The sequence below is a fragment of the Pedobacter nutrimenti genome (assembly GCF_032678445.1).
Lineage (GTDB): Bacteria > Bacteroidota > Bacteroidia > Sphingobacteriales > Sphingobacteriaceae > Pedobacter > Pedobacter nutrimenti_A.
Genome location: NZ_JAVTSQ010000010.1, coordinates 230,686 through 288,356, shown reverse-complemented (window position 1 = coordinate 288,356; position 57,671 = coordinate 230,686). Strand labels below are relative to the sequence as shown.

General features: G+C 40.5%; 49 protein-coding genes and 1 riboswitch (2 of these 50 only partly in view). Of the genes, 17 read left to right on the top strand and 32 right to left on the bottom strand.

What is annotated here, in order from left to right; genetic code table 11:
• Nucleotides 1–2,324: the 3' portion of a two-component regulator propeller domain-containing protein gene (locus R2S08_RS19620; protein WP_316836718.1), read on the top strand. 1,651 nt of this gene lie to the left of the window's left edge; the window shows 2,324 of its 3,975 coding nt (coding positions 1,652–3,975); its start codon lies beyond the left edge, outside the window; the stop codon is at nucleotides 2,322–2,324.
• Nucleotides 2,325–2,393: 69 nt separating this feature from the next.
• On the opposite strand, the gene R2S08_RS19615 is transcribed toward R2S08_RS19620, so the two are convergent.
• From R2S08_RS19615 to metE, 9 genes are all read right to left on the bottom strand, one after another.
• On the bottom strand, nucleotides 2,394–3,320 hold the full coding sequence (locus tag R2S08_RS19615; RefSeq protein ID WP_316836717.1) for a transporter: 927 nt from the start codon (nucleotides 3,318–3,320) through the stop codon (nucleotides 2,394–2,396).
• A gap of 2 nt (nucleotides 3,321–3,322) precedes the next feature.
• Nucleotides 3,323–4,375, bottom strand: a complete 1,053-nt coding sequence (locus R2S08_RS19610; protein WP_410479530.1) for a cytochrome-c peroxidase — start codon at nucleotides 4,373–4,375, stop codon at nucleotides 3,323–3,325.
• Entirely contained in the window at nucleotides 4,375–5,229 is an 855-nt protein-coding gene (locus tag R2S08_RS19605; RefSeq protein WP_316836715.1) for an MbnP family protein, read from the bottom strand. The genes R2S08_RS19610 and R2S08_RS19605 overlap by 1 nt, the downstream gene beginning before the upstream one ends.
• Nucleotides 5,230–5,425: 196 nt before the next feature.
• Nucleotides 5,426–5,812, bottom strand: a complete 387-nt coding sequence (locus tag R2S08_RS19600; RefSeq protein WP_316836714.1) for a hypothetical protein — start codon at nucleotides 5,810–5,812, stop codon at nucleotides 5,426–5,428.
• Between the two features lie 87 nt (nucleotides 5,813–5,899).
• Complete coding sequence (locus R2S08_RS19595; protein WP_133782789.1) at nucleotides 5,900–6,451, bottom strand: ferritin; 552 nt, start codon at nucleotides 6,449–6,451, stop codon at nucleotides 5,900–5,902.
• A 49-nt stretch (nucleotides 6,452–6,500) separates the two neighbouring features.
• Complete coding sequence (locus R2S08_RS19590; RefSeq protein ID WP_316836713.1) at nucleotides 6,501–7,400, bottom strand: PAS domain-containing protein; 900 nt, start codon at nucleotides 7,398–7,400, stop codon at nucleotides 6,501–6,503.
• A 115-nt stretch (nucleotides 7,401–7,515) separates the two neighbouring features.
• Nucleotides 7,516–7,953 (bottom strand): low molecular weight protein-tyrosine-phosphatase, encoded by a 438-nt coding sequence (locus R2S08_RS19585; RefSeq protein WP_316836712.1) that lies wholly within the window; start codon nucleotides 7,951–7,953, stop codon nucleotides 7,516–7,518.
• A gap of 14 nt (nucleotides 7,954–7,967) precedes the next feature.
• Nucleotides 7,968–8,960 carry a hypothetical protein gene (locus R2S08_RS19580; protein ID WP_316836711.1) on the bottom strand — a complete coding sequence of 331 codons (993 nt, stop codon included), beginning with the start codon at nucleotides 8,958–8,960 and terminating at the stop codon, nucleotides 7,968–7,970.
• 67 nt (nucleotides 8,961–9,027) lie between these two features.
• Nucleotides 9,028–11,334, bottom strand: a complete 2,307-nt coding sequence (metE, locus tag R2S08_RS19575; RefSeq protein ID WP_316836710.1) for a 5-methyltetrahydropteroyltriglutamate--homocysteine S-methyltransferase — start codon at nucleotides 11,332–11,334, stop codon at nucleotides 9,028–9,030.
• A gap of 41 nt (nucleotides 11,335–11,375) precedes the next feature.
• Nucleotides 11,376–11,566: riboswitch (cobalamin riboswitch) on the bottom strand.
• A 186-nt stretch (nucleotides 11,567–11,752) separates the two neighbouring features.
• Here metE and R2S08_RS19570 point away from each other — a divergent pair.
• On the top strand, nucleotides 11,753–12,214 hold the full coding sequence (locus R2S08_RS19570; RefSeq protein WP_133782781.1) for an Lrp/AsnC family transcriptional regulator: 462 nt from the start codon (nucleotides 11,753–11,755) through the stop codon (nucleotides 12,212–12,214).
• A 145-nt stretch (nucleotides 12,215–12,359) separates the two neighbouring features.
• Here the strand turns inward: R2S08_RS19570 and argS are convergent, their stop codons facing one another.
• Nucleotides 12,360–14,141, bottom strand: a complete 1,782-nt coding sequence (argS, locus tag R2S08_RS19565) for an arginine--tRNA ligase (RefSeq protein WP_316836709.1) — start codon at nucleotides 14,139–14,141, stop codon at nucleotides 12,360–12,362.
• Between the two features lie 3 nt (nucleotides 14,142–14,144).
• On the bottom strand, nucleotides 14,145–15,095 hold the full coding sequence (locus R2S08_RS19560; RefSeq protein ID WP_316836708.1) for an arginase: 951 nt from the start codon (nucleotides 15,093–15,095) through the stop codon (nucleotides 14,145–14,147).
• A 100-nt stretch (nucleotides 15,096–15,195) separates the two neighbouring features.
• Here R2S08_RS19560 and R2S08_RS19555 point away from each other — a divergent pair, with 100 nt between their 5' ends.
• Nucleotides 15,196–16,587 carry an arginine decarboxylase gene (locus R2S08_RS19555; RefSeq protein WP_108555477.1) on the top strand — a complete coding sequence of 464 codons (1,392 nt, stop codon included), beginning with the start codon at nucleotides 15,196–15,198 and terminating at the stop codon, nucleotides 16,585–16,587.
• A 55-nt stretch (nucleotides 16,588–16,642) separates the two neighbouring features.
• On the opposite strand, the gene R2S08_RS19550 is transcribed toward R2S08_RS19555, so the two are convergent.
• Nucleotides 16,643–16,972 carry an Hsp20/alpha crystallin family protein gene (locus R2S08_RS19550; RefSeq protein ID WP_316836707.1) on the bottom strand — a complete coding sequence of 110 codons (330 nt, stop codon included), beginning with the start codon at nucleotides 16,970–16,972 and terminating at the stop codon, nucleotides 16,643–16,645.
• Nucleotides 16,973–17,161: 189 nt separating this feature from the next.
• Here R2S08_RS19550 and R2S08_RS19545 point away from each other — a divergent pair, with 189 nt between their 5' ends.
• Nucleotides 17,162–17,653, top strand: a complete 492-nt coding sequence (locus R2S08_RS19545) for an acyl-CoA thioesterase (protein ID WP_316836706.1) — start codon at nucleotides 17,162–17,164, stop codon at nucleotides 17,651–17,653.
• Between the two features lie 46 nt (nucleotides 17,654–17,699).
• Here the strand turns inward: R2S08_RS19545 and R2S08_RS19540 are convergent, their stop codons facing one another.
• Together R2S08_RS19540 and folB are read right to left on the bottom strand one after the other, a co-directional pair.
• Nucleotides 17,700–19,097 carry an FAD-binding oxidoreductase gene (locus R2S08_RS19540; RefSeq protein WP_316836705.1) on the bottom strand — a complete coding sequence of 466 codons (1,398 nt, stop codon included), beginning with the start codon at nucleotides 19,095–19,097 and terminating at the stop codon, nucleotides 17,700–17,702.
• Between the two features lie 56 nt (nucleotides 19,098–19,153).
• A complete protein-coding gene (gene folB, locus R2S08_RS19535; protein ID WP_316836704.1) occupies nucleotides 19,154–19,513 on the bottom strand; it encodes a dihydroneopterin aldolase in 360 nt (119 codons plus the stop codon).
• A gap of 145 nt (nucleotides 19,514–19,658) precedes the next feature.
• On the opposite strand from folB, the gene R2S08_RS19530 reads away from it, so the two are divergent.
• From R2S08_RS19530 to R2S08_RS19520, 3 genes are read left to right on the top strand one after another with little or no spacing between them, the layout of a single operon-like run.
• The gene (locus R2S08_RS19530; protein WP_316836703.1) at nucleotides 19,659–20,849 is read left to right on the top strand and encodes an acyl-CoA dehydrogenase family protein; all 1,191 of its coding nucleotides are present in this window, start codon (nucleotides 19,659–19,661) and stop codon (nucleotides 20,847–20,849) included.
• A 46-nt stretch (nucleotides 20,850–20,895) separates the two neighbouring features.
• A complete protein-coding gene (locus tag R2S08_RS19525) occupies nucleotides 20,896–23,583 on the top strand; it encodes a DUF3857 domain-containing protein (RefSeq protein ID WP_316836702.1) in 2,688 nt (895 codons plus the stop codon).
• The gene (locus R2S08_RS19520) at nucleotides 23,570–23,953 is read left to right on the top strand and encodes an SRPBCC domain-containing protein (protein ID WP_108552968.1); all 384 of its coding nucleotides are present in this window, start codon (nucleotides 23,570–23,572) and stop codon (nucleotides 23,951–23,953) included. The genes R2S08_RS19525 and R2S08_RS19520 overlap by 14 nt, the downstream gene beginning before the upstream one ends.
• Nucleotides 23,954–24,269: 316 nt before the next feature.
• On the opposite strand, the gene lysA is transcribed toward R2S08_RS19520, so the two are convergent.
• Both lysA and R2S08_RS19510 read right to left on the bottom strand, forming a co-directional pair.
• A complete protein-coding gene (gene lysA, locus R2S08_RS19515; protein WP_133782763.1) occupies nucleotides 24,270–25,424 on the bottom strand; it encodes a diaminopimelate decarboxylase in 1,155 nt (384 codons plus the stop codon).
• 192 nt (nucleotides 25,425–25,616) lie between these two features.
• The gene (locus R2S08_RS19510) at nucleotides 25,617–26,930 is read right to left on the bottom strand and encodes an aspartate kinase (protein WP_316836701.1); all 1,314 of its coding nucleotides are present in this window, start codon (nucleotides 26,928–26,930) and stop codon (nucleotides 25,617–25,619) included.
• Between the two features lie 290 nt (nucleotides 26,931–27,220).
• Here R2S08_RS19510 and R2S08_RS19505 point away from each other — a divergent pair, with 290 nt between their 5' ends.
• The 4 genes from R2S08_RS19505 (at nucleotide 27,221) to R2S08_RS19490 (ending at nucleotide 31,512) form a co-directional block, all read left to right on the top strand.
• The gene (locus R2S08_RS19505; RefSeq protein WP_316836700.1) at nucleotides 27,221–28,954 is read left to right on the top strand and encodes a phospho-sugar mutase; all 1,734 of its coding nucleotides are present in this window, start codon (nucleotides 27,221–27,223) and stop codon (nucleotides 28,952–28,954) included.
• 201 nt (nucleotides 28,955–29,155) lie between these two features.
• A complete protein-coding gene (locus tag R2S08_RS19500; protein ID WP_316836699.1) occupies nucleotides 29,156–30,250 on the top strand; it encodes a sensor histidine kinase in 1,095 nt (364 codons plus the stop codon).
• Nucleotides 30,240–30,998, top strand: coding sequence for a LytR/AlgR family response regulator transcription factor (locus tag R2S08_RS19495; protein ID WP_316836698.1), 759 nt, complete (start codon nucleotides 30,240–30,242; stop codon nucleotides 30,996–30,998). Before R2S08_RS19500 ends, R2S08_RS19495 begins: the two co-directional genes overlap by 11 nt.
• A 16-nt stretch (nucleotides 30,999–31,014) precedes the next feature.
• The gene (locus R2S08_RS19490; protein WP_316836697.1) at nucleotides 31,015–31,512 is read left to right on the top strand and encodes a hypothetical protein; all 498 of its coding nucleotides are present in this window, start codon (nucleotides 31,015–31,017) and stop codon (nucleotides 31,510–31,512) included.
• 307 nt (nucleotides 31,513–31,819) lie between these two features.
• Here R2S08_RS19490 and R2S08_RS19485 read toward each other — a convergent pair whose 3' ends face one another.
• A complete protein-coding gene (locus tag R2S08_RS19485; protein WP_316836696.1) occupies nucleotides 31,820–34,342 on the bottom strand; it encodes a M1 family aminopeptidase in 2,523 nt (840 codons plus the stop codon).
• A gap of 236 nt (nucleotides 34,343–34,578) precedes the next feature.
• On the opposite strand from R2S08_RS19485, the gene R2S08_RS19480 reads away from it, so the two are divergent.
• A complete protein-coding gene (locus R2S08_RS19480) occupies nucleotides 34,579–35,484 on the top strand; it encodes a J domain-containing protein (RefSeq protein WP_316836695.1) in 906 nt (301 codons plus the stop codon).
• Nucleotides 35,485–35,489: 5 nt separating this feature from the next.
• Entirely contained in the window at nucleotides 35,490–35,792 is a 303-nt protein-coding gene (locus R2S08_RS19475; protein ID WP_316836694.1) for a chaperone modulator CbpM, read from the top strand.
• On the opposite strand, the gene R2S08_RS19470 is transcribed toward R2S08_RS19475, so the two are convergent.
• From R2S08_RS19470 to R2S08_RS19445, 6 genes are all read right to left on the bottom strand, one after another.
• Nucleotides 35,789–36,763 (bottom strand): D-glycerate dehydrogenase, encoded by a 975-nt coding sequence (locus tag R2S08_RS19470; RefSeq protein ID WP_316836693.1) that lies wholly within the window; start codon nucleotides 36,761–36,763, stop codon nucleotides 35,789–35,791. The genes R2S08_RS19475 and R2S08_RS19470 overlap by 4 nt on opposite strands.
• A gap of 56 nt (nucleotides 36,764–36,819) precedes the next feature.
• Nucleotides 36,820–37,290, bottom strand: coding sequence for a low affinity iron permease family protein (locus R2S08_RS19465; protein ID WP_316836692.1), 471 nt, complete (start codon nucleotides 37,288–37,290; stop codon nucleotides 36,820–36,822).
• Between the two features lie 114 nt (nucleotides 37,291–37,404).
• The gene (locus R2S08_RS19460; RefSeq protein WP_316836691.1) at nucleotides 37,405–38,043 is read right to left on the bottom strand and encodes an SCO family protein; all 639 of its coding nucleotides are present in this window, start codon (nucleotides 38,041–38,043) and stop codon (nucleotides 37,405–37,407) included.
• Nucleotides 38,040–38,477, bottom strand: a complete 438-nt coding sequence (locus R2S08_RS19455) for a hypothetical protein (protein ID WP_316836690.1) — start codon at nucleotides 38,475–38,477, stop codon at nucleotides 38,040–38,042. The genes R2S08_RS19460 and R2S08_RS19455 overlap by 4 nt, the downstream gene beginning before the upstream one ends.
• A gap of 81 nt (nucleotides 38,478–38,558) precedes the next feature.
• Nucleotides 38,559–38,765 carry a hypothetical protein gene (locus tag R2S08_RS19450; RefSeq protein WP_316836689.1) on the bottom strand — a complete coding sequence of 69 codons (207 nt, stop codon included), beginning with the start codon at nucleotides 38,763–38,765 and terminating at the stop codon, nucleotides 38,559–38,561.
• Between the two features lie 459 nt (nucleotides 38,766–39,224).
• Nucleotides 39,225–40,004, bottom strand: a complete 780-nt coding sequence (locus R2S08_RS19445; protein WP_316836688.1) for an AraC family transcriptional regulator — start codon at nucleotides 40,002–40,004, stop codon at nucleotides 39,225–39,227.
• 176 nt (nucleotides 40,005–40,180) lie between these two features.
• Here R2S08_RS19445 and R2S08_RS19440 point away from each other — a divergent pair, with 176 nt between their 5' ends.
• Nucleotides 40,181–41,278: an Atu1372/SO_1960 family protein gene (locus tag R2S08_RS19440; protein ID WP_316836687.1), complete on the top strand. Its 1,098-nt coding sequence runs from the start codon at nucleotides 40,181–40,183 to the stop codon at nucleotides 41,276–41,278.
• 226 nt (nucleotides 41,279–41,504) lie between these two features.
• Here R2S08_RS19440 and R2S08_RS19435 read toward each other — a convergent pair whose 3' ends face one another.
• The 7 genes from R2S08_RS19435 to R2S08_RS19405 form a co-directional block, all read right to left on the bottom strand.
• The gene (locus R2S08_RS19435) at nucleotides 41,505–42,041 is read right to left on the bottom strand and encodes a ferritin (protein WP_316836686.1); all 537 of its coding nucleotides are present in this window, start codon (nucleotides 42,039–42,041) and stop codon (nucleotides 41,505–41,507) included.
• Between the two features lie 113 nt (nucleotides 42,042–42,154).
• On the bottom strand, nucleotides 42,155–42,520 hold the full coding sequence (locus R2S08_RS19430; protein WP_316836685.1) for a hypothetical protein: 366 nt from the start codon (nucleotides 42,518–42,520) through the stop codon (nucleotides 42,155–42,157).
• A 134-nt stretch (nucleotides 42,521–42,654) separates the two neighbouring features.
• Nucleotides 42,655–43,776, bottom strand: coding sequence for a TlpA disulfide reductase family protein (locus tag R2S08_RS19425; protein ID WP_316836684.1), 1,122 nt, complete (start codon nucleotides 43,774–43,776; stop codon nucleotides 42,655–42,657).
• 29 nt (nucleotides 43,777–43,805) lie between these two features.
• The gene (locus tag R2S08_RS19420; protein WP_316836683.1) at nucleotides 43,806–45,392 is read right to left on the bottom strand and encodes a RagB/SusD family nutrient uptake outer membrane protein; all 1,587 of its coding nucleotides are present in this window, start codon (nucleotides 45,390–45,392) and stop codon (nucleotides 43,806–43,808) included.
• Nucleotides 45,393–45,403: 11 nt separating this feature from the next.
• The gene (locus tag R2S08_RS19415; protein WP_316836682.1) at nucleotides 45,404–48,910 is read right to left on the bottom strand and encodes a TonB-dependent receptor; all 3,507 of its coding nucleotides are present in this window, start codon (nucleotides 48,908–48,910) and stop codon (nucleotides 45,404–45,406) included.
• 170 nt (nucleotides 48,911–49,080) lie between these two features.
• Complete coding sequence (locus tag R2S08_RS19410) at nucleotides 49,081–50,097, bottom strand: FecR family protein (protein WP_316836681.1); 1,017 nt, start codon at nucleotides 50,095–50,097, stop codon at nucleotides 49,081–49,083.
• An 82-nt stretch (nucleotides 50,098–50,179) separates the two neighbouring features.
• Nucleotides 50,180–50,779 carry an RNA polymerase sigma-70 factor gene (locus R2S08_RS19405; RefSeq protein ID WP_316836680.1) on the bottom strand — a complete coding sequence of 200 codons (600 nt, stop codon included), beginning with the start codon at nucleotides 50,777–50,779 and terminating at the stop codon, nucleotides 50,180–50,182.
• A gap of 109 nt (nucleotides 50,780–50,888) precedes the next feature.
• On the opposite strand from R2S08_RS19405, the gene R2S08_RS19400 reads away from it, so the two are divergent.
• The 3 genes from R2S08_RS19400 (at nucleotide 50,889) to R2S08_RS19390 (ending at nucleotide 56,131) form a co-directional block, all read left to right on the top strand.
• Nucleotides 50,889–52,802, top strand: a complete 1,914-nt coding sequence (locus tag R2S08_RS19400; RefSeq protein WP_316836679.1) for an ATP-dependent RecD-like DNA helicase — start codon at nucleotides 50,889–50,891, stop codon at nucleotides 52,800–52,802.
• A gap of 353 nt (nucleotides 52,803–53,155) precedes the next feature.
• Nucleotides 53,156–55,618 carry a TonB-dependent receptor gene (locus R2S08_RS19395; RefSeq protein WP_316836678.1) on the top strand — a complete coding sequence of 821 codons (2,463 nt, stop codon included), beginning with the start codon at nucleotides 53,156–53,158 and terminating at the stop codon, nucleotides 55,616–55,618.
• A gap of 51 nt (nucleotides 55,619–55,669) precedes the next feature.
• Entirely contained in the window at nucleotides 55,670–56,131 is a 462-nt protein-coding gene (locus tag R2S08_RS19390; RefSeq protein ID WP_316836677.1) for a DUF4268 domain-containing protein, read from the top strand.
• 66 nt (nucleotides 56,132–56,197) lie between these two features.
• On the opposite strand, the gene R2S08_RS19385 is transcribed toward R2S08_RS19390, so the two are convergent.
• Together R2S08_RS19385 and R2S08_RS19380 are read right to left on the bottom strand one after the other, a co-directional pair.
• Nucleotides 56,198–56,626 carry an SRPBCC domain-containing protein gene (locus R2S08_RS19385; protein WP_316836676.1) on the bottom strand — a complete coding sequence of 143 codons (429 nt, stop codon included), beginning with the start codon at nucleotides 56,624–56,626 and terminating at the stop codon, nucleotides 56,198–56,200.
• A 122-nt stretch (nucleotides 56,627–56,748) separates the two neighbouring features.
• A protein-coding gene (locus R2S08_RS19380) for a beta-ketoacyl-ACP synthase III (RefSeq protein WP_316836675.1) crosses the window boundary here: on the bottom strand, nucleotides 56,749–57,671 show its 3' portion. 79 nt of this gene lie beyond the right edge of the window; the window shows 923 of its 1,002 coding nt (coding positions 80–1,002); its start codon lies off the right edge, out of view; the stop codon is at nucleotides 56,749–56,751.

Genomic DNA, 57,671 nt, shown 5'->3' with positions numbered 1-57,671 from the left:
ACCCAAAGAGCAAAAAATTCAAAAATTATACCATTGCCAATGGTCTTCCAAACAATCAGACGTTTAGAATTCTGGAAGATAAAAATGGCAATTTATGGATATCGACAGCCAATGGTCTTGCGGTATTCCATCCGCTAAAAAACAGCTTCAAAGCTTACCATGCATCTGATGGACTTCCAACAGAACAGTTTAACTTTAATTCCTCCTTTAAAGACGCGAATGGCAGACTCTATTTTGGAACTGTAAAGGGAATGATCAGCTTCAATCCGGACCAGCTAACGAAAAATACGTTTATTCCTCCGGTATACATCACCGGGTTACAGATCAATAATAAGGACCTTGATCTGCGCCATACCTCTATTCTTCCTCAATCCATTCTGTACACACAGGAAATTACACTTCCTTATGAACTTTCCAGCATCAATCTGGATGTTGCCGCACTAAGCTATTTCAATCCGGAAGGCAACCAGTACAAGTTCAAAATGAGCGGATTGGATAAAAACTGGACAACATTACAGCAAAACAGGCGTATCTATTATACGAACATGGCACCTGGCAGCCATATCTTTAGAGTAAAAGCAGCGAATAGTGAAGGTTTATGGAATACTAAAGAAACCATTCTAAAAATCACCATAACACCACCCTGGTGGAAAACCTACTGGGCCTATTTTTTTTACGTTATGCTTCTTTTACTGATCATTCTCACTATAGTACGCTACTACCACCTGGCAGTTTCAGAGAAAAACAAAAGAAAGCTGGAGATTGTAAAAATTGGTACTGAAAGAGAGATTTATAACGCAAAGATTAATTTCTTTACCAATATTGCGCATGAAATCAGAACACCGCTCACATTAATTAAAATGCCACTGGATAAACTCCTGGCAAAGGACAGGAACCGCGAGGACTCAGATAATCTGAACATGATCAACAAAAACACCAACAGACTCATAGACTTAACAAATCAGCTTCTGGACTTCAGGAAGACGGAATCGGAAAGCTTCAGCCTGAATTTTATAAAAACAGACATTAATGAACTTCTGAGTGATGTGTTTAATGATTTTAAGCTTTCCGCCCAGCAAAAAAACCTGAGTTATGTGCTGGAACTACCCCGGCTTATCGTACTGCATGCTTTTGTAGATCCTGAAGCCATGCGTAAGATACTTGCCAATTTGATCAGTAATGCCATTAAGTATTCGGAATCCAGGGTTGTAGTGAAGCTGCTTCCTCTGACCAGTGAGGACGAAGTTTTTTATATTCAGGTTTCGAATGACGGTTTACTTATTCCTTCTTCCTCTAATGACAAAATATTTGAACCCTTCTTCAGGTTAAAGGAAACAGAAAAAGAACCTGGAACCGGTATTGGATTGCCTATAGCCCGTTCTCTTGCACAGTTGCATGGTGGCAATGTAGAACTTAAGGCATCTACCGAGGCCCTTAATATATTTTTACTGTCTATCCCTATGTTTCAACAAGAGCCATCTGAAACCCATCCTTCGGATAAGGATGAAGACCACCTTAAAATGGCAACCCCGGAAAAAGAAAGCCTTGAAGCAGAACAGAGGGATAAACCGGTGATCCTGCTGGCTGAGGACAACAAAGAAATCATAAGCTATATCCGTAAAGAGCTTGACCCATTTTACCAGGTTTTAGAGGCTGGCAATGGCTATGAAGCTTTTCAGTTATTGCAGAATGAGCACATTCAGCTGGTGGTCACAGACATCATGATGCCAGTGATGGATGGAATAGAACTGTGCAGAAAAATTAGAGAGGACTTTGACTATAGTCATTTGCCTATTATTTTATTAACGGCAAAGAACTCACAAAGTTCCAAAATGGAAGGACTGGAAGTCGGAGCCGATGCCTATATTGAAAAGCCTTTTTCGATGGAGCATCTTCTCGCCCAGATCAGCAATCTACTGACCAACAGGAATTATATAAAGGATCATTTTGCCAGGTCACCTTTAACTCATATGAAGGGAATTGCCCACTCTAAAGGCGACGCGAAATTTCTGGAACAGCTCAGCAAAATGATCTTTGACAACATTACAGATATGAACCTTGATGTAGACAAGTTATCCAGTTTGATGAATATGAGCAGGACCACCTTATACCGCAAAATTAAAGGCTTATCGGACATGACGCCCAATGAACTGATCAACCTGACCAGGCTTAAAAAGGCAGCTGAACTCTTAGCTCAGGGAGACCTGAAGATCAATGAGGTAGCTACTTTAATTGGTTATACCCTACATGCAAATTTCTCCAGGGATTTTCAGCGGCAGTTCGGTTTGTCGCCAACGGCCTATTTAAATACCCTACCGAAATAGCCCCCATATAAGGTCCATTTTTATATTTATCCTGGCCGGTGAAGCCAGGATAAATACTGCAATTACTAATTAAAATGGTAAAGACATATGAACCATCAAGCGGTTACCTGCATGTACACGACCACCAGCCAGATCCTGGGAACGCACATTTTGATAATTGGCACCTAAGGACAGCCTTTTCAACGACACCTCCACTCCGCCAACAGCAGACAAAGAATAGCCGCCCGATACAGCGACGTCATATTTTTTATTCTCTATGTCCTTTTGTGCTGTTTCATACAATACACCGGCATTTGGAGCGAGTGTTACGCTATTGGCTACCCTGATTTTATAATACATCAAAATATTTCCGGTGAATTTATTGCCATAGCGGTACGCATACTTGTTTTCAGTATTGATCTTATAGTTCACATTGGCATTTAATCCAAGGTCATTGTAGCGGATATCATAAGCGGCATTTAGTGTAAAATCTGTACTGGCTGTTCCCAACTGAAAATTGTTTGGAGATTCGCTTACGGCCAGACGCTCTGAAGGTTCATATTTACCTGTGGGCACTTTGATGCCCCCACCTACCCATAATGACTGGACGAGCAAACGGTCGCCAAGGGTTCCCTTATCATCGAAGAGTTTGTAATACCCCATTAAAGCAATATCACCAAGACCATTTTTTGTTCCGTTACCCGTCTGGCTTTCCCGTTCGTTAAAATTATAAGGTACAAAAGCCAGTACCCTAAACCTGCTGCCGATATTCCAGCCACCCCATAACTCCATGCTTTGGTAAGTTTCCTCAGAAGTGAGCGGTGTACGCTCTCCAAAAGGGCCAAGATGGGTTATTAGTGTTTTGTGCTGGTAACGCAAACCAATAAAACGCTTATTGTATTCAGGTAAAATACCCAGATAGTAGCTCCCAACACCGCAACCGCAAATATCACATGCCCTGGTAGCTGTTATACTCATCATCACCAGCACCAGTGCCATCATTATTTTCTTCTTCATATTTATTGTTCTGATAACATTTTATTATTGATAAAGTCCGTATCATTCAGGGTATTCAGGAATGCGGTCAATCTGGCTTTCTGATCTTCGCTCAAGGATATCCCCAATTTTCCGTTTTGATGCAGCACCGGATCTAAATTTGGACTAGCCTGAACCTCCGAATTATAATGTTCCAGTACCCCTGCCAATGATAAAAATCGTCCATCATGCATATAAGGAGCTGTGTATTGCAGATTCCTTAAGGAGGGTACTTTAAATTTATATTTATCCGTTTCCATCAGTGTAGCAGCATATAAGCCTTTGTCATTTATAGAACTGATCCCCAAACCATTGTTGCGGAAGGAACCATCCGTAAATAAGGGTTCTGCATGGCAGGAAGCACATTTGTCTTTAAACAGTACATAACCTTCTTGTTCATCGGCAGTAAATGCTGTACCAGCTTCCTTACGCATCACTTTATCGTATTTGGAATTGCTGCTCACACACATAAGCATAAACTGGGATAATGCTTTCATAAAACGAGCAGTGGTAACTTCTTCTGTACCAAAAGCACTTTTAAACATAGCCGTGTATTTGGGTAAAGCCCTGATCTTGTTCAATACGTTTTCCAGGTTTTCATCCATCTCTTCATGGGTGGTAATGGGGGTAATGGGCTGGAGATCCAAATCATAAACACCCCCGCCCCACATAAAGGCTTTATTCCAGGCCAGGTTCATGATCGGCGGCGAATTGCGTGTTCCCAGACGGTCGTCAATCCCGTGGCTCACATCATGCCCGTGCTGCGTAAATGCAGAAGACTGGATATGACAGGAACCGCAGGTGACGGTATTGTTACGCGACAGCCTGGGCTCATAAAACAAGGCCCTGCCCAGTTCAAAGCCTTCTTTGGTGACCGGATTATTTGCAAAGTTATATGCGGGATCAGGAAAGTTAGCTGGTTTCTGAAAACCCAGGAATTTCTCTATTTTTTCTTTAACCGGATTGTCTTTCTTACAGGCCAGTATAAACAGGCCGAGGAAACACAAGACGATCCAATGTCTCTCGTTCATAGCCATTAATTTTCAGTGTGATCGTGCCTGAACATTTCGGGAAAATTGGCTGCAATTTTAGCGGTAAAATCATCGAACATCACATTCGGTTTTTCTGCTATTTTAAATGTATTTTTCCCGTTAAATACCTTCATTATATCAACAAAGAGATGGATATTGCTTTGACGGTCTTTCCTTACTTTGGCTATTCCGGCTGTTCTTAAATCCACGTTAATCACTTTAATATTATTCAGCGTTGGCGCATTATAACCGCCAAAAAAACCGATATGATATTTAAATTGCTTCTTGCCGGTTGGATCACCCTTAACGTCATCGGAAATAACAGCAGAATTTCCCTCAAATTTAAAGAAGATGTAACCGCTGTTCCAGCCCCAATACATCCCGCTGCCATCGTGGCTTCCACCAGCGGCGGGATCAAGAACTCCTGTCCTTTTGTCTATCGGCATAGTACTGCGTAAACTGTCTACACCTAAAGTGAAGGTTAAACTGGTATAATCGCCTTCCGGTACTTTTACTTTCGCAAAACGGGTAGCCTTATCATCGCCTCTGATCAAGAAATAACTGCTGTCCTGGTTTACAGTGTAGGTATTACCTGCACTGGTTGTTACTTTGATGTTACTGATAAAATACTGAAGTCTTGATACGGTGAAAGCTTCGCCTGCGGCATTTTTATATGGACTACCGGTATTGTCAAAAGTTAATGTACGTTCTCCAGCTATATTGTCAAATTCAACCGAGAGTGGTGCAAGATTGCCTTCCTGAAATTCAGGTGTTACATTGTCTTTTTTAGAACAGGCTGAAAATACCAGCATCAAGCTGCATAGAAGGATTGATTTTAAACTTTTTATGTTTGTGTTCATTATGGATACGATTTTATAGAAAAAGATCAGCCATGAGTTGTTCTTTCCGGCAGAGCATAACCTACCGAAACAGCACATTTTTGTGCGTTCATGACTATTTTAATAATTAATTGATTTTATGGAATAGCGTTGTGAAAGGCCATAAGAAGACATACCTTTCCTATGGAGTAAAAATTCAAAAAACTAAACCGGTAAATTAGGATAAAGGGAAGGATGCTGGAGGCGGATGCAGAATTTCAAAGCTGCGATTGGGAAGATCAAAGCAGATATCCCGGTGCTTTTTCTTTTCCAGGAGACTGGAAATGGGATCAAAGGAAAATGTTTCATGGACAGACACGATTTCGTGAAGACCTTTTTTAAAATTATTTTCCTCCTGCCTTTTCTCCTTTTCTTCTGCTTGCTTTAGCTTTTTCATCAGGTAACATTTACCATTACAATGCATTTCAGGTCTGTTCCTGTTTTCGCATAATGCAGAGGCAATGTACTTCTGGTTCATTTCAAAACCGGCATACACAAAAAAGCGTGAAAGGCTGGAGCCCGTCATCGCAATTAATAAGCATATGGCAATAATCCGGTTGATCATTTGGTGGCAAAGATAAATATATTGCTGCCAAATGATCACCGAAAACTGTATTTTTTAATAAGAAGTTGATTTTATATTAGCCCTTGATTATGGGTTTTCTGCTGTCTTAGTTTGCGCCAGCTCTGCATCGTCCGGGGCACTCTTTAAATCCCGGTCCAGTTCGTAAAGTGCATCTCCACTTGCAGCTGCACCACCGGCAATTTTTATTTTGTCCAGCAATTCCATAGCCAGTGTTTCTTCTTCAGTTTGTTCTTTCACAAACCATTGCATGAAATTCCATGTAGCCCAGTCTCCTTCGTCAAAACTCATTTTGACCAATTTGTATATTGCTTTTGTATTATCGATTTCAGATTCAAAGACTTTTTCAAAACAATCTTGTATGGTCAGGGGATCAGCAGGTGGTGCAGGAATAGCTTCTATTCTAACTCTTCCACCCCGCTGTAAAATATATTCAATGATTTTAGTCATGTGATTACGTTCTTCGTTCGCATGTCGGAACAAAAAATTGGCAATACCACCATAGCCCTCACTGTCTGCCCATACTGCAAAAGAGATATAAGTCTGTGCAGCAGCGGCTTCTTTGGTTACCTGAGCATTTAATCCATCACTTAATGTATTGGAAAGACGATTTGTATTCATGTTCTTAGCTTTTATGTATTACAACAAGCCTGGAACCCTCAAAGTTTTATCAATCGTGTATTTCCTGCGTTGCTAAACCTTCAAATCTATATTTTATGATAATTACCCCATCAACACAACCGGAAAAATCAAAGAGTGGCTGATAGATGATTTCATTCTCTAACTTCGTTTTTCCTGTGGTATATACTTCCAATAGCTGCTCACTAATCTGTTCCCAATCCGTACCTGGTCTCACGAACTGATAAGGCCTGTTCAGGACTTCCAGTCTACTCAATCCCCACATCTTCAGCATAGAATCATTGGCCACTTCGATGAGCATTTCCCTGCCTTTTACAACACATAACCCGACAGGCACCTGCTGGGTAATGGTTCTTAATCTATTCTCATTTTCAAACAGTCGAAAATTAGCTCGTTGAAGCTCATTTTTTGCCGTCAGCAACTTTTCATTGGCGTCAGATAGTTCCTCGTTAACAGCAAGTAACTCTATATTCATCTGGTTTAACTGTTCATTTAAAACTTCATTCTTCCGTCTTTTAAATTCAATAAGCTTACTGTTCCGGATGCGCTCAGTAACTTCTGAGGCGGTATGAAGTATACAATAGGCTTCACCATTTTCATTTAAAATGGCACGATAAACGAAATCAAAATAGAAGGTTTGCATTTCACCCCCAGACATGAGTTCTGCAGGCATACCCGTAGCTTCAAAGGTTTCTCCGGTACGCCAAACCTCTTTCAAAAGCTCAATGAACGGTTGTGCTGTTAGTTCTGGAACTGCATCTTCCAGACGCATCCCCATAACAGAATTATCCTTGTTCCAAAAAGCAAGCATGGCTTTGTTCACAAAACTGATGTGCAACTCTTCACTGCAGTAAATAGCTGTCGCATCCTGTGAGAGCTTCATAATATCCAGCAATGCTTGATCACTTAAAAATCTGTCCTTAGGAATCATATAGCCTTTAAGGCATCAAAAGTAACAATTTACTGGTATACACCAATCTTATTGTTCTAATTCAGGTAAAGCCTGGACGCCTTATCAAGTTTTTGTCATATCAAGGTACGCTCCCTTATTCCCGGATGATAGCTTTGCAGCGCTCTTCAATTAGCAAAAACACAGGTTCGAACTCATTATCGTCCCAATAAGGATCAGGAACCTCTCCATCTGCCAAAAACAACCGGACTTTTTCCCGGTCTGTTTCATTACGGGCCAATCTGAGTACATCCCGATGGTTATTGCGATCCATAACATAGATCAAATCATACTCATCAAACAGCGCTGCATTAAAATGCTGTGCCCTCTGTCCGGAGATATCAATACCATGAGATTTGGCTACACGAATAGAACGTTTATCTGGTTGCTGTCCAACATGCCAGTTACCCGTACCAGCAGAATCAATCTCCCAATCCAGCCCACACTCATCCGCCAAGTGCTGCAGAATCCCGTGCGCAAGTGGTGAACGACATATATTGCCCAGACAAACCATTAAAATCTTCTTCTTCTCCATACCAATTATAAACGCTAATTTATAGCTTCTGCGTGTAAACTCATAATGGTTTCATCTGATAACATAGTCACTGTATTCTTCCGGATGCCTTTTTCATTCAGCATTTCTGCAATTTTATTCACCATGTAAATCGATGCTTCAATTTCATCCTTTCTGATCGCCACACTTTCAATGTTAAACCCGAAAGGAATGGAACGTTCCGCACAAAAGGCAGCAAGTTCTGTGGCAATATCCAAACAAACGTTAACAGACCTTTCCAGCATATTTTCAGCCCGGGTAAAATCTTCCTTTAGACCCGGCGGAATATGAATACCTAGCCATTCCATGAAATTCAACGTTTTTACTGATCCACAAGCTGTAAGTGTAAATATCACCGTCGGAAACTTCTTATTATCGTTTTTGCAGGTACGATCCAGATCTTCTACAACCTTCTTCGCATAGTCTAGATTAAATACACATTGAGAAATGAAATAAGACACCCCGCAACTAACTTTGTCAAGAATCCGTTGATCTTCATCATGCAATACAGCATGTCTTTCGGGAATAGTCACGGCTCCCAAAACAGAGTTTTTTTCCTGCCTGCTCCACAACAGATAAGCTTCGGGCAAACTGGTTTTAACCGGAAAATCCGGGGCAGGTACTCCCACAAAAACAGGGTAGAACTGATGACGGTGAAGATCATCAAGCCAATCTGAGAGTTCTTCTTTTGAGAATTTTCCAGCAGGACGGTAGATGATCTTCGGTAGATCTAAATCCCGGAGATACCTACTCGCAAAACTAAAAGGATCATGAGCCTTTAAAAAAGGAAATGGCCGCTCCTCGCAAGTACGGGCAGACTCATCCTGCACGTCATATACGATCAATGCATCAAGGTCCAGATCGATGAGCCTTGCAATAGTGCGATCGGCAATCTCAGCAATCCGTTCCGGACTTGTCTCAGATTTTGGTGGTGTGATACCGTAAGTTAGAATTCCGGATGCTCCGGACTTGATCTTATTTAAGAACATAAGCTGTACACTGTTATGAGTCGCGAAAAACAAGAGGATGTATTATAACACCCTCTTCTTCTATCAATTAAATTATACTTTCTACACTGATCTGCGCTCTTGCCTGTTTAGCAGCAGCAACCATGTTTTCCAGTGCAGCTTTGGTTTCTGGCCATTTACGTGTTTTAAGTCCACAATCTGGATTTACCCATAGATGACGTGCCGGCAGTAAATCTGCCGCCTTTGCCAAAAGGGACGCCATTTCTTCTGTACTTGGGACACGTGGTGAGTGAATATCATACACACCGGGTCCAATCTCATTCGGATACTCAAAATGAGCAAATGCCTGCAACAGTTCCATTTGCGACCTTGAGGTCTCAATAGTAATCACATCGGCATCCATCGCAGCAATATGTTCAATAATGTGATTGAATTCGCTGTAGCACATATGCGTATGTATTTGCGTTTTATCCTGTACACCACTTGCTGTGATACGAAAAGCCTTTACTGCCCAATCCAGGTAATGTGGGTGTTTTGCTTTTCGCAGTGGCAGTCCTTCGCGGATAGCCGCTTCATCAATCTGAACAATACCAATACCTGCCTTTTCCAGCGCGACAACTTCATCACGGATGGCAAAAGCAATCTGATTCGTAGTCACATCTCTTGGTTGATCATCGCGCACGAACGACCATTGCAAAATCGTTACCGGCCCGGTCAACATCCCTTTCATTGGTTTATCCGTTTGCGCAGCCGCAAATTTGCTCCAGCGTACGGTCATGTCTGCCGGGCGGCTCACGTCACCATAAATTACCGGAGGCTTTACACAACGGCTTCCATAGCTCTGTACCCATCCATTTTTGGTAAACAGGAAGCCATCCAATTGCTCACCGAAATATTCTACCATATCGTTACGCTCAAATTCACCGTGCACCAATACATCTAAACCAATTTCTTCCTGCCAGCGGATTGCATCAACAGTAGCTTGCTCAATTGCCTTTTCATATTGCTCAAGCGTTAAGTCTCCCTTTTTAAATTGAGCACGCAACTGGCGAATATCGTCTGTTTGCGGAAATGAACCGATCGTAGTTGTGGGAAAAGAAGGTAAATTGAAACGATCCTGGTGCAACTTTTGACGCACAGGGAAAGCGCTTTGACGACTTGCATCTGCTTCGTTAATTGCAGCCACACGATCCTTGACAGCTTGCTTGTGTACCTTTTGTGAGGACCTCCGGCTGTCAATAGCCTTTTTATTAGCTTGCAGCAAGTCATCGTTTCCTTCAGCGATGTGTTTGAGTTCTCTCACTTCAGTCAATTTTTGTTTGGCAAAGGCCATCCAGTTTTTGATTTCCGGATCGATGGCCGTTTCCAGTTCCAGATCAATCGGACTGTGCAGCAGCGAGCAGGATGGTGCAATGATTACCCGATCAGCACCAAGTTTTTCTACCGCTTTACTGATCAGTTTTAAAGACTTTTCATAATCGTTTTTCCAAACGTTACGCCCGTCTACAACCCCCAGAGAAAGTTGAAGTCCATCGGGGATCAGCGCCAGTACCTCATCAAGCTGTTCAGGCGCACGAACCAGATCGACGTGGAGTGCTGCCACTGGCAGACTCACCGCCAATTGCGCATTGTCTAGTAAGGCTTCAAAATACGTAGCAACTAGTAATTTAACGCCACTTACCCGGTTAGATATGGCGCGATAAGCATATTCAAATGCCTCTTTTTCCTTTTTAGAAAGGTCAAGTGCCAGGCAAGGCTCGTCCAGCTGGATCCATTTGGCACCTTGTTGTCTTAAGCGATTAATGATATCCACATAAACGGGCACTAATTTTTTGATCAGGTCAACACGTTCAAATCCCTGCTCCTTTTCTTTGCCTTGCAGCAAATAACTTACCGGCCCGAGAAGCACCGGTTTGGCCTTTTCCCCAAGCTGTGGCTTGGCAAGGTTGTATTCACTAAATAAGTTCTCATTAAAAATCCTGAATTCCTGATTGGCTGTAAATTCAGGCACAATATAGTGGTAATTGGTATCCAGCCATTTGGTCATTTCCATAGCGGTAATATCCAGACCATCTTTCTGATAACCACGTGCCATCGCAAAATAAAGGTCTATTTCGCTATTGGATTTGACTTGCGACAGGATTGGCGAATAACGCTGAGGGATCACCCCCAACAGCAAGCTTGTATCCAGTACCTGGTCATAGAAGCTAAAATCATTACAAGGTATCAGATCAATCCCAGCGTCCAGCTGAGTTTGCCAGTTCTCTTCCTTGATCTTACGGGCAACCCCGTTGAGTTCACCGAGGTCAATTTTGCCTGCCCAGTATTGTTCGCAGGCCTTTTTCAGTTGTCTTTGGTTACCAATTCGCGGGTAGCCCAGGTTTTGTGTTTGCATTTCTTTAAAAGATTTAAGTAGAAAAACAGTTATATTACTTTTATCGTCCTTCCAGAACAGGCAGATATCCTGGCTTATAACATTTCAACCGCCCTTCCCACCAATGATACTGGCAGTGGACATTATTGGTTAAAACTCTTTTGCGTTATTTACAGTTGCGCGACAGCCCGCGATTTCCACACGGTTCCCTTTTAATTCCGATTTCTCGTAAACCCTTCCTGGTAGATAAAGTAAAGAAAAGAACTATTATTTGCCATCCAGCCCAATTACAGGACTAAATTCCAAACAAATGTACATAAGCAGATTTTAAAACTTATTTACCCCCAATAAATAAGCATAAATAACTTTTTTACTATAAAAAATAAGCATATTATCCTTTTAACTCATTATTTTCGCCTTCGCTAAAGAAAAATATTCTATGGAAGAATTAGACGAAACAGATTTATTGCTGCTGAAGATACTGGGCAACAACTCGAACTATACCATAAAAGAGCTTGCGGTAAAGGTAAAGCTATCCCCTTCGCCTGTTTTTGAACGGGTAAAAAGACTGGAAAGCAATGGCTATATTAAAAAGTATATTGCCATATTGGATGCCGAAAAATTTAACCAGGGATTTATTGTGTTTTGCAATATTAAACTCAAACAGCATGACAGGAAGATAGGCCATCAGTTTGTAGAAGACATTTTAAAAATTGACGAAGTTGTAGAATGTTATAATATTTCAGGTGACTATGACTTTATATTAAAGGTGTACGCAAAGGACATGAAACATTACCAGGATTTTGTTTTTAATAAACTAGGCTCTGTTAAAAGTATTGGTAGTACGCACAGTACGTTTGCGATGGCAGAGATAAAAAATTCGTATAACATCAGCTTTTAAAGCAACAATTTAACCACCCTCTCCGGTCTGCACCAAAAAAAACCTGCACCTCTTTTCACACCTCAGGACCTGAAGCCCTTCGCGGAAGGTCCAGTGAGAAAAGAAGTGCAGGTTTTTCCACACAATTTTGTCAAGATGAAGAGCACTACATCCTTTCAGGAACTGTGATCCCTAATAACTTCATTCCGGATTTCAGGATATTGGCCGTAATAAAACTCAAGTTCAAACGGTGCTGTTTCAATGAAGCATCCTCTTCTTTAACTATTGGAGGCACTTCATGGTAGAATTTATTGAACATTTTTGCAACTTCATACAGATAGTTAGACAAAGTAGCTGGAGTATAACCTTTAGCTGCTGAGGCCAATTCCGAAGGGTATTTAGAAAGCAACATGATCATCTCCAACTCTGTTGCAGATAAATCTTTAACTTCAGTTGATTTTGACCATTCTGCATATTCAGCCTTACTTAAAAGAGATTTAATACGCGCATGGGTGTACTGAATAAATGGCCCGGTATTTCCCTGAAAATCAATAGACTCAGAAGGGTCAAACAACAGGCGTTTCTTAGGCTCTACTTTTAGCAGGAAGTATTTTAAAGCCCCCATGCCTATATCATAATACAAACGTTCCTTTTCCTCATCAGAAAAATCATTGGTCTTACCCAGTGCTTCTGTTTTCTGTCTGGCTGTTTCTACCATTTCTGCAATCAGGTCATCCGCATCTACCACTGTACCTTCTCTGGATTTCATTTTGCCACTTGGCAAATCTACCATACCGTAAGACAAATGGTGCAAGCCTTTAGCCCAGGTTTTACCCATTTTCTCCAGGATCAGGAACAAGACCTTGAAATGATAGTCCTGCTCGTTACCCACCACATAAATGGACTGATCCATTTTAAAATCATCATATTTCATTTCTGCAGTACCAAGATCCTGGGTAATATATACGGAGGTTCCATCGGCACGCAGTACGAGTTTCTGGTCCAGGCCATCTTCTGTCAGATCGATCCATACAGACCCGTCTGGCTTTTTAAAGAACACACCTTTACTTAAACCTTCTTCTACAGTATCCTTACCTAATAAATAGGTATTGCTTTCGTAATAATACTTATCAAAATCTACCCCCAGGTTTTTATAAGTAATGTCGAAACCTGCATATACCCATCCGTTCATCTTTTTCCAAAGATCCAGTACCTCGGTATTCCCCTGCTCCCATTCCAGCAGCATTTGCTGTGCCTGTTTAATCAGCGGTGCATTTTTCTTAGCCTCTTCTTCTGTTTGACCAGCAAGCTTCAATGCTTCAATTTCTTTCTTATATTCTTTATCGAAGATCACATAATATTTTCCCACCAGGTGGTCTCCTTTTAAACCAGAACTCTCCGGGGTTTCTCCATTTCCAAATTTTTGCCAGGCCAGCATAGATTTACAAATATGGATACCTCTGTCGTTCACCAGGTTTACTTTGAATACTTCATAACCGTTAGCTTTAAGCAGCTCGGCAACAGAATAGCCCAGTAAGTTGTTTCTAACATGCCCAAGATGCAGCGGCTTATTGGTATTTGGAGAAGAATATTCCACCATTACTTTCTGTCCGTTAGATTTAAAAGTACCAAAATCCTTATCCAGCAAAGTATTGTTCAATAAATCCAGCCAGTACGCATCTGCAATGCTCAGGTTTAAAAAGCCTTTAACGACATTAAATCCGGTAACATCTGCAACATGTTCTACCAGGTAAGCACCGAGTTCCTGAGCGGTAACTTCCGGTGATTTTTTAGAAAAACGTACAATCGGAAAAACCACAATAGTGATTTGTCCTTCAAACTCAACTCTCGTGTCCTGGAGACTGATCTGGTTTTCCTGGATTTCCTGTTGATATAAGTCTTTAACTGCTGTTATCGTAGCAGCAACGATATGTTGTTCAATATTCATATTCTATTCGTTTCTAAAAGCGTTCGTCGCTTTAATTAAGATCTCAAAGGCATGTTCTGCCATCTGATTCTCTTTATCTAAGGTTGGGTTTACTTCCACAATTTCAAAACAGCACACTTTATGATGCGTAATGAGTCTGGTCATTAAACCACCTGCTTCTTTTTCTGTTAAACCTTGGGCCACCGGAGTTCCTGTACCTCTTGAGGCTGTTGGATCCAGTGAATCTACATCAAAAGAGACATAGATCAGGTCGCAATGGTCCAGATATATCATTGTTTCTATCACCGTTCTTTCTACCCCTCGTTTCCGGAATTCGGCGGTGGTGATGTTTTTTACTTTATTTTTTTTGATCAGGTGCTCTTCTGCCTTTTCCATATCCCTTGCAGAAATCAACACCAGGTCACGGTAACTAATTTTAGGTGCTATATTCTCTACATTTTTGAGCTGATACCAGTAATTAATGGTTTCCTGGTCCAGTTTATTCACCTTAGAATCCGTATTATCCTCATCGAGCACCATAGCCAAGGGCATACCATGCATATTTCCAGAAGGTGTAGTGTAAGGAGAGTGCATGTCTGCATGAGCATCTATCCAGATTACACCCAACCTGGATTTAGGATAAGCTGCCTTTATTCCCGAAATGGTGCCTGCAGCTGTACTGTGGTCGCCAGCCAGAACAATCGGAAATTCATTATTTCCAAGGGTATTTTTCACCTCTTCACTTACCCGCTCTACCATGGTTAGGATACCCGAAATCCTTTTTGCATAAGGACTGCCGGTACTCTCCAGCAACAAATGGTTCTCATTCGGTACCTCGATAGATTTGTGTTTTTTAAAGAACCTGCTTCCAAAATCTAATGCCGCAATTTTTATCGCATCTACCCCAAGACTGGCTCCGCGGGTACCTGCTCCAATCTCAGATTTTACTTCAATTATCTTTAAAGACTTAGTCATAAAAAAAATTACGAGTGTATTTTATAAAAGGTTTATCTTTGGGCCAAAATTAACTTATTTTATTTGCCACACCTTTAATAATTGTTCAAAAATATAAAAAATGCAGAGTTACTCCGAATTTCTTGATCTAAGTGTTGGTTTCCCACAGGAAGGCTATGACATTATAGACGATGAATTATACTTCCAGGACCTAAACTTAATGGAGATGATTGAAACTTATGGTACGCCATTGCGTTTCACTTATCTTCCGCTGATCAGCAAAAAAATTCAGCAGGCGAAGATCTTGTTCCAGACCGCCATCTTAAAGAACAATTACAGAGGTGATTACAAGTATTGCTATTGCACCAAGAGCTCCCACTTCCGCCACATTGTGGAAGAAGCCCTTAAAAATGGCATCCACCTGGAAACTTCATCTGCATTTGATATGCCAATGGTAGACGCCCTTGAGAAAAAAGGCGCACTAACCAAAGACATTACGCTGATCTGTAACGGTTTTAAAACTTATCAATACAAACAGTATATTATAGATATGCTGCATGATGGGTATAAAAACATCATTCCTGTTTTAGACAACAAAGAGGAATTTAACCTCTATGATGATGAAATTGAGATGGATACCCCTTGTAATCTTGGAATTCGTATTGCCGCTGAAGAGCAGCCGGATTCTCAGTTCTATACTTCCCGTTTAGGGGTAAGATTGGAAGATGTTATTGATTTTTACAACAATAAGATTGCATCTAACCCTAATTTCAGAGTTAAATTGCTGCATTTCTTTATCAACTCGGGTATTTCAGATACACCTTATTACTGGAATGAGCTGGAGAAATATGTAACGTTATACTGCAAATTCAAAAAGATCAACCCGGAGCTGGATACTTTAGATATCGGTGGTGGTATGCCTTTCAAAGACTCCCTGGTTTTTGATTTCGATTACGAATACATGGTCAATGAGATCGTTAAACGAATTAAAGAGATCTGTGCAGAGCATGATGTTATTGAACCGGATATCATTACAGAATTCGGTAAATATACGGTAGCAGAAGCTTCTGGTATATTATATAAGGTATTGGGCCGTAAACAGCAGAATGACCGTGAAAGATGGCTAATGCTGGATGGTTCTTTCATTACCAATCTTCCTGATGTTTGGGCACTGAACCAAAAATATGTTTTGTTGCCAATCAACAACTGGGATGCGGAATATGAAAAAGTAAACCTTGGTGGAATTACCTGCGACGGTCAGGATTATTACAACCAGGAAGCGCACATGAACAGTGTGTTTATGCCAAAAACACGTAAAGTACAATACCTTGGTTTCTTCCATACTGGTGCTTATCAGGAAGTACTGAGCGGTTATGGCGGTATCCATCACTGCTTGCTGCCAAGTCCTAAACATGTGATCATTCGCAGAAACAGAGATGAGACTTTCAACTTCGAGGTATTCGGTGAAGAGCAAAACAGTAAACAAGTATTGAAGATTCTAGGTTATACCTAGGCAAAAAATAAGGGGTTACCATCCGGCAACCCCTTACAACCTTATCTAAACCAAATTATGAAACTTTAATTTCTTTGTTTTGTGATTGACTTTCGTCTTTCTTACCTATAGTAATATTTAAAATACCATTGGTATATTCTGCACTGATTTTATCTCCGTCTACGCTTTCTGGCAACACAAATGACCTTGCGAAAGAGAAATAATCAAACTCTCTGCGGGTATATTCTTTTTTATCTTCTTCACCTACTTTTTTCTCTGCCCATACAGAAAGTGTGTCTTTTTTCAAATTGATTTGAAAATCTTCTTTGTTTAAACCTGGTGCAGCAAGTTCAATTTTGTAATCTGCATCAGATTCTAAGATGTTAACACCAGGAATTTTATTCACGTTTAAGTTTTTATTTAACGCTTCGTTAAACAATGAGTCAAAAATGTTGTTAAAATAAGGTGCGTTGTTTCTGGTTCTGTTGTTAAATTTTACTAGTGTCATTGCTATTTCTCCTGTTATTTAATTTTAAACTTTTTATTTTAATCGTATATCTCCCATTGTTCAACACTCATACCAATCCCTATTTTTATGATATTTAAGACATTATGGCATTCAAAAGAAAAACAAACAGACAAAAAGGCAGTAAAAATGAATGAATTGGATTTATTCAAGTACAAAACGACATTAGAGTTGCGCTTTGCAGACTATGATATGATGGGGCATGTAAATAATGCAGTGTACTTTACCTATCTGGAGATTGCCAGAGCCAAATACTGGAAACAGGCCATTAAATGGGACTGGAAGAAAACCGGCGTGGTGATTGCGCAAGCCAGCCTGGATTATATTCATCCTATTTTATTAGAAGATAAGGTTCATATCTATGTACGTACCTCTAGGATTGGGAAGACGAGCTTTGATCTGGAATACATTATTGTGAAAATGACCAACAATACGGAACTGATCTGCAGCAAGGGGAAAACAATCTGTGTTGCTTTTGATTATCAAACCAAGGCAGCTACGGAAATACCTGAAAACGAAAAGAATAAAATGATTGTTTTTGAGCAGTTGAACAACAACTAGCCAGAATTTCAAGATCCCGGAATGCATTCCGGGATCTTGAAAAAATCTAAAATATTTTACCAGGATTTAAAATGCTGTTCGGATCAAACACTTGTTTGATGCTCCGCATCAGGTTCAGGTGGACCTCGCTATATTTAATTGGCATAAACTCCCTTTGAACAAGACCAATTCCGTGCTCTCCGGAAATAGTCCCTCCCAGTGCACTGGTCAATTCAAAAATCTCTACTATACCATCTTTAAGTTTGCTTTTCCAGTCTTCATCGCTCATACCTCCTTTAATGATATTTACGTGCAGGTTCCCATCTCCGGCATGCCCATAACAAACACTCTCAAAACCATAACGTCCTCCAATTTCCTTAATGCCTGCGATGAGCTTAGGTAAGGCAGCTCTTGGTACCACAGTATCTTCTTCCTTATAAATAGAATTGGATTTCACCGACTCCGGCATTGTTCTTCTGATTCTCCATAAGTCATCTTTTTGCTGAGCAGTATCTGCAAACAATACATCTGTACAATTGAAGTTCTCGAGTACCAGATTTGCTTTTTCGCAATCCTTAAAGATGGTATCCAGATCATCACCATCAAACTCCATCATTAAAAATGCATTGACCTCGTCTTTAAGATCAAACTTGATATCATCGTATTTAATTACCCATTCCACCCCCTTACGCTCCATAAATTCCAGAGCAGAAGGTGTAATCCCCGCCCTGAAAATTGCAGAAACAGCTGCACAGGCATCTTCATTTTTCGTAAAAGAAGCCATCATCAATACATTTTGTGTTGGCCTTGGAATCAGTTTAGTCACAATTTTGGTCACCACACCTAATGTACCTTCAGAACCAATCATTAACTGAGTCAGGTTATAGCCTGATGCATATTTTAAAGTGTTTGCTCCTGTCCAGATCACCTCTCCTGTAGGTAATACGACCTCCAGGTTCAAGATATACTCTCTTATCGTTCCATACTTCACCACCCTTGGACCGCCTGAACCATGTGCAACATTACCACCAATAAAGCAAGAACCCTTACTGGAAGGATCTATAGGATACAGCAAGCCCTTTTCAGCTACCGCATTCATAAACTCTTCTGTAATAACGCCCGGCTCTACAATAGCCTGCAAATTCTCTGTGTCAATGTCAATGATCGCCTTAAATTTTTCCATAGACAACAATACACCGGCATAAACCGGCAAGGCACCCCCACTGAGACCTGTCCCTCCACCTCTTGGCGTTACAGGAACATGGTGTTCATTGCATAGTTTCAGTAAGGCAGCAACACTTGCCGTATCTAAAGGCTTTACCACAACTTCCGGGTAGTATTTCAGATCTTCGGTTTCGTCATGCGCATAGTTACCCAAAGATTCTTCATCTGTAAAAACGTTGGAAGCACCGACAGCCTCTTTAAGTTTCGAAAGAAAATCAGGTGTGATTTTAGTATAGGACATCAGGGTTTATATTTGATTTTATAAATTTTACATTCATGTTCTGCCATCTGGCAAATTTATTCTGCGGTATAACGCAACTGTACAAAGGAGTGGTTAATCTCCCCTGGCATTGGGGGATGCATTTTTTTGATCCCAACCTCAATGCTCAGCAAGAATGGATAGTGCTCCAATACCCTGTCCAGCATTTTTTTTACTACCGTTTCCAGCATTTTCTGCGTATTGGCCATCTCCTCTCTCATAATGGTATTCAATACTTCGTAATTTACAGTATGAAGCAAATTCTCTGTATCACCAGAGTGGTTAAAAGTGACTTCAATACTAACTAAAAAGTGGTTTCCAGTCAATTGCTCTTCTGGATAATACCCATGTAAAGCATAGAATTTCACATCTTTAAGTGCAACGGTTTGTATCAGCATCTCTTTGTTTTGCAGCAAAATTAAATTTTCGGACGCTTTTAGCAGCCCATTCCGCTAAATTATTAACTTTGGACGTAACTATCCTAATAAATCAATTGATTTAATTAAACATAGAAAAAGATAGCGGAACCAAATATTTGTATATATGAATACATCTGCAAAGAAAGACCTTTACGAAGCTCCTGACTATTATCTTCTGGACGAACTGTTGTCTGATGAACATAAACTGATCCGTTCTACTGCACGTGATTGGGTCAAGAAAGAGGTGAGCCCAATTATAGAAGACTTTGCCCAAAGAGCAGAATTTCCCAAACACCTGATCAAAGGCCTTGGTGAAATTGGCGCGTTTGGACCTACTATTCCCGTAGAATATGGTGGCGCAGGCCTTGATTATATAGCTTACGGTATCCTTATGCAGGAAATAGAGCGTGGCGATTCTGGCATTCGTTCTACGGCTTCTGTGCAGGGCTCTCTGGTTATGTATCCTATATATACTTATGGAACTGAAGAACAACGTAAAAAATACTTACCAAAATTGGCCACGGGCGAAATGATGGGCTGCTTTGGCCTGACAGAACCAGACCATGGTTCCAATCCTGGTGGAATGGTTACCAATATCAAAGAAAATGGTGATCACTATATTTTAAATGGTGCAAAAATGTGGATCTCCAATGCACCTTTTGCAGATATTGCCGTTGTTTGGGCAAAGGACGAATCTGGTAAAATCAGAGGCATGGTTGTAGAACGCGGCATGGAGGGTTTCAGCACACCAGAAACCCATAACAAATGGAGCTTAAGGGCTTCGGCCACCGGCGAGCTGGTCTTTGACCATGTTAAGATCCCGAAAGAAAACCTGTTCCCCGATATCAGAGGGTTAAAAGGGCCATTGGGCTGCTTAAACCAAGCCCGCTATGGCATTGCCTGGGGTGCTTTGGGTGCGGCTATGGATTGTTACGATACCGCACTGCGTTATGCTAAAGAGCGGGTGCAATTTGGCAGACCTATCGGTGGCTTCCAGCTGCAGCAAAAGAAACTGGCCGAAATGGTCACTGAAATTACTAAGGCACAGCTCCTTGTTTGGCGTTTAGGGGTTTTAAAAAGTGAAAACCGCGCTTCAGCAGAACAAATTTCTATGGCCAAAAGAAATAGTGTTGAAATTGCCCTCGACATTGCCCGGAATGCAAGGCAAATGCTTGGCGGAATGGGTATCACAGGTGAATACTCCATTATGCGCCATATGATGAACCTGGAATCGGTAGTCACTTATGAGGGCACACATGACATTCACTTGCTAATCACCGGCATGGATGTAACTGGTCTGAACGCATTCAAATAAAAAGGATTAACGCTCTCTCCACCCCCTCTCTAATACGACCTCAAGCTTGAAAAATCTATTTAACAAACATTGCTATTGCTTAATTCTCTCCTTAAGCACTTTACTCTGCTACGGACAGGGCAAAAATTTTTCTGTTTCCAGGAACACACCATCCTGGATTGTAAAAATCAACCTCAACGGAAAACAACCAAAAGAAAAGGACATCAATGATGGCTACTATTCCGCATTAGTGGATCAACAAAACCAGGCGGAGTTAGAGGAAAATTATATTCATGTGATCAGGCAAATTGTATCTGATGCCGGTGTTCAAAACGGCTCGCAGATTTCAGTCACTTACGATCCTTCCTACGAAAAACTCATCTTTCATAACATCACCATCTGGCGAAACAATAAGCCAACCGATAAATTAGATGCCTCAAAATTCAAAATTCTGCAGAACGAGAAGGACCTGTCGAGGTTCATCTACAGTGGGACTTATGATGCTTATTTAATCCTTGATGACGTCCGAAAAGGTGATCGTATTGAATATTCTTACACCCGTAAAGGTACCAATCCAATTTTTGGCACCAAGTATACAAATACATTCTATTTTGAAAATTCCAGCAGTGCGGGCCAGCGGTACACCAATCTGATCGTAAATAAATCACGATCACTTCAATTAAAGAATTTCAATTTTAAAACTACTCCAAAAATCACCGAAATGGGTGGTTTGCGTATGTACGAATGGGAAAGCTCTTTAACAGACACTTACAGAAACGTTGATTATACTCCTTCCTGGTATGAACCATTTAAATACACCCAGGTTACGGAATACCAGAACTGGGAAGAAGTAGTTGACTGGGGACTAAAAACCAATAGCTACCCCGGCTTAAAGACTCCACTTTTAGATAAAAAAGTAGCAGAACTGCTTCGGCTTGCCGGTAACAAACCTGAAAAGTACATTCAGTTGGCTATTCGTTTTGTACAGGATGAGATCAGATATATGGGCGTAGAAATGGGAGTATATTCTCAGCGGCCCAATTCACCAGAAAAGGTACTTCAACAAAGATATGGAGATTGTAAAGATAAATCTTTATTACTCATCTACCTGCTAAATAAGACAAACGTAAACGCCTATATGGCCTATATTGATACCTATTCCGGTAAAAACACGACTGACTTTTTACCAAGCCCAATGCTATTCAATCATGCAGTAGTCGTTATCGAACACAAACAATCAAAAATATGGATAGACCCCACTATATCTTACCAAAGAGGGGCTTATGACAGCATTTACTTTCCAAACTATGGACAGGGATTGGTCTTAAAGCCAGGTGTAAAACATCCTGAAAGTGTTGTTAGTATTGCAACGGGCAAATTGGTATCCAATCTGGTTTTTGATCTGGCAGATACTTCAGGAAAGAAAGCAACAATATTGACGATAAAAAGTACATATACAGACAACTACGCTGATGATATTCGTTCAACAATTGCTGACGAAGGACAGGATGACCTGCAAAAATCTTTTCTCGAATATATAACAAAGTACTATCCGGATGCAGAAAACATAAAGCCAATCGCAATTGATGACAATGAGGAATCCAACACCATAAACATTACCGAATGCTATCAAATAGAGGATATATGGAAAAAAGAGGATGGCGAAGATCATCATGTCAACTTCTACGGAGATCTTATTTATACTGAACTCCGCAATATTAAACCTAAAAACCGTATAGAACCCATGTCCCTGAAATTTCCGGTTAACATAGAGGAAAACGTATACATCAATTTACCCAAAGCCTGGTCAATTGAAGAACAAAATAAAAGGGTAGAGACCGACAATTATTATTTTGAATTTAACTCTTTTATCCGCGGTAATCAGCTTAGGCTTAATTATTCGTACCGAAGTATGAAAGACTATATAGAAGGGAAGGATATTAAGGCTTATGTTAAAGACACCAAGGAGATTAAAGATCATCTGTCTTTTTATCTTTCCTGGGGAAGCAACGATGGATTAATTGCCGAGAATTCAAACCCATATCTTCTTGGCCTGGCCATACTCATTTTTCTAATTTCAGGAATCTTCTTTACCAGAATCTATCAGCAAAAGACTGAATTTGATCTTGAACAAATGGCAGAAGGCAGATCAATAGGTGGCTGGATCATTTTTACTGCCATTATTTTGAGTCTAAGTCCAATCAGCATTATTGGAGAAGCCAATCTTTCCGGTGCATTTTCCTCTGCAACCTGGCAATGGATCAATAGCCTCAAAGGTTCAGCCAAGTTTTTTGCCGGTGCTTACTATACGATCGAGGTCATTACTATAGCCTTAAAAATGAGTTGGGTAATCTTGTTATTATTTCTTTTTTACAACAGAAGAACATCTTTCCCTGAACGATATATTCAATACCTCCATTTTCTTATTTGCGTGGTTCTGATCAGATTTGCCGGAGATTGTTATATCAATTTCCTGGCAGAACGTCCAATCTTTCCAGACACAACTACCACGATGACCAGGATATTTGCTATAGGCTTCTGTATCCTTTGGATTCTTTGCTATCAAAGGTCACACCGGGTAAAAGAGACATTTGTATTTACCTATCCAGAGGTTTTATGGAAAAAAGAACTCATCGAATATAAGAATTCACAAATCTCAGCGTATTTTAGCCGACAAAATCATACCTCAGAAACAAAGGAACCTGAAGTAGAAGAACCTGATTTAACAAATACCCCGAAAGATGAAAACGTTTAAAAAATACTATAGTTTCCCCGCGCCTCCCGAAGAAGTCTATCTGGCACTGACTAAAGAGCAAAGCATTCAGCTCTGGACTGGTGCAGAAGTCGAATTTACGGAAGAACCCGGAACAGAGTTTTCTTTCTGGGATGGCGACATCGTAGGCAAGAACATTGAATTTGACCCCGGAAAGAAAATTGTACAGCAATGGTATTTCGGAGAAGATAATGAACCCTCCATTGTGACCATCAAACTGCACCCGGATAAGAAAGGCACTTCTCTTGAATTTGTGCAAACCAATATTCCCGAAGAAGATTATGACGACTTTACTGGCGGCTTAAGTGAACATTACTTTGGCGGCTTGCAGGATTTCTTCGAAGAAGAGTAAAAAAGAGGGGGTTCTAAGCTGGAACGAAAAAATAAGGCTATATTTTCTGGACTGGAGTCTTTGCCTCGCTTCGCTCTTGTGGCAAAGCCCCCTGAGGTCCTGAAAATATAGCCTTATTTTTTTGAAGACGCTTAGTAACAAAGGAGGGGAATCCATGCATGGCGCAGAGAAAAATTAAATATTGCTATATGCGAATCGATATAGGCAACAAAAAAATCAATATTACTCTTCGAGGGCCTCAGGGCGCCTTGCCACAAGAGCGAAGCGGGGCAAGGAGTCCAGTCCTCGAAGAGTAATATTGATTTTTCAAACAAGCCTATTCGCTATAAGCTACATTTACATTTTCACGGAGGTTATAATGTGAGGCCATGACTTCGCCATAAGCGCCTGTACTCCTCAAAGCGATAAGATCACCCCTGCTCGTTTCAGGCAATTCCACTTCTTTACCAAAGCAGTCCGTACTCTCGCAAATCGGGCCAACCACATCATACTTCACAGAAGTATCTGTTACACCCTGCCTAGTTAAATTTTCAATCTTATGATAAGCCTGGTACAAAGCCGGACGCATCAGTTCCGTCATACCCGCATCCAGAATAATAAAATTTTTCTTCTTACCATTCTTCACATACAAAACCTTGCTGATCAGTGACGACGATTGCCCAACCAAAGCCCTTCCAAGCTCAAAATGAACCTCCTGATTGCTTCTCACTTCCAGAAAATCATTAAATATCTTAAAATAAGCCTCAAAATCAGGAATCTGCTGATCCGGGTTATGGTAATCAATACCTAAACCACCGCCAACATTCAGCACCTTAACCAAAAAGCCCCGCTCTTCAAACCAGGCTGCAAACTCATTGACCCTTACACAAAGGTTTTTGTACACGTCCAGATTGGTAATCTGCGAACCAATATGAAAATGAATCCCTATAAATTCCAGCTGCGCACATTGCTTTAAAGTTTCTGCACAGTCGGATAAATCCCAGGAATTGATTCCAAACTTATTCTCATCCAGTCCGGTAGTAATGTTATGATGCGTATGCGCATCCACATTCGGATTGATCCGAATGGCAACCCTTGCTTTCTTCGCACGTTTGGCCGCAAGCTCATTAATCACCCCTAATTCCTGAATAGACTCTACATTAAAACAGAAAATATCCTGATCAAGGGCGTCGTTAATCTCTTTATCTGATTTACCTACGCCGGCAAAAACCACCTTATTCCGATCGAAACCAATCTCAATAGCCTTTTTTACCTCGCCACCACTCACACAGTCTGCACCAAAACCCGTCGACTTGATTTTTTCCAATACCATTGGATTAAAATTAGCTTTCATGGCATAATGCACATGAAAATTGTACACCTTTGCAGCCTGAGCGCAGGCATTCAATGTATTTTGCAGTAAGGTAAGATCATAATAATAGAATGGCGTCTCTATATTTGCAAAATGGGTAATATCTTTATTAGAAAACATAATGTTTAAATATCTGATTATATTTTGTTTAATTGGATTGTCATTGATTTATATAGGCAACTATTTCGATCTGCAACGGCAAAAGATCAGTAGAAAAGAGTATGACAGAAGAACCAGGTTCTTTATCATACTCGTCTTTATTCTTATTGCCATTATCACTTACCTGAGAAAGAAATGACCTGGCGGTTATTCTTATTCAAATAAACGGTTATGCAAACTTCTCAGTGCCTCAGTCTTATCGCCGGTATTGATCAGCAACGAAATATTATAATTACTTCCCCCGTAAGAGATCATCCGTATTGGGATATGTTTTAAAGCATCCAATACTCTGGAAGCGTAACCATGCTTTTCAGCACCAAAATCACCAACAACACAAACAATTGACTGATCTTTATCCAGCTCAACTGTACCAAATGCATGTAATTCCTTTACAATTTCATCCAGATTATCTGTAAAATCTATGGTTAAAGACACCGCAACTTCAGAAGTTGTTATCATATCGATTGGCGTTTTGTAACGCTCAAAAATCTCAAATACTTTTCTTAGAAATCCATAAGCCAGCAACATCCGGCTCGACTGGATCTTAATCGCCGTAATACCATCTTTAGCGGCAATAGATTTAATTTTACCCTTTTCACTGTTTGCAGAAATCAATGTACCTAATGCTTTAGGTTCCATCGTATTCAATAGCCGAACAGGAATCTTATATTTTTGCGCAGGAAAAACCGATTGCGGATGCAGAATCTTTGCTCCGAAATAGGCCAGTTCTGCCGCCTCATCAAAAGAAAGATGAGAAATAGGCTTGGTTCCTTTCACAATCCTAGGATCATTGTTGTGCATCCCATCTATGTCCGTCCAGATCTGTACTTCTTCGGCCATAATTGCGGCGCCTAATAAAGAAGCTGTATAATCACTGCCCCCTCTTCTCAGGTTATCCACTTCACCAAAACTATTCCTGCAAATAAAACCCTGGGTAATAAACAGTGTATTTCCTTTATGCTGTTCCAATAATGGGATAAGGTGTTTTGTTGTAAAAGCAATATCCGGCTCGTTGTCCTCGTCTATCTTCATAAAGTCTAAGGCTGGAAGCAATACTGAAGCAACACCGATAGACTTTAAATAGATATGATATAAGGTAGTAGATAGCTGTTCACCCTGCGCCAGAACAACTTTTTCTTCAATTGGAGTAAAAATATCATTGACTAAAGAAGCCAGGAAACCAAAGTGATAGTCTACCACTTCCTGTCCCTGCTGCCTGAAGTCGCCCTCAGGTAACAGCTCAATAACAAATTCATTATATTTTTGATGTAGGGCGTTAATCAAAGTTAACGCCGTTTGTTTGTCTTCCTTTAAAAGTTTGCCAGAGATTTCCACTAAACTATTGGTGGTACCAGACACCGCTGATAAAACCACAATTTGTTCTTCTGCGGGATTAATAATATCCAGCAACTTAGTCATCCGCTCAGGGCTCCCAACGGAAGTTCCTCCAAACTTTAATATCTTCATTTTTTTGGGGTTGTTTTTTCGTTTAATTTAAAATTGCATTTTCGATGGTTATAAAGCCATTCTATAGGGTAATATTTATATTTTTGTTATTCATGACAGAAAAAATTCCTAATTAATTGCATAATTTGGATGAATTTCTATCAGGGCGTGAAAATAACTAAAACAGCGTTAATAATAAGGATATAAGCAAAATAAAATTTGGAAACAGTGCAGGTTTTGAGCCCGCCAGCAAAACATCCTACTAAAGAATTTGTTAAAGAATAAAATTTTAAAAAAGACAAACTAAATATATGCAGTTAGAATCCTCAACACTAAACACCATAAACCAATGGCTTAATGGAAGTTACGATCAGCAGACGAAAAACGATATTCAGCAGTTATTAGATAAAGAAGCGTATACTGAACTGACGGATGCTTTTTATCGCAACCTGGAATTTGGAACAGGAGGATTAAGAGGAATTATGGGTGCTGGTTCCAACCGGATCAACAAATATACCATTGGCACGGCTACACAAGGATTAAGCAATTATCTGCTAAAAAAATATCCTGGCGAACAAATTAAAGTAGCGATAGCACACGACAGCCGGAACAATTCCGACTATTTTGCAAAAATAACAGCCGATGTTTTTTCAGCAAACGGAATTCATGTCTATTTCTTCAAAGAATTAAGACCTACACCAGAACTTTCTTTCGCCATCCGTGAACTGGGCTGCAAAAGTGGTGTCATGCTTACCGCTTCGCACAACCCAAAAGAATACAACGGGTACAAGGCCTATGGAAATGATGGAGGACAATTCACTTCCCCTGACGACAAAGAGGTGATGAATGAAGTGGCCAAAATCACCAGCATTGACGAAGTTAAATTTGATCGTATCGACAGCAATGTTGAACTGATCGGCGAAGATATCGATCAACTTTACCTGGACAGGATCACTGCTTTATCGGTTTCTCCAGAAGCCATATCCAGACAAAAAGACCTGAAAATCGTCTATTCGCCTATCCATGGTACCGGAATCACTTTGGTTCCTAAAGCTCTGGCCCAGTTTGGCTTTACCAATCTGACCGTCGTGGAAGAACAAAGTAAACCTGATGGGAATTTTCCAACCGTAGTTTATCCAAATCCGGAGGAAAAAGAAGCGATGACACTGGCGCTTAAAAAAGCAGCGGAAATTGATGCAGACCTTGTACTGGCTACAGACCCGGATGCAGACCGTGTAGGAATTGCTGTTAAAAACAACAATAATGAATGGGTGCTCCTAAACGGAAATCAAACCGGTAGTTTACTGGTTCATTACTTGCTCACCGCATGGGAAGAGAAAGGAAAAATTGATGGCAACCAATATATTGTTAAAACCATCGTAACGTCCAATCTGATTGAAGAAATTGCTAAATCTAAAAAAGTAACTTATTACAATACCTTAACCGGGTTTAAATGGATTGGCCAGCTCATCACCAGTTTGCAAGGTAAAAAGACCTTCATCGTAGGGGGTGAAGAAAGTTACGGCTACTCGGTCGGTGAACTGGTAAGAGATAAAGATGCAGTCATTTCCTGTGCTTTTATTGCAGAAATGACCGCATATTATAAAGATAAAGGCAGCAGTTTGTATAATGCCTTAATAGATATGTATGCACAACATGGTTTATACCGTGAAGAATTAGTTTCGCTAACTAAAAAAGGCAAAACCGGTGCAGAAGAGATCAAGGCGATGATGGAGAAATTCAGAAACAATCCGCCCGCAGAACTAGGTGGCTCGAAAGTAACCACATTAAAAGACTATGAGTTACGTATTGAAACAGATTTAAACACAGGTAAAACATCTCCGCTTGAATTACCTAAATCTGATGTTTTACAATTCATTACTGCCGATGGCAGTATTGTTTCGGCACGTCCTTCGGGCACGGAGCCAAAAATCAAGTTCTATTGCAGCGTAAACGCACCTTTGGCTGATAAAACCAAATTTGACGAAGTAAATGAAGGATTAGGCACTAAAATCCATCGCCTGATGTCTGACTTGCAGGCCTAAACGCATTGAATAAAAAAGGAGCTGCTAAAGACAGCTCCTTTTTTATGATTAAATGACCATTTATCCTCCTTATCCTGCCTTTCGTCGGTTATATATTTGTTCTGCTTAAATTAAATTACATTTTTGAATGCAAGCAAGAATAGTTATTACTCTTGTAAAGATCCTTAGTTGTATTCAGCATATGCAAACACTGTTTAGCCGATGAAAAAATCCCTTCCGCAGTCATGCAAAACCGACATAGCACAGCTTGAAATATTCAACTTCAAATACTGGCTAAAAATCACGATTTATGCTATTTTAGTTGGCCTGGGCATAGGAATTATCCTTTGCATTTTAATATCTGTGCTTAATGGAAAATGGATTGGAACAGAAAGGGCTATTTTCCAATTGCTTTTCAGTTGTGTTATTGGATTTTTTGTTTCAAACAGCATCCATTTTTCCAAGCGTCTATGGGCAGGAAAAGGCAGTCACATATTTTACATCAGTCTCTATTACCTGTTTAGTCTATCGGGTGCTTTTATAGCAATAGAATTACTTTATTATACCTTTTCAGGCTTATTTAAAACTAAATATACTTTTTTCCATAAATCTGACTTCCTGTTTGCAAGTATAATTACACTAATCGTTTCCACGGTTTCTTATATATATTTTTCACAAAAGGCTAGATTTAGCACCAAGATCAAAGAGAAAGAAATGGACCTGCTTCGTCTAAAACAGATGAAAACACAGGCAGAACTGGCCACACTTCAATCCAAAATCAATCCTCATTTTCTGTATAATTCTTTGAATGCTATCGCCAGCTTGATCCATCTGGATCCCGACAAGGCTGAAAGTATGACACTGAAACTGTCAAAATTATTCAGATACAGCATCAATCAGGGAGGAGAAAACCTGATTTCCATCGAGGAGGAAGTCGATATTCTTCAAACTTACCTCCATATAGAGACGGTAAGATTCGGAGATAGGATTAATTTTATCATAGACATAGATAAAACAATATCGCATGAAAAGATCCCTCGTTTTTTGATCCAGCCATTGGTAGAGAATGCCTTAAAACATGGTCTAAAAGACACCATAGAAAAAGGTGAACTTAAGGTCAGCATCAAAAAGACAAAAAACATGGACATTGTCGTTTCAGATAATGGATACCCCTTCCCCAACGAACTGGAGATTGGTTATGGCCTGCAGAGCACTTATGATAAACTGGAGCTTTTATACCCTGGCAACTACGAGCTTCAAATCACCAATGAACCATTTAAACAAATTAAAATTCAAATCCCCTTACATGACAAGTAAAATCTGGCGCACGATTATTATTGACGACGAAGAACTGGCCCGCCAGCGACTGAAACGTTTGCTGAGTGTTCACGATCATCTGGATATTATTGCTGAGGCTGCAAATGGCGCAGAAGGTCTGCAACAAATTGAAAAACATCAGCCAGATCTGATTTTTCTGGATATAGAAATGCCTGTTTTAAACGGGTTTGAAATGCTCTCCAAGCTTAAAAAACAACCTAAAATCATCTTCACCACTGCTTATGACCAGTATGCAGTGAAAGCTTTTGAAGAAGAATCCATCGACTACCTGCTGAAACCTGTGGAAGCCGAACGTCTGGAAAAATCTATGCGGAAACTGCAGCAGCATCAAGGAGTAACAGATCTCCAAATCCCCTTCGAGCTGCTTGCTGATAAACTTAAAATCAAAAAGGAAGTCAAAACCCTTACGGTAAAGATCGGAGACCGGATCCTGCTCATCAAACTTGCCGATATTACTTCTATTGAAGCAGAAGACAAATATGTATTCCTGAATACGGCCGATGGGAAGAGACACTTAACCGATTTCACCATTACTACACTCCAGGAAAAACTCCCGGATACATTTTTAAGAATCAGCAGAAGTACCATTATAAATACTGAGGTCATTAAAGAAATCAGGAAAAGTTTTAACGGCACGCTGGTATTCCTTATGACAGACACTTCCGGATCTAAATACACCTCCAGTCGGGGTTATACCCAAGCCTTAAAAGAAATATTTGACATATAAATCCTAACTTTGGATAATGATGCCTAAATATTTCCTGATCGCATGTCTTAGTTTCTGCAGCTTTCTTTGCAAGGCCCAGGTTTCGGGTTTGAAAGATCTGGAAGCCTGTATTTCCAGATCAGCTGTACGCGTTGGTGATTCTCTGGTGAGTAAAGGCTGGAAGCTGGATATTGCCATGACCGGAAACTATGAGAACGATTATTACCACACTTTTTCATTTGAAAATCTTAAAACTGATCCTACCCGAGCGCTCGCCTGGCTTAGGATCCACAATACAGAACCAGCGGTAAACCGGGTGTATTACCAGGCCCCTGATAAAGCAGCTTATACCCTGTTACTAAAGGAAATTGAAGCCCTTCAGCCAGACAGATCAGATGGCCAGATTGTAGACAATCAGATTTTAACCATTTACAGTACTAAAAAATTCATTTATCAGAGCATCGTTACCAGTACTTCTTATACCATCGCGGTCATTGCCCCGGCTTATTTTCAGGATCAAACACAAAATCCTTAAAATAAATCTATATTTTTATTCAAAACTGTTTAGGTGTTTGCAATAAATGTTAAACAATCGTTAACTTTGTTCTAAACATTATCAACAAACAGAACAGTGCTCACAGGTTTTATTAATTTTATAAACTACCAAAGAAAAATAGGTTTTATCACCTGTACTGATACACAAATCAGTTTTATACTTTTAGCTCATGATAATCCTGACCTGGACTTTGACAAATTGTTTCTCAATGACAGCGTCACCTTTGAACAAAGGGATGGAAAATATGGTCATCATGCTGTAAACGTACGTAAAATAGATAACGGCTTTACTTCACTAAGCGCTGCGCCCTGAATAAGTTATCAGCAGCCTGTTGTATTTTAGCCCTTAATTTGGGATTATAATTTTTATGCTGGTCCAGAAAAGTCCGCACCATTTCAAAAGCAGATTTGCTCTGATAACTCCCTAAAGTGGCCTGCAGCCAGGAAGCTGGAAAGAAAATATCACCAGTTACCTGAATTTCCTGAAGCATATCAAGACTTTTTGGAAGATATTTGACAGAAGACTCCTGGCGCAACGGATGATGCAGATAATACAGTGCAGCCAACACATTAGATTCCTTTGTGCGATTTGATTTCTGTTCCAAACTGCTAAAAAACTGATCTCTCACCTGCTGATCAGCAGATACAGCTGGCTGGATAAATTCAAATCTGCTTCTTCGGTCTGGATTGCTGATCCTGCTCAGCTGAGTTTGTAGCAAAGAAGGATCTGACTGCCCTTTCAAAGCCAGGGACAGAGATAAGGATGTATAGTCGTCCTCAGTAAGCTTAATGCCTTCCGGAGCTTGCTGGCTTTTCCAAATCGCATACAAACGATCGCCTGCGGATCGACTTAAATAGATATCCTGGTAGGTTTTAAAAAGTATCTTTTTATTGTTTGGAGAACCCTCCTGAGCAATGGCATTCCATAGAGAATCTTCCAATAGCGGAGCCAGCTTAAGGCGTTCAGCGGCCGATGTAAAATTCCAGAAAATACTACTGATGTACCCATTGATTAGTTTCAGATTCAATTCATCAGTTTCTTTATCCAATCCATCAGTAAAAAGCTTAAGCAGGCTTTCCGGTTCAATGGTTTTTCCATTAAGCATATTCTCATACATAGAAATATAGGCAGAAGCCCTTCTCAAAGGCTTCTCCATTTTGTACAGGCTCTTAAACATTGCCGTATCCACCGGCCACACGCCATACCCTTGTCCGGAAGAATTAAACAGGATAAAAGAGGGTTTCTCCATACCAGCAACCTCTTTCAGATTTAATTTTCCATCATTTAACTGTACACTGATCTCCTGGCTATAATTGGGATAAAAAAAAGTCAGTTCAAAAATCTGTGGCCAAACGCGTTTATTCCCATATTCAGGCTTCTGAGTGAGGACAAAACTGGTGATCTTGTTGTCTTTGACCTCCAGATTGTAATCGATTAGAGGCCGGCCGGTTTCGTTGACCCATACTTTATTCCAGGTTTGCAGATCTACTGGTGCGTATTTCCCAAGGATATTAATTAAATCCGGCCAGGAAGCATTACCACCCGCAAATTTCTTCAGGTATTCCCTAACCCCCTTCTGGAACATTTCAGCGCCCATCAACCTTTCCAGCTGCCGCATCATCACTGGAGCTTTATGATAAATGATATTTCCGTACAAACTACCTGCATCTTTTAGATTGTCCAGATCCTGCCTGATGGGATTAGAACCCGCTGTACGATCTACGTTATAGGCTGCAGGAAAATGATCTACTAAAAACTTCAGGTCAAATTCATCTGTTCCTCCTGCATCCGCATTGCTTTTGTCTGCCATAAAATTGGCAAAAACCTCTTTCATCCAAACATCAGTAAACCAGTTCATCGTCACCATATCACCAAACCACATATGAGCCGTTTCATGAGCAATCAGATTATTTCTCGCATTCATCTGGTCTTTTGTAGCCCCATTATCGAGAAAAAGTGAAGAAGCTTTATACTGTATAGCTCCCGGGTGCTCCATTCCTCCGAACTGAAAATCCGGAATGGCTACAAATCCAAATTTCTGGAAAGGATAAGGAATCCCTGTCCATTCCTGAAAGTATTTTAAGGCATCTGTATGAATGGTAAAAATCTCCGGAATACTTTTATTCAGCTTCGCCGTGTCTGTTTCTCTGAATAAAAATGAAGTTTTAAATGCAGAAACCATTCCCTCCGTTTGTCGGAAATCTCCTGCAGCAAAAGCAAAAAGATAGGTACTCAGCAAATCTGAAGTTTTAAAACGATAAGTTTTCTGTCCATCCTTTACAGTAGAGTCTTTTAAAGCACCATTAGCCAGTGCTTTCCACTGCTCAGGAATCCGCAGTGTAAGCGTAAAAGTTGCTTTCAGATCCGGCTGATCAAAACATGGAAAAACGGTTCTGGCCCGGTCTGGAACAAACAAGGTATACAGATAATCAGAATTCCGGTTTAAAGCACCCTCTCCCGCCTGAAAGTCTATACGGACCTCATTTTTGCCTGATTTAAGATATTTCTGGCCAATCACCAGGTGTTCTTTCAACAACTGAACAACAACCGGTTTGTTATTGACCAGGATAGACTTGACCTTATCCGGATTTTCTTTAAAATCAAGTTGCAACGGATAGGCAATACTGGCCAGCTGAAAATTCAATACCGCTCTGGCTTGTATGGCCTCACTTTTCTGTGCCGGAATTGTAAACTCCAGGTTATACTGTACTTTACTGATCACGGATTTCCGGTACTCTGCCAGTTTTTTGGACACCCCCACTTCTACGATAGGCTCAGTGGTTGTTTTAGCAGTCTGGCAAATCGACATTTCTGAATAACTGATTAACAGGAGGAGCGTTAAAAATGTGGGATACAGGAGAGTTTTACGCATACCGGACATAAACGTTTGTTATTAAAGATGAAGGTTTTACTGGAAGAGCGGAATTTCTTATAGCTAAAATACAATAATTTAAACACATATGTAGTTTGGTTTGTAATTTGATAAGACAATAACTCAGAAAACTGCCTTTTAATCATTAAATTTGAGAACAGACCTATATTTATATGGCATTTATTGACTACTACAAAATACTGGGCATTGATAAGAAAGCCACAGCTGATGAAATCAAAAAGGCTTACAGAAAGCTGGCAAGAAAATATCACCCGGATTTAAATCCCAACGACAAAGAGGCAAACAAACAATTCCAGCTGATCAATGAAGCTAACGAAGTGCTTAGTGATGCCGAAAAGCGTAAGAAATATGATGAACATGGGGAACATTGGAAGCATGCAGAGGAGTTTGAAAAAGCAAAACAATCTCAGCGTACCCAACAACAACACACCGGTCAAAATCCTTTTGAAGGGGGAGGATATTCTGATGCAGATTTTGGCGGTGGTGATTTCTCTGATTTTTTTGAGTCCATGTTTGGTGGAGCAGGACGTTCACAACGAAGCAGCACTAAATATAAAGGACAGGATTACCAGGCTGAACTCCAATTACCTTTAAAAGAGGCATACACTACTCATAAAAGAACTTTAACTGTAAATGGCAAGAATCTTCGCATCACCATACCCGCAGGGATTGCCCACGGACAAGTCATAAAACTAAAAGGCCAGGGTGCACCCGGCGTAAATGGCGGTCCTCATGGCGATTTATATATTACGTTTAACATTACAGACGACCCGGTATTCAAGCGCCTAAACGATGATTTATATGAAACCGTAGAGATCGATCTTTACACGGCGGTTCTGGGGGGAGAAGCCACCATAGAGACGCTAAGCGGCAAAGTAAAACTAAAAATTGCACCTGGTACACAGAACAATACCAAAGTAAGATTAAAAGGAAAAGGCTTTCCAGTGTATAAAAAAGAGGGCGAATTTGGCAACCTTTTTGTAACCTATACCGTAAAAATCCCGGTCAATCTTACAGAGAAACAGCAAGAGTTGTTCAAAGAACTGGCTAAATCTTAAATAATATGGAATCTATGCAACCAGAATTGATTAAAATCACAGAATATTGCATCAACTATAATATAGAACCGGAATTCATCATTTCGCTTGAAGAGTCGGGAATTATACTACTCACCCTTATTGACAACGATAAATTTATCCATGAAGATCAGTTTGGCGAGGTAGAACGGTATATCCACCTGCATTACGACCTGCACATCAATATCGAAGGAATTGATGCCATCAGACACCTGTTAACCCGGGTCAATGATCTGCAGCACGAAATTGACAGGCTAAAAAACCGCCTCCACCTTCACGAAAATGCTTAATTTTCGTATACCTCCGGATTTACAATATTCGGAAGTCTCTGTCCTTTTAACCCGGCAATAATATTTTTTGCCGCCAGGACTGCCATTGCATCTCGGGTTTGCACAGTAGCAGAGCCAATATGAGGCAATACAGAAACATTTGGCATATCCAGCAAAGGATTGTCTGCATGCATAGGCTCTGGATTTGTCACATCAAGCCCGGCACCCCATATCAAACCTTCTTCAAGTGCTCTTTTAAGATCTTCCTCGTTGTGTATTGCTCCTCTCGCCGTATTGATAAATATGGCTTCAGACTTCATCCGGCTAAAGATATGATAATCAAACACCCCTTTGGTTGTAGGTGTAAGAGCGGTATGAACCGTTAATACATCGCTGTTTTTAACAAGTTCATCAAAGGACACTTTTACTGCACCCAACTCCTTTTCCGCCTCTTCGTTACGGTGCCTGTTATGATAAATGATGTCCATATGATATGCACCCTTACAGCGTCTGGCCATTTCAGTTCCAATCTTACCCAGGCCGTACACCCCAAGAGTTTTCCCGTAAAGCTCTATTCCGAGGTTTGCTGTAGGCTCAAAAAAGCCCCATTTACCCTTCTGAATCTGTTTATGCATATAGAAAGCCTTACGGGAGGTAGCCAGCATCAGCAAAAAAGCCGTATCTGCTGTCGCAGCACTCAAGACCCCCGGGGTATTCCCAACCGGTATTTTTAGTTTTGTAGCCTCTTCTACATCTACATTATCATAGCCCACAGAATGTAAAGCGATTACTTTAAGGTGTCTGCAGGCGTTTAAGAATGCAGCATCTATACGACTGCTTACACTGAGCAGGGCATCCTGATTCATGCAATGATCGATCAGTTCCTGCTTACTTAGCGCTCTTTTTTCTGTCCAGGCGGTCACTTCCAAACCTGCCTCTCTCAACAGTTTCATTCCTGCTTCTGGAATTATTCTCGGAATAAATACTTTCATTAATTTTCTTTATAGGTGATGAAATAATCATTGACTTCGAATGATGGTTTCCTAATCTAATCAACTTTTTTTTTCTGCTGCGCTCTCAACTGATCTTTTTCCTCTGCGAGGTTCTTCGCTTTATCAATAGAATGCGATTTATGGATATCCTGATCCCTTTCTGCCTTGTCAGAAAGCTCCTGATAATATTTATGCAACACATCCAGTTCAATCTCTGTCAGATCTTCAATATCCACCATTCGGTTACTTGCATACCTGCTGGCTGCAATCAATTCATTCAGTTTCAACTGGATAGCTTTTGAATCTTTGTTTTGAGATTTCTGGATCAAAAAGACCATCAGAAAGGTAACGATCGTAGTTCCCGTATTGATGATCAGCTGCCAGGTATCCGAATAATGGAAGATCGGCCCTGTAATACCCCAGACCAGTATAACAGTAAATGCAATCCCAAATGCAGTTGAACTACCTGTCCAACAGGTTATTTTAGTTGAAAATCGTTCAAACAAACTTTCTTTAGATTTCTTCATGTCGCAGAATAATTTAAAACCTACAACATTTTCAGTTCTTAAAAGTTTCGATCTTCCAAAAGAAAGGGGGTGTTCAGGAAGACAGCTGTCTTCCTGAACACCCCCTTTCTTAATCTATTTTTTATATTCCTGGAGCAAGGTATCCATATCCGCCATCAGCTTCTTCACATCTTCATCAACGGTGCCGTCATAAGCTCCGCGAATGCGTTTCTCCTTATCCACCAGCACCAGGTATCCCTGATGAATAAAGCCACCTGGCGATTCCTTATCCTCCTTTACAGAAACCAGATAGTTTCTTTCTGCCAGTGCATAAACCTCATCTCTGCTCCCCCACAGAAATTCCCACTGTGTGCCTTTAATGCCCAATTTATTGGCATAGGCTTTCATTCTTGAAGGAACATCATATTTTGCATCTATGGTATGTGAAGCAAGTTTCACTTCCGGATTATTTTCATATTTCTTGTACACCTTCAATAAATTCCGGTGCATGGTAGGGCAAATGGTTGGACAAGAGGTAAAAAAGAAGTCTGCCACGTAAATCTTCCCATCAAAATCCTTATTGGTAACCTCAACGCTATCCTGATTAAGGAATTTAAAAGCCGGTATCGTCTTAAAAACCGTATCCTGAACTGTCTTGCCATCCACCACCTTTTCGTTGATCTCAGCCTGTAAAAAAGGCAAACGCTGAGGTTTATCCTTGCAGCTTACAAGAAACAGAAAAGCAATCGCTATAAACAAACCGCTAAACCTCATGATTTTTTCAATTTATCCAGGTAAGCCCCCGAGGTTTTTATCTCCTGTTTATACAAGCTATCAATACGGGTGATCTTCACCTTTTCTTCTTTGAAGTATTTTATAGCTTCTTCATTTGACTTTCCGGTCACATCCGGCTCGAACTGATGCATCCAGTCATTCATCCGGTCTTCTGCAGAACCTAAACTAGACTTTAGCTGCTCCATTTCTTTTCTTGCAGCTGCAGTATCAAGTGAGGGCTGGCTCTTTTTCAGACCCTTTAGATCTTTAAGTAAGGAGTCCAGTTTCATTTGGTTATTAACCACTACTCCATGGTCTTCCATAACGACATCATGGAACTTCATGACCTCATCACGTTCCGCTTTGTAATCTTGTTTTGGAGCACATGCCACAGCCAGTATTGCACAAGCCAGCACGCCTAATATTTTATTCATGGTATCTTAATTTTGTTGTACATAATGTTCTTTCAGCAGCAGCAATTTACTGGGCCAAAATCGGTAAAAAAAATGAAAATTTTAAGCCGCAGCCGGCGGTGGATGGAAGACTGAAACCGGATCTGATTTTGGCAAATCTGTTCCTGCCGGAATGTAAAAATGACGCTGGCTGACCAGGTATCTTTTGAACACAAAACGGAGAGGAACAAGGGCTTCCTGAACCAACATTTTTTGCTCTTGTTTTTCCTGTCTCTGCTCCTTCTCTTCCGCCTGTTTCAGCTTCTTCATAAGGTAGCATTTTCCGTTACAGTGGAGTTGAGGCTTGTCCTTATTTACACAAAATTCTTTGGCAATATAATCCCTGTTTAATTCATAGCTCGCGAACAAAAATAAGCTCGACAAATTCGCCGCCAGTGAAAAAAAGATCAGTGATATTGCAGTTAACCGGGTAAACATTCTGAGCGCAAATATACATAAACGAACGCTCCGGGGCGAAGATTTATTTACTCATTTCAAATCCGAATTCCCCTTGTTTTCCCTAAAAAAATCCATTAGATCGTTCCTAGGCCTAATTTCATTAATTAAAAATTATAGCACTGACAAACAAATACTTAAAAACATCAACTAAATAAAAACTCAATTCCTAAAAATTTTTAGTAACATTTTTTAAATATCTATATATCTATAAATTATGATATTTAAATAAATTAAAAATTCATATAGAAATTTGACCTCTGATTTCAAATTTTAAGCAAGCATATCTTGTGGTCTCACACCGAGCAAAGCATAAAAAGTATTGCTAAAAGTAGAGACACTTTCGTACCCTACCCTATAGGCTACACTCTTCACACTTTCTCCGTCTAAAGACAAAAGCTCTACCGCCTTAATGATTTTCATCAGCTTAACATACCCGGCAAAAGTGATCCCGGTGTCCTTCTTAAACAGGCGTTCCATCGTACGAACGGAAAGGTTAAACTGAGCTGCGATCTGAGTTGATTTAAGCTGTACAGAAAGTGGGTCCGAAAGGTAGCTGACCACGTCTGAAATACGGGGATCCCGGGGCACCGGAAGCGCCAGTGGAATGGCCTGTTTAAAGCTCAGCGGAAGGATGCTTTTCAACCCTTTCAAAAAGTCAAATTCAACCGGATCTTTTTCTTCCAGCCTTGACCATTGTTCCGTAAAAAAAATCATTTCCCTCAGCACTTTTGGGGTATGAAAAATATTCAGTTCTTTAAAAAAAGGAAGCTCCTCATTTACCGTAAAAAAAAGACATCGAAGGTACACCTGACTGGCTGGTGAAGAACTTCGGTGCGCGACTCCCGGAGGGATCCATGCGCAGTGGTGAGTAGGCAAAAGGTAGGTCCTGTTTTCCGTATGTAAATACTGAACTCCCTTTTCTACATAGATGAGTTGCCCCATATGATGGGTATGCCAATCCTCAGAAAATTTCCAGTCTGCTTCATGCCAAACATAAGCCTCCTTATCTACAGCATCTACCGTAAGATGGCAAAATCTTGCTTTACCCATTTGTCGTTTTTTAACATGTAATTGGCAAAGATAGACATTTAAGCACAGGCAATATTGCAGACCTTTGTCTCCGTTATTTAAGAACAACCCATATGAGTTTAATAGATTTAATAAAAAAAGGTTGCCTTGCAGGAATTTTATTGCTGTCAAGCCTGCCTTTAACTACGTTAGCCGCTATGAAAGAACAAACCGATACCCGTATCCTGGTACTTTTCAATACAGAACAGGGTGGTACCTACAAATTGGCCCAGGCCATAGCAACAGGTATTGAAAAACTAGAAGGCACAAAAGCCATCCTAAAACAAGTACCCAGAATAAAAAACCTGGAAAATGAAAGTAAAATGGCCTTCGCCAATATTCCTTATGCCAATATTAACGATCTCACCGCTTATGATGGCATCGCTTTTGGCTCGGCCGTTCATTTTGGCAATATGAGTGCGGATATGCGTTATTTTCTGGACCAGTCTGTAGCCATATGGACAGCAAGAAAACTGGAGGGTATTCCCGCCACTGTATTTATGTCTGCAGGCAGTGGAGCAGGACGTGAAGCCGCTATACTTTCATTCTGGAATACTTTAGCTATTCACGGCATGACACTGGTTCCTACGGGGATTATGGGGAGCGGAGAAATTGATAAAAGCATTCCGCAAGGCAATACTTCCTTTGGTGCAACCTCACTGGCAGGCGCCCCGGGATCTCCCCGCCCCTCTTCCGGAGAACTACAATTAGCGACATTACAGGGCTATGCATTAGCCAAAGCAGCCAAAGGTCAGCAACTTTTAAAAAACAGTATGAATACCAGACAACCGGAAAGCGATCACATAGAAGCCCAATTGCGAAAACTAGGAATCACACTCCCAGACGCACCTAAACCAGTCGGAAATTACAAACCATACAAAGTATCAGGCAAACTGGTTTTCATCAACCAGATCGCTTTAAAACAAGGAAAAATAGAATATGCCGGAAAGATTGAAGAAGAGGTCACAGAAGAACAGGCAAAAATCGCTGCCAGGCAAACACTTCTTAATATCCTTGCGGTATTAAAAGAGGCTGCAGGCGGCAACCTGGATCATGTCAAACAAGCGGTACAACTGACAGGATATTTCTATACCTCTGCCGGGTATACTAAACATGCCATGCTTATGAATGAGGCTTCCGATTTACTGGGGAGTATTTTTAAGGAGAAGGGCTTACACACCCGCGCAACTATAGGGGCTTCTTCACTACCTATGAATTCTCCTGTGGAGATTCAGGCTGTTTTTGAATTGGAATAAGTGGAAAACAGAACGTTCTAAACCTATCCAAAGGGGCAATTGTCACATCTTTTGCCCTTTTTGTATTTTTCACAGCATTCTTTCTTTTTCTTTTTGTCTTTCTTAGAATGCTTTTTGTGTTCTTTATCTTTCTTTCCCACTTTAATCTGGTTCTATTTTACAAATGAACCTGTCAGCATTTTTGGTGCTGACAGGCTTTATATTTCACCAGAATTAAACTGGTTTTTTATTCTCCGGCTTCGCTGCCGTAGTGGATTTTACCCACATGTTTGTCAATCTCCCATCTTCCTGTTCCTTCTTCACCAATCAGATCAAACAATTCCAGGGCTCTTCTGGCTTTATATTCTTCTTCTCTTTGCTCTTTAAAGAACCAGTTTAAGAATTCTACCGTTACGTAATCCTGCTCTTTGTGGCAACGCGCTGCTATATTTTTAATAGACTGCGTTACGCTGATCTCCTGGTCCAGGGCTTCTTCAAAAATTTCCCGGAAAGAATTGTATTCGATCTTCACATTGGTAATTTCAGGAGACAAAGCAGTTCCTCCCATATCCAATACATATTTGAAGAATTTCATCTGATGCTGTCTTTCTTCTTCTGCCTGCTTAAAAAAGTATTCAGCAGAATTATCAAAACCATTTCTGTCACACCATGACGCCATAGAAAGATAAGCGGACGAAGACTGCGCTTCTTTTTTGATCTGCTGGTTTAACAAAGTCTCTACATCTGCAGAGATTAAACTTTTTACTCGAATGATATCTTTCATGGCCTCTTGATTTAATTTTTTCAATAACGTGTAAATCAAAAATAGTGCTATAAATTTAAATTAAAGCATCGGAGAACAATATGGAAAGAGTCTAAAACCAGTTAAGCCGGGAATTAAGCTGCTATTCTGTATAAGCGATCATGCAGGATCTGGTTCAGGCTTAACATCACAAAGGTACCTTCAAGCAATTCTTTAAAAGAAATGATCTCCAGCAGGGTCAATACGTAGCAATGCTCACAAGCACAAATAAATACAATTTCCACATCAGCTGTCTTTGAACTGTTCAGTAAAATCCCTTCAATATCAATCGCATAGATTGCTTTTTTCAATTTAAGTATATTTCTGTAGTCAAATTTGGCCATTTTTCCAGCAAAGTCAACATACCAGCATTTTTCGCTGTCAGACTGATAAACAGCACCTTTAACTGTGCTATAAACTTCGGCTAAATGAGTAGAGACTTCCAGAGTTGTGTTTTGCATTATTTGTTAAATATGATGCAAAGGAAAGTATTATATAGAATTAATCCAAATTAATAGCTATAATAATTCTAAATAACAGTCTCTTTTTTAACAATACTCTGAAAATCTCTTCTTGTTTAGGATACCAATAGTCTCTACTTCATCAATTCAGCCAATTTTTTATTGAGTGCCTCTCCTCTTAAATCCCTACCAACAACCTTACCATCCGGGCCGATTAAAAAGCTAGCCGGTACCGCCTTAACACCATATTCTGCGGCGGCAGCATTTGCCCAGCCTTTCAAATCAGAAACATGCGTCCAGGTCAGTCCGTCTGCAGTAATGGCTTTTAACCAGGATTCTTTATTGGAGTCAAGTGAAACACCCAACACTTCAAAACCTTTATCATGATATTTCTTATACGCCGCTACTACATTTGGATTCTCTTTCCTGCAGGGTCCACACCAGCTTGCCCAGAAATCAACCATTACATATTTGCCTTTAAAATCAGATAGATGAACAATTTTTCCATCCTTATCCGCCATTGCAATTGCAGGAGCGATCTGACCTGGAGCGGTTTTATCATCCAGTTTAAATGCATGAGTTATTTGCTGGCCAATTAAGGATTTCTGTACCTGTGGGCTTAAGATCAAAAACAAAGATTTGGCTACCGGAAAATCGGGATAAGCAATAAAACGATCATAAATAATAGCAGCCGAACCAACCGATCCCGGATGCAGACTCACATAGGCCTTTACAGCAGCCTGGTTTAATGTATCCAAAACTCTGAATTCCCGGTCAAAACCACTCCTGGCCATAGAATCCAACTTCACCTTGCCTCCCTGCTCCGCTTTATCCAGTCGCTGATAAATATCACCGGCCTTTACCGTAATGGACTTCCATGGGCCATTGTAAAAACCCTTATAAACATCATGGCTTTTAGAACCAGTAATTGCCGCTTTATATAAAGAATCTTTTGGTGCAACAAATGCGACCACCGAGTTTTCCAAAATAAAAGTAGAAGTATTTTTACTCGCTTTTAATTTAATGGTATAAAATTGCGGGCTCTTTACTTTTCCTTTAAACTGAAAATCCCCATTAGCTGATAAAGCGGTTGAATCTCTAAGCACCTTTTTTGACTCATCTTCATGCTCCAAATATACTTTCCCCGTAGATGCACCCGTAATTTTTCCTTTAATCAGATAATTACTGCTTTGTGCCGATACATGTCCTGCACAAAACAATCCTGTTGCTGCGATTACCGCGAATTTAAATTTCATATTCTGTTTCATTTTTAATATTTGGTAAATTACCACCCAGGATTATTGGGTTTTAAGTTTGGATTTTTGTCAATTTCAGTTTGATAGATTGGGAAAAGATAGAATTTAGGATCAAAGTTTCTGTCTTGTGCTTTCACCTGAGTATATATTCTCGGACCCGTGCCGGTTTGGGTAATCGAAATACCGTTAAGTGGCGTTCCAAGTTTTTCAGGTCCGAGTTTCCACCTGCGGATGTCCCATAAACGAGTGCCTTCAAAAGCAAGTTCAATAGTCCGCTCGTGTCTGATCTTATCCCTGCTTATTGCTCCTGAAGCAACGGGTGGCATACCTACCCTGGCTCTAACCTGGTTTACATAGGTTCTCGCCTCTTCTGTTTGTCCCAATTCAAAAGATGCTTCAGCCAAATTCAGCAAAATTTCCCCATACCTGATCAAAATATTATTCTGCCCTCCGCCATAACTGCCCGACATATCAAATGGGTTAAAAGCCGGGTCTTCCATTTTTCTTAGCGCATAACCCGTTGTCAGTGCCGCATAGTCTGGATTAAAATTAGAACCAGGTTTAAAATCCAATGTCACTCCTGTATAAACTGAGCCGTCATACAATATGCTGGCATCAAACCTAGGGTCCCGATTAACATATGGTTTGGTTTCATCATATCCCGACCCAGATTCAGTAATCATTTTACCATTTGCCATTTCGTACTCATTGACAATATTTTGGGTAGGTTGATTTAAGGCATTAGGTCCGGGAGGCACCAAACCCCAGGGTAAATTATAAAAATGAACGTTATAGCCTTGAAAATTCTGTTTATACTGATGATCAAAAATCACTTCAGCATTATTTTCATTAGCAGAAAAGAACATCTCCCCGTATTTTGGGAACAAACCATAACCAGCTGATCCAGCAATAGCAACAACAGCTTTGGCTGCATCATAGGCTTTTTGCCACTCCCCGTTATAGCTTGCTGCATACAACAAAACCCTGCTTTTTAGTGCCAGTGCCGCCCCTCGGGTTACACGGCCAACGTCTGCACCGGTATATTTATACGGAAGGTTAGCCCCAGCATTAATGGCATCCATTTCAGTTACAATAAAGTTAACCACCTCCTGATAACTATTTCGGGCAACATTTAAATTTTCATCCAGATTCTGGGTATGAGTAATTAACGGTACCGCTCCAAAATAATTGATCAGGTTGGCATATTGAAAAGCCCGGATAAACCTGGCCTGATCCGCGGTTTTTTTCTTAAAACCAGCACTCGCCGGCAGTCTGTCTACATTTTCCAGATAGATATTACATCTTCTGATACTGGTATACGAATAGTCATAGGCATTTGAAATGGAATACGGGACACTGGAAGCCAGAAATGTTCCATTATAGATGCTCACATTTCCACTGGAATACAATTCATCTGTATAAGCATCGGTCATGGTTCCTCCAAATTGCGTAGGAAGTGTTGCATATAAGTTGTTGAGGAACAAGCCCGCCAAAGTAGAGTCCCTCCAAACATCTTCATCACTGTATTTATCAAGGGGTTTGCTGTCCAAAAAGTCCTTCTTGCACCCTAACACCACCAACAGCAATAGTGTAAATACTATTAAATATCTTTTCATCTGTGTATTTCTTAAAATTTAACACTTAAACCAATATTGTATAATTTTTGAATCAGATAAGAGTCTGCCCCAAAAGCCGAAAAAGCAGCCTCAGGATCCACGTCCTTTAATCCGGTAACGGTAAACAGGTTAGTCCCGCTCACATAGATCCTCACACTGGAAAGCTTAACCTTCGACAATACGGAAGCCGGAAGATTATAGGCCAGTTCAACATTTTTCAAACGGGCATAAGATCCATTTTGAAGCCAGTAGGTGGAGGGGGCCTGATTATTCAAGTTGGCACTAAACAATCTTGGATAGCTTGCATTTGGATTAGAAGGCGTCCATCTGTCCAGATGTTTTTCAGAGGGCACGCCATTGTTGGCAAAGGCCCATTCACTCAGTCCAGTCATGTATTTTTGAACGTTTGCAGCGCCCTGGATAAACAGATTCAAATCAAATCCTTTATAGGAAGCGCCCAGGTTAAGCCCGTAAACAATCCCCGGATAGTCTCCTTTTCCCATTACAGTCCGATCAGCTGGCGTGATTTTACCATCTCCGTTAAGGTCTTTATATTTTATATCTCCGGGTGCAACATTAGAATACAATGGTGTTGGACCAGCTTTAATTTCCTCAGTACTCTGATATAAGCCCTCTGCCACATAACCTAAGAAACTTGACATACCATAAGGTAAAATGGTGAGTGGCCTCCCTATAGCACTTTGATAAGACAGATAACCAGCCGGCTCAGGCGTATAAATCAGCTTATTTTTATTAAATGTAAGGTTTGGTTTTATTGAATATCTGACTTGCCCGATTTTGTTCTCATGTGTAATGGCCACCTCTATTCCATTATTGTCAACTACCGCAAGATTTTCAGATGGCAGTGAACCACCTACTGTAGCAGGCACAGAGAAGGCCCGGGTAGAAAGTATATCCTTCGTACGTTTATGGAAGGCATCAAACTCAATACCCAGCAGGTTATCGAATAGTTTTGCTTCAAAGCCCAGGTTCAGAATATTAGCTTTTTCCCAGGTAAAAGAAACATTTGGAATTACGCCTGGTACCAAAGCCTGTAAATCGACATTCCCCAAAGTATAATAACCATCCAGACCTGTGCCCAGACTATAGGTGTTCAAATATTGATATTGCCCTACCCGATCATTACCCAATTGACCATACGAAGCTCTGATCTTCAAGAAATTAATAGCTTTAACGTCTTTAAGAAAGGATTCTTCAGACAGAATCCAGCCAGCGGAAACGGAAGGGAAAAAACCAAAACGATCAGACTTTGGAAAAACATCCGACCCATCATATCTGAAACTGGATTCAAAAAGATATTTACCTTCATAATTGTAACTAACTCTTCCAACCACACTTTGCCGGGCATTTTTAAAGGCAGTTCCCGTAGTGACCGCTGTAGTAGGATCTCCAGCAAAAAGCTGGTCTACTGCAGCTGAAGGAAAGTTGGTTCTGGAACCAAGAAAATAATCGCCTTGATTCTGTGTCTGGGTATACAGTGCCATAGCGCTGATAACATGCTTGCCAAAAGTACGCTGGTAATTCAGGGAGGCTTCTGCCACTAAAGTTTCCCTTTGGTTAAAGGTTTCTGTTAGTGAAGCTTTAGTCTGACCCGTAGTTTTGGTACTATAAGTACCATCATTATTGCGTATCGCAGTCACATAGGGCTGATTAAAAATCTTGGATGTTCCATAATACTTATTATAAGATAAGGTTCCTTTAGCCGAAAGACCAGGAACGAAAGGCATGGTATAGATCAAGGATCCTACACTTTCAAATACATTTTGTGTTGATATGGAATAGCCGTTAGCGCCATTCGCCATTAAATAAGGACTTCCGTTAACCAATGTGCTGTAGCCATTTGGAATAGTGACGTAATTATACAGCCCATTCGAGAACTGACTAGGCACCAATGGCGAAATCTCCCTGTAATAACTGGTTACGCCATTTGCAGATTGCCCTGTATATTTTTCCTGCCGCCCATTAAGGTTTAAGCTCAATTTCAGGTTCTTATTGATATCTGCATCCAGGTTAGACCTCAGAGAGTATTGCTTATAACCGGAAATAGCATAAGCGCCATCCTGATCCAGGTAACCTGCAGAGATAAAGTATTTTGATTTTTCAGTTCCTCCATTTAAACTTAGATTATGACGCTGCTGAAATGCAGATGGCTTCATCAATGCAGAATACCAGTTGGTATTTGCGTACAGATCTGGATTTGAACCGCTCTTGATAATTTCTAGTTGAGCATCAGTATAACCTTTACCTGCAGAAGGATTAAAACTACCTTCATTATGATATAATTCATTGGCCAGTGTTGCGTAGGTATAGGAATCAACCAGTTTAGCCAGTTGGGTTGGTTTTTGCCAGCCTCCGTTAAAAGTATAATTTAATATTGTTTTACCTTGCTCTCCCCTTTTGGTCGTAATTAAAATGACCCCATTGGCAGCCCTTGCTCCATATACCGCAGCTGTTCCAGCATCTTTAAGAACAGAAATAGATGCAATATCATTGGGATCAATATGGGGTAATTGCGCAGTAGCGATATTACCGGAACGGTCTACAGCTTCCTGCGGTATTCCATCTATGACGATCAATGGAGAAGAATTGGTACTGGAACTCAGCCCCCGCACCAATAGACGGGAATCGTCATAACCTGGCTGACCTGAGCCTTGGTAGGCAATAAGACCTGGCAAACGTCCTGCCAAAGAATTGGAAACATTGGCCGAAGGACTCTGCTTTAACTCCTCCCCACTCACGGTAGCAACAGAACCTGTAATAGACACCTTTTTTTGACTTGTATAACCCAACACGACCACTTCCATCAAATTTCCCGGCGCATAGCTCAATACAATCTTCTGAGATACCTCTTTATCGTAAAATACCTCTTTGGTCACAAAGCCCAAATGCGTAAAGACAAGATATCTGCTGTTCTGATCTGGGATCTCTAAAGAAAAATGCCCGTTTTCATCCGTAGCGGTCGAATATTTATTGCTGCCTTTGACCATTACGGTAACCCCGCCCAAAGGAATCCCTTCCTCATCCACAACTTGTCCACCCAACCGGACTGAAATATGCTTGCCCTGATTTGCCTGCAACAATTCTTTCCTTTTGGTGATCAGTATATTTTGACCTACCTGTTTAAAATTAAAGGAGGTATTGCTCAACAAGATTTGTAAAACCTCTTCAACGGTCCGGTCCTTATAGCTTAAAGTCAGTGTATTTAACTCTTTAACCTCCTCGTTCCTGTACAAAAACCGAAAAGGTGTGTTCTTCTCAATTTTATCCATCACAGAGAGGAAAGACTCCTGGTTAAGCTGGACCGAAATATGGACGTTACTAATAGATTGTGCTTTAACATTCAATGCAAAAATGAACTGCATCGATGTAACGGATAAAATAGCGATTACTAAGCTGATACGCATAACCTGACGAATTAAATATCGTTTATTAAAGGCAGCGCCATGGAAAGGGTAATATCCATGCCTGCCTTCTGCTTTTTGTGCAGAAAAAATCATACTTTTGAATGTTTTAAGTGGTCGAAAAATTATTTGAAACGCATTTGCTTTCGGCTGCAACCGGAAGCAAATTTGGGCTCTCTATTTATATGGAGAGCCTTTTTTCTATATCAGCAGGGGTAGATTTCTTTCATGTTTTGGTTGGTTTATGGTTTAATTGATTAATTGTTTTAGTCGTCACATCCTGTTCCAGAGATAAGATATACACCTTTATGAAATTCATAACTGGAACTGTTGAAGGAACAAAGCAGGTCCAGTACAGGTTCTATCTTTTCCGCTTTAAGTACGGTTCCCGTAAACCTGCAGTTTTTTACCGCATTATTCGCAAAAGCAATTTTCACACTGAAACGTTGTTCCAGCAGCCTGGCAGCCTGCTCCATGGTCATATCATCAAAGAAAAGGTCTTTAGCTTGCCATTCTATGGCTTTGAGCGCAGGCACATTAAGCTGAACCTTTTTCTCCTCTGTTTTATTAAACACCAATTGCTGGTTAGGCGTAATTACCCCCAGAGTTTGCTTCTGATCCTGCACACTCACCTTACCCCGGGTTACCGTTACTGTAACTTTTTCTTCGTTAGAATAAGCCTTAATGTTAAAAGCAGTTCCTAAAACAGTGGTTTTGATTTTTCCGGTATGGACAATAAATGACTTTTCCGGATCATGTTTCACGTCAAAATATCCTTCACCTGTTAAAACAACTTCTCTTGTCTTTCCAAATACGGCCGGATATTCGAGTTTACTATTCTGATTCAAGACAACAGTACTCCCATCAGGCAATTTAACAAGCTGATGTTTATCCGAAGCAGTGATGGTGCTTCGGATTTGACTATCTGTAGCCGCTATAGATATAGGCTCAGATGAAGGCGATGTCCATTTATATTTAATCAAAAGCCCAGCCGAAACCAACAGGAGTGCCGCTGCCGCCACCTTAAGAAAAGGCATCCAATTGAATCTTGCTGGATGAACTGGTACCTGATCTTGCAGTACAATATGTTGAAAAATCCTGGTCGAAGGAATGTCTGACAACCTCACTTCCGGCTCAAGATCCCAGCTCGCATTCATAAGACATTCAAGTTGGAAAGCATGATCCGGATCCTGAATAAACTCCTCAAGTTCCAGCAATTCTCTTTCCGTACAGGCCTGCTGCAGGTTTTTATGATATAAGTAATTGAGCCTGGTCTCTTCCATCGATTTAAAAAGGTCCTTTTAACTGATGACAAGGCCCGGACAAAAAAGGATTAGTTAAAACAGAAAATATTTTAAAATAATTTTAGATGGACTTAAAAATCGAGAGCAGAACCAATACCCCCATAAGTTCATTATGACCAGAAAGATAACTGCGCATGGTTTTACCGGCTTGTTGCAGATGCGCCTTTACTGTGTTTTTAGAAATGTTCAGCTGAATGGCAACCTCTTCCGGCTTAATCCCTTCAATACGGCACATGTAATAGATTTGCTTTTGTTGTGGAGGAAGATTTTCCAGGGCCTGATGAACAATCTTAAGGGTATCTTTATAGCTGATCTCTTCCTCTACCTGATCATAGCCCTCGGTCCAGTTTTCCGTATGCAGGAGATTTGTTTTGACCGTTGCCAAATGCTTTTTCCAAATGTTCAGTGTATGGTTGCGGCTCATCGTCCTTAAATAAGCCCCAAAATTCTCCACAGCCCTAAGTTCGGCTCTTTTTAACCAGATTTTCAAAAATACATCCTGAACAACTTCTTCTGCGGCTGCTTCATCATGAATGATCCTAAAAGCGTAACCGTAAACTTTATGTTGATAGCGTTCGAAGAGTATCTTAAAGGCAGACTCGTTTCCATTGGCCACGAATTCCAATATTTCCTGCTCCGAATCGTCTTTTCTGATTAACACAAAGCGAAGGTATTGATAAATAAATTAATTCTAATAAATACTACTATTCTACTATAATATACATTTCAACATTCGCTCCCGGAAAAGAAAATTCCTCTAAATTTGTAAAATGAGTACGACCGGTTCCACAAATGACATCTTCGACAAAGTCCTTTCTTTTATCGACACCACCAATCAGAATATCTTTCTTACTGGAAAAGCCGGAACAGGAAAGACCACATTATTGAGAAAGATAAAAGAAACCAGTACTAAAAAGATCGTAATTGTTGCCCCAACCGGAGTTGCAGCCATGAATGCGAAAGGCGTAACCATCAACTCCTTCTTTCAACTGCCCCCAGGCTCATTTTTTCCGGGCGACATTAGCCTGGAAAACCTTCAGTCCGGCATCCTCTCCATCAGCTCTATGGTTTCAGACCTGAGTTACACCCGCGAAAAAACCAAGCTTTTCAACGAATTGGAACTACTCGTTGTTGATGAGGTATCCATGGTACGCTGTGATTTACTTGATGTCATAGATTCCATTCTCAGAACCGTCAGAAAAAACAACCTGCCATTTGGAGGCGTACAAGTGCTATTGATTGGCGACTTATATCAACTCCCCCCGGTAACCAAGAGAGAAGACTGGGCCTTTTTAAACCGGGCTTACGCCTCTCCTTACTTTTTCGAAGCCCTGGTGATCAGAAGAAATCCGCTGTTACAGATTGAGCTCACCAATGTGTTCCGTCAAACGGAACCTGAATTTATCAATATCCTTAATGACATCAGAAATAACCGGATCAATGAAAATGACCTAAGTATACTCAACCAAAGATATGAGTCGTCTTTTAGCGCTTCTAACGAACTCAATCCCATCATCATTACTTCACATAACGCAGAAGCCAACACCATCAACAAAGAAAAGCTGGACGAACTGCAAGGCATGGAATATACTTTTGAGGGCGAGATCAGCGGGGAATTCCGTGATCTGAATCTTCAGGCCGAACAGAGCTTAAAATTAAAGGAAGGTGCACAGATCATGTTCATTAAGAACGATACCGGCGACAACCGAAAATTCTATAACGGCAAGATTGGAAAGGTAAAATCCATTATCGAGGGAGAAATCATCATCTCTTTTCCACAGGAAGAGGATCTGTTACTGGAAAAATCGTCCTGGCAGTCTTTTGAATACAAAACGGATACCGAAGAAGCCATTGTACAGCAACAAGTAGGCGAATTTTCTCAGTATCCCATCAAACTGGCCTGGGCAGTAACCATACACAAAAGCCAGGGCCTAACTTTCGACAGCGCTATTATTGATGCTGGAAAATCTTTCGTTGCCGGACAGGTATATGTGGCTTTAAGCCGTGTAAGAACTCTCCAGGGCCTGATCCTGAAATCGAAGATCACCACAGAAAGTTTAAGATCCAATCCAGAGGTCCTGAACTATATGAAACCCGCAAAAGAAGAAGAACTCAGCAATATCCTGGTTACAGAACAGGAAAAGTATATCCTTCAGCAAGTACTGGATCATTTTTCCTTTATCCAGATTTCCAATAGCCTGGATAGTATCTATTCCAATCCGGAGATCGTTAAGGCCAATGATGCAGATTTCAAATCCCTGCTCAGCCAACTCAACAAGGCATTGACAAACCTTACAGCCCTTGCCGATCGTTTTCAGACACAGGTAAAGCAAATCCATGCAAAAACAGGTTTCAGTGACCAGGCGGCTATTCAAACCCGCATTGAATCTGCCATTACTTATTTTTCAAAAGAACTCACCGTTCTACTATTGAACCCGATTGTAAAACAAATCCGGATCAAACCAAAAAACAAAGTCCAACAGCACATTCAGAGTGTTCTTCAAAAACAAAGACAGATCATCGAAAACCGACTTTCCCTAATGCAAATGTCTTCGAATCTGTTAAAAGACCCTATAACACCCGAGCAATATCTGGACTGGATCAGCCGTCAAAAAGCCAAAAGCCCTAAAAAACCAGACAGTCCGTCAGGACCACAACAAGCCATCACTTTACAATTGTTCTAGTAACTAAAAAAGCAAACAGCAAGGAACCTTCTGTTCGGATGAATCGTAGCACTTGCTACCTCCCAGGTAACAATGTGTTACCCCCTGCCCGGACTCCCCCCCTTTTTTATCCCCACCATAAAAACAAAAGAACTATTTCAGGACCTCAGAAGGTTTTGCCAAAAAAGCGCAGCGAGGCAAAGACTTCAGTCCTGAAATAGTTCTTTTGTTTTTCCACCGGCGGAGAAAAAATTCATTTTTATTGTAACCTTTCCCCCCTTACCTGCATCTTATAAATAATCATTATCTCCACAATATTATTTTTCATATTCAATGAATATGCGTAAAAGCGTATGTGGAAAAATTATATACCTATGACACCTAAAAATTATTCCATACTTCTGCTGATCCTGTGCGCAATCACCTTATCCACAGCTCAACTCCGTGCCCAAACCAGCACAGACACAGGAGAAATATCCGGTAAAGTACTGGATGAGAATCAAAAAGCATTTCCCTACGCGACAGTGAGCCTTTTAAATGCAAAAGATTCCACTGCCGTAAAAGGCACCCTTAGCCAGGACAATGGCAACTACCTGTTTAAAGACCTTAAAAACGGCATTTACCTGATTGGCGTATATGTTGTTGGCTATAAGAAAACATTCAAAGGCCCTTATACCATTGTGTCGGGTAAAATGGCACATCAAACCGGCAGTATACAAATGGCACCAGACGCCAAATTGCTAAAGGGCGTTGAAATCGTCAAACAAAAACCATTGATTGAAAGACAAGTGGACAAAATAGTGCTGAACATTGAAAACAGTGCACTGGCTACGGGAAATTCTGCACTTGAAATTTTGCAGAAATCTCCTGGCGTTAGCGTAGATAAAGATGGAAAGATCAGTCTCAGGGGCAAACAAGGCGTAACCATTATGCTGGACGGCAAACCAACCTATTTGTCAGAAGAACAGCTGGCCAATTTACTCCGTTCTACTGAAGGCAGTGCCATTCAATCTATCGAACTGATCACCAATCCCTCCGCTAAATATGATGCTGCCGGAAATTCGGGAATCATCAATATCAAATTAAAGAAAAACCGCAATTACGGCACTAATGGTTCTATTTACGGTGGTGCAGGAATGGGTAAATACTATAAAGCCAATGCAGGGCTAAGCCTGAACCACAGGGAGAAGAAATTTAATGTTTATGGAAATTTCGACTATGGCCGCAACAAAAGGTTCAACAGCACAGATATTATGAGGGTGAATGAAACCGTTAAAGACAAAACCTATTTCAATCAGACCAGCAGCAGTATAGGAAGCAGGAACAACAGCAATTACAAAGCAGGTATTGATTATTTTATTGACGACAACAACACCTTGGGTTTTGCCACCAATGGGTATAACAGCAATGGGGAACGCACCTCAAATGTATTGACCCTGATTGGGAACCAGCCCCTTAAAACAGATTCTTCTGTTGTAGCGGTTAATCCATCTACTTATAAATATACCGGCATGGCTTACAACCTGAATTATAAAGGAACTTTGGATACCCTTGGACAGGAAATTACAGCAGATGCTGATTTTGCCCAATATAAATCGAGGGAAGAGAGTGATTTTAACAATGTTTATTTAAATGCGGCAGGTCAGTCTTACAAACCAGATTATATTTTCACCAATTCAACCCCCACCAATGTTAAGATCTATTCAGGAAAAGTAGATTATACCTATCCAATCAATAAAGAAACCAAACTTGATCTTGGTCTGAAATCCAGTTTTGTAAAAACAGACAACAGTTTCATATTCCAGAATTTCGTCAACAACAACTTTGTAAGCGATCCTGCACGTAGCAACCAGTTTCTTTATGATGAAAATATTAACGCGGCCTATGCCAACATGAAAAGGAAATTTAAAACGACGACCGTTCAAATTGGATTGAGAGCAGAACAAACCAATTCTAAAGGGAATTCTGTTACTGATCAAAAAGTAGTGAACCGTCATTACTTTGATCTTTTCCCAAGCCTGTTCGTGAATCAGGAGCTCTCCAAAGATCACGAAGTCGGTTTTTCTTACAGCAGAAGGATTGATCGCCCGGATTACAGCAATTTAAATCCTTTTGTAAGTTACCTTGACCTCTATAGCTACAGGTTTGGCAATCCTTTCCTGAAACCTCAGTACACCAATTCATTTGAAATGTCTTATTCCTTTAAGAAAACCCTAAATGTAAGCTTTGGTTACAGCCACACCAGCGATGTTATGTCTGACGTATTGCTAACCGATACCGCTAAAAAAACGATATTCATTTCTACCCAGAACCTGGCGACACAGGATTCTTACAATATGAACGCCAGTTATCCGGTTCAGATCACCAAGTGGTGGAGTTCCAACAATAACCTTACGGTGTATTACAATAAGTTTAAAACTCCGAACTTGCTGGGCTTACCTTATGAAAGTGGAAAATTGGCTTTTAACCTGAATACCAATCAAACCATTACCTTAAACCCAACAACTAATATCGAATGGTCGGGCTATTACCAATCGAAACAAGTATATGGCACGTTGTTAATCAACGCTCAATACGGTATCGATCTAGGTTTCAGTAAATCCTTCATGGATAAAAAACTGAATTTGAAATTTGCAGCCAACGATATTTTCAAATTACAAAAAAGTGTGATCACCAGTGCCTTGCCTTCGCAAAATTATGTGGTTAATGAAAGATGGGAGAGCCAGGTTTTCAGATTGACCTGTACGTATCGTTTTGGCAGCAGCAGCATCAAAGGGGCACGTGAGCGTTCTGGTGGTTCTGAATCAGAAAGCCGCCGTGTAAAATCGGGCGGATAAAACCGCCTTAAATCTTTAGCTTTGTGCTTTTGCATTTAAACACAGAAACCCTTGTACTCTAAAGATCAGGCCAGCGCATTAAAACAGGCTTTTTGGACAGCTTTCGGCCAATACATGGCCCTGGAAAGTTCTGCCGAAGGCTTAAAGATCAACTGGATCAATTATAAAACAGGTATTAAACATCTTCATTTCAAAATGCAGGCAGACAAACGTTTTGCCTGCATTTTTATAGAAATGTCACATCCGGATGCCGGTATACAACAGCTCATGATGGAACAGTTTATCTCCTATAGAAATATTTTGCAGGCTTCGCTGGGAGAAGAGTGGGAATGGAATTTACACCAACAGGACGAGCATTATAAAACGGTTAGCCGGATTTCCACATCCATCGAAGGGGTAAGTATCTTTAAACATGAGGACTGGCCAACACTGATTTCATTTTTCAAACCCCGTATGATGGCGTTAGACACATTCTGGACTGATGCACAATACGGTTTTGAACTGTTCAGATAAACAGCTTAGTATAGAGAAACATCTGTGAGCGTAACCTCATTTTACACCCACAGATGTTATTTTTTTTTATTTTTCTACAAATTCTTTGAGAGATATACCCAAAATATGTGTCCATCCAGCATTGAAACTTGTTCTTGCAAACGAGGGATGATCCTGAGGGAAGCTTTCCAGACCAGTATGGGTCAATTTTAAACGGGTATGGTCACCTTCTTCAAAAAGTTCAAAAATCACCTCCGAAATTCCATCAGATAATTCAGGATAACTCCAGGTATAGGCAATTTTCCGCCCCTCTTCAACCGCTGTAACCACACATTTATGCAGGAACATCTCTTCCTTATCTCCGGCTTCAAATTGAAATTCAAAACCTACTTCAGGTTTGAATTCTTTCAGATCAAAATACCATTCTACCATCTGATCCCTGTTGGTTATGGCTTTCCAAACTTTACTGATCGGCGCATGATAGGTACGCTCTAAAATTAACGCTTCGGTTTTCATACATTTTTATTTTAGGTTATTGTTTTCTGGTTGTGATAAAGTAATGTTTTAATTCCAAAAAACAGGCCATAAAAAAACCGCCCTTGAAAAAGGGCGGCTATATATAAGTATTGATGGGCTGCTTATCCGCGGAGCTTACTCCAGATCAGATAAGTGGCTCCCCAGGAAAAACCTGCACCAAATGCTGTTAAAATCATTTTATCCCCTGCCTTGAAATCATTTTTATAGTCCCACAGGCATAAAGGTATAGTTGCCGCAGTCGTATTTCCGTAACGGTCAATATTTACTTTTACATGATCTGTTGAAATGTCCAGTTTCTCACCTACAGCCTGAATGATCCTCAGGTTGGCCTGATGTGGTACCAGCCAGTCTACATCTGAAGACTTCAGGTCATTCCTTTCAAAAACTTCGTTACAGGTTTGGGTCATCCCCTCAATAGCCGCTTTAAAGACCACCCTGCCATTTTGAGTAATGTAATTCAGTTTATTGGTCACTGTTTCTATGGATGATGGGTTCATAGATCCGCCAGCTTTAACAATTAACTGTTCTTTTCCACTTCCATCGGTTCTGAAAACATTATCTATAACACCAGTATGTTCTGTAGTTTGTTCCAATAACACTGCCCCTGCGCCATCGCCGAAAAGAATACAGGTATTTCTATCTTCATAATTAATGATTGCACTGTTTTTATCTGCTCCAATCACAATGACGTTTTTATACCGGCCGCCTTCAATTAAACTGGCGCCCAGCGTTAATGCATATAAGAAACCGCTACAAGCAGCATTGGAATCTACGCCCCAGGCGTTCACCAATCCGGCTTTCTCACAAACTACACTAGCCGTAGATACCATAATATAATCTGGTGTAGAAGTAGCCACAATAACACATTCTATGGCCTCAGGACTCAACTTTGCATCATTCAATAAACGTTCTACTGCTTTTACAGCAAGATCAGATGTTGCAATATAAGCGTCATTTACAATTCTTCTCTCTTTAATGCCCGTCCGGGCCACAATCCATTCATCATTTGTATCAACCATTTTCT

Excerpts from the sequence above, each read along its gene's own strand:
- R2S08_RS19615 (WP_316836717.1), bottom strand. The coding sequence starts at position 3,320 with ATGAAGAAGAAAATAATGATGGCACTGGTGCTGGTGATGATGAGTATA.
- R2S08_RS19610 (WP_410479530.1), bottom strand. The coding sequence starts at position 4,375 with ATGGCTATGAACGAGAGACATTGGATCGTCTTGTGTTTCCTCGGCCTG.
- R2S08_RS19605 (WP_316836715.1), bottom strand. The coding sequence starts at position 5,229 with ATGAACACAAACATAAAAAGTTTAAAATCAATCCTTCTATGCAGCTTG.
- R2S08_RS19600 (WP_316836714.1), bottom strand. The coding sequence starts at position 5,812 with ATGATCAACCGGATTATTGCCATATGCTTATTAATTGCGATGACGGGC.
- R2S08_RS19595 (WP_133782789.1), bottom strand. The coding sequence starts at position 6,451 with ATGAATACAAATCGTCTTTCCAATACATTAAGTGATGGATTAAATGCT.
- R2S08_RS19590 (WP_316836713.1), bottom strand. The coding sequence starts at position 7,400 with ATGATTCCTAAGGACAGATTTTTAAGTGATCAAGCATTGCTGGATATT.
- R2S08_RS19585 (WP_316836712.1), bottom strand. The coding sequence starts at position 7,953 with ATGGAGAAGAAGAAGATTTTAATGGTTTGTCTGGGCAATATATGTCGT.
- R2S08_RS19580 (WP_316836711.1), bottom strand. The coding sequence starts at position 8,960 with ATGTTCTTAAATAAGATCAAGTCCGGAGCATCCGGAATTCTAACTTAC.
- metE (WP_316836710.1), bottom strand. The coding sequence starts at position 11,334 with ATGCAAACACAAAACCTGGGCTACCCGCGAATTGGTAACCAAAGACAA.
- R2S08_RS19570 (WP_133782781.1), top strand. The coding sequence starts at position 11,753 with ATGGAAGAATTAGACGAAACAGATTTATTGCTGCTGAAGATACTGGGC.
- argS (WP_316836709.1), bottom strand. The coding sequence starts at position 14,141 with ATGAATATTGAACAACATATCGTTGCTGCTACGATAACAGCAGTTAAA.
- R2S08_RS19560 (WP_316836708.1), bottom strand. The coding sequence starts at position 15,095 with ATGACTAAGTCTTTAAAGATAATTGAAGTAAAATCTGAGATTGGAGCA.
- R2S08_RS19555 (WP_108555477.1), top strand. The coding sequence starts at position 15,196 with ATGCAGAGTTACTCCGAATTTCTTGATCTAAGTGTTGGTTTCCCACAG.
- R2S08_RS19545 (WP_316836706.1), top strand. The coding sequence starts at position 17,162 with ATGATATTTAAGACATTATGGCATTCAAAAGAAAAACAAACAGACAAA.
- R2S08_RS19540 (WP_316836705.1), bottom strand. The coding sequence starts at position 19,097 with ATGTCCTATACTAAAATCACACCTGATTTTCTTTCGAAACTTAAAGAG.
- folB (WP_316836704.1), bottom strand. The coding sequence starts at position 19,513 with ATGCTGATACAAACCGTTGCACTTAAAGATGTGAAATTCTATGCTTTA.
- R2S08_RS19530 (WP_316836703.1), top strand. The coding sequence starts at position 19,659 with ATGAATACATCTGCAAAGAAAGACCTTTACGAAGCTCCTGACTATTAT.
- R2S08_RS19520 (WP_108552968.1), top strand. The coding sequence starts at position 23,570 with ATGAAAACGTTTAAAAAATACTATAGTTTCCCCGCGCCTCCCGAAGAA.
- lysA (WP_133782763.1), bottom strand. The coding sequence starts at position 25,424 with ATGTTTTCTAATAAAGATATTACCCATTTTGCAAATATAGAGACGCCA.
- R2S08_RS19510 (WP_316836701.1), bottom strand. The coding sequence starts at position 26,930 with ATGAAGATATTAAAGTTTGGAGGAACTTCCGTTGGGAGCCCTGAGCGG.
- R2S08_RS19505 (WP_316836700.1), top strand. The coding sequence starts at position 27,221 with ATGCAGTTAGAATCCTCAACACTAAACACCATAAACCAATGGCTTAAT.
- R2S08_RS19500 (WP_316836699.1), top strand. The coding sequence starts at position 29,156 with ATGAAAAAATCCCTTCCGCAGTCATGCAAAACCGACATAGCACAGCTT.
- R2S08_RS19495 (WP_316836698.1), top strand. The coding sequence starts at position 30,240 with ATGACAAGTAAAATCTGGCGCACGATTATTATTGACGACGAAGAACTG.
- R2S08_RS19490 (WP_316836697.1), top strand. The coding sequence starts at position 31,015 with ATGATGCCTAAATATTTCCTGATCGCATGTCTTAGTTTCTGCAGCTTT.
- R2S08_RS19485 (WP_316836696.1), bottom strand. The coding sequence starts at position 34,342 with ATGTCGATTTGCCAGACTGCTAAAACAACCACTGAGCCTATCGTAGAA.
- R2S08_RS19480 (WP_316836695.1), top strand. The coding sequence starts at position 34,579 with ATGGCATTTATTGACTACTACAAAATACTGGGCATTGATAAGAAAGCC.
- R2S08_RS19475 (WP_316836694.1), top strand. The coding sequence starts at position 35,490 with ATGGAATCTATGCAACCAGAATTGATTAAAATCACAGAATATTGCATC.
- R2S08_RS19470 (WP_316836693.1), bottom strand. The coding sequence starts at position 36,763 with ATGAAAGTATTTATTCCGAGAATAATTCCAGAAGCAGGAATGAAACTG.
- R2S08_RS19465 (WP_316836692.1), bottom strand. The coding sequence starts at position 37,290 with ATGAAGAAATCTAAAGAAAGTTTGTTTGAACGATTTTCAACTAAAATA.
- R2S08_RS19460 (WP_316836691.1), bottom strand. The coding sequence starts at position 38,043 with ATGAGGTTTAGCGGTTTGTTTATAGCGATTGCTTTTCTGTTTCTTGTA.
- R2S08_RS19455 (WP_316836690.1), bottom strand. The coding sequence starts at position 38,477 with ATGAATAAAATATTAGGCGTGCTGGCTTGTGCAATACTGGCTGTGGCA.
- R2S08_RS19450 (WP_316836689.1), bottom strand. The coding sequence starts at position 38,765 with ATGAAGAAGCTGAAACAGGCGGAAGAGAAGGAGCAGAGACAGGAAAAA.
- R2S08_RS19445 (WP_316836688.1), bottom strand. The coding sequence starts at position 40,004 with ATGGGTAAAGCAAGATTTTGCCATCTTACGGTAGATGCTGTAGATAAG.
- R2S08_RS19440 (WP_316836687.1), top strand. The coding sequence starts at position 40,181 with ATGAAAGAACAAACCGATACCCGTATCCTGGTACTTTTCAATACAGAA.
- R2S08_RS19435 (WP_316836686.1), bottom strand. The coding sequence starts at position 42,041 with ATGAAAGATATCATTCGAGTAAAAAGTTTAATCTCTGCAGATGTAGAG.
- R2S08_RS19430 (WP_316836685.1), bottom strand. The coding sequence starts at position 42,520 with ATGCAAAACACAACTCTGGAAGTCTCTACTCATTTAGCCGAAGTTTAT.
- R2S08_RS19425 (WP_316836684.1), bottom strand. The coding sequence starts at position 43,776 with ATGAAATTTAAATTCGCGGTAATCGCAGCAACAGGATTGTTTTGTGCA.
- R2S08_RS19420 (WP_316836683.1), bottom strand. The coding sequence starts at position 45,392 with ATGAAAAGATATTTAATAGTATTTACACTATTGCTGTTGGTGGTGTTA.
- R2S08_RS19415 (WP_316836682.1), bottom strand. The coding sequence starts at position 48,910 with ATGATTTTTTCTGCACAAAAAGCAGAAGGCAGGCATGGATATTACCCT.
- R2S08_RS19410 (WP_316836681.1), bottom strand. The coding sequence starts at position 50,097 with ATGGAAGAGACCAGGCTCAATTACTTATATCATAAAAACCTGCAGCAG.
- R2S08_RS19400 (WP_316836679.1), top strand. The coding sequence starts at position 50,889 with ATGAGTACGACCGGTTCCACAAATGACATCTTCGACAAAGTCCTTTCT.
- R2S08_RS19395 (WP_316836678.1), top strand. The coding sequence starts at position 53,156 with ATGACACCTAAAAATTATTCCATACTTCTGCTGATCCTGTGCGCAATC.
- R2S08_RS19385 (WP_316836676.1), bottom strand. The coding sequence starts at position 56,626 with ATGAAAACCGAAGCGTTAATTTTAGAGCGTACCTATCATGCGCCGATC.